At 60.5% G+C, this 57,671-nt stretch carries 48 protein-coding genes and 1 pseudogene (2 of these 49 running past the window's edge); 23 read left to right on the top strand and 26 right to left on the bottom strand.

What is annotated here, in order from left to right; all coding sequences use genetic code 11:
- From P0D68_RS12660 to P0D68_RS12645, 4 genes are all read right to left on the bottom strand, one after another.
- A protein-coding gene (locus P0D68_RS12660) for a patatin-like phospholipase family protein (protein ID WP_408294031.1) crosses the window boundary here: on the bottom strand, positions 1–208 show its start. It extends 956 nt beyond the left edge of the window; 208 of the gene's 1,164 nt are visible here — the first part of the coding sequence; the start codon lies at positions 206–208; its stop codon lies beyond the left edge, outside the window.
- Between the two features lie 229 nt (positions 209–437).
- Entirely contained in the window at positions 438–821 is a 384-nt protein-coding gene (locus P0D68_RS12655) for a hypothetical protein (RefSeq protein ID WP_408184398.1), read from the bottom strand.
- A gap of 73 nt (positions 822–894) precedes the next feature.
- The gene (locus P0D68_RS12650) at positions 895–1,338 is read right to left on the bottom strand and encodes a hypothetical protein (RefSeq protein ID WP_091806495.1); all 444 of its coding nucleotides are present in this window, start codon (positions 1,336–1,338) and stop codon (positions 895–897) included.
- Positions 1,339–1,515: 177 nt separating this feature from the next.
- Positions 1,516–2,340 carry an isocitrate lyase/PEP mutase family protein gene (locus P0D68_RS12645; RefSeq protein ID WP_408294027.1) on the bottom strand — a complete coding sequence of 275 codons (825 nt, stop codon included), beginning with the start codon at positions 2,338–2,340 and terminating at the stop codon, positions 1,516–1,518.
- 303 nt (positions 2,341–2,643) lie between these two features.
- Here P0D68_RS12645 and P0D68_RS12640 point away from each other — a divergent pair, with 303 nt between their 5' ends.
- On the top strand, positions 2,644–3,498 hold the full coding sequence (locus tag P0D68_RS12640; protein WP_408294024.1) for a phytanoyl-CoA dioxygenase family protein: 855 nt from the start codon (positions 2,644–2,646) through the stop codon (positions 3,496–3,498).
- Between the two features lie 38 nt (positions 3,499–3,536).
- Here P0D68_RS12640 and P0D68_RS12635 read toward each other — a convergent pair whose 3' ends face one another.
- Complete coding sequence (locus P0D68_RS12635; RefSeq protein WP_408294021.1) at positions 3,537–4,409, bottom strand: LysR family transcriptional regulator; 873 nt, start codon at positions 4,407–4,409, stop codon at positions 3,537–3,539.
- 194 nt (positions 4,410–4,603) lie between these two features.
- Between P0D68_RS12635 and P0D68_RS12630 the strand changes: the two genes are divergently transcribed.
- From P0D68_RS12630 to P0D68_RS12605, 6 genes are all read left to right on the top strand, one after another.
- The gene (locus P0D68_RS12630; RefSeq protein WP_408184404.1) at positions 4,604–5,569 is read left to right on the top strand and encodes a sugar ABC transporter substrate-binding protein; all 966 of its coding nucleotides are present in this window, start codon (positions 4,604–4,606) and stop codon (positions 5,567–5,569) included.
- A gap of 72 nt (positions 5,570–5,641) precedes the next feature.
- Entirely contained in the window at positions 5,642–7,255 is a 1,614-nt protein-coding gene (locus tag P0D68_RS12625; RefSeq protein WP_408294018.1) for a sugar ABC transporter ATP-binding protein, read from the top strand.
- A gap of 2 nt (positions 7,256–7,257) precedes the next feature.
- Positions 7,258–8,259 (top strand): ABC transporter permease, encoded by a 1,002-nt coding sequence (locus P0D68_RS12620; RefSeq protein WP_408294015.1) that lies wholly within the window; start codon positions 7,258–7,260, stop codon positions 8,257–8,259.
- A gap of 60 nt (positions 8,260–8,319) precedes the next feature.
- Positions 8,320–9,252 carry a ribokinase gene (gene rbsK / locus P0D68_RS12615; RefSeq protein ID WP_091806517.1) on the top strand — a complete coding sequence of 311 codons (933 nt, stop codon included), beginning with the start codon at positions 8,320–8,322 and terminating at the stop codon, positions 9,250–9,252.
- Positions 9,253–9,374: 122 nt separating this feature from the next.
- Positions 9,375–10,478: a nucleoside hydrolase gene (locus P0D68_RS12610; RefSeq protein ID WP_408184408.1), complete on the top strand. Its 1,104-nt coding sequence runs from the start codon at positions 9,375–9,377 to the stop codon at positions 10,476–10,478.
- Between the two features lie 96 nt (positions 10,479–10,574).
- Positions 10,575–10,835 (top strand): hypothetical protein, encoded by a 261-nt coding sequence (locus P0D68_RS12605; protein WP_408184409.1) that lies wholly within the window; start codon positions 10,575–10,577, stop codon positions 10,833–10,835.
- A 402-nt stretch (positions 10,836–11,237) separates the two neighbouring features.
- On the opposite strand, the gene P0D68_RS12600 is transcribed toward P0D68_RS12605, so the two are convergent.
- A complete protein-coding gene (locus P0D68_RS12600) occupies positions 11,238–11,804 on the bottom strand; it encodes an isochorismatase family protein (RefSeq protein WP_408294010.1) in 567 nt (188 codons plus the stop codon).
- Positions 11,805–11,920: 116 nt separating this feature from the next.
- Entirely contained in the window at positions 11,921–13,276 is a 1,356-nt protein-coding gene (locus P0D68_RS12595) for an epoxide hydrolase family protein (RefSeq protein WP_408294421.1), read from the bottom strand.
- A 669-nt stretch (positions 13,277–13,945) separates the two neighbouring features.
- Between P0D68_RS12595 and acnB the strand changes: the two genes are divergently transcribed.
- Positions 13,946–16,531 carry a bifunctional aconitate hydratase 2/2-methylisocitrate dehydratase gene (acnB, locus tag P0D68_RS12590; protein ID WP_091806536.1) on the top strand — a complete coding sequence of 862 codons (2,586 nt, stop codon included), beginning with the start codon at positions 13,946–13,948 and terminating at the stop codon, positions 16,529–16,531.
- Between the two features lie 122 nt (positions 16,532–16,653).
- Here the strand turns inward: acnB and P0D68_RS12585 are convergent, their stop codons facing one another.
- From P0D68_RS12585 to P0D68_RS12575, 3 genes are all read right to left on the bottom strand, one after another.
- A complete protein-coding gene (locus tag P0D68_RS12585; protein WP_408294007.1) occupies positions 16,654–18,048 on the bottom strand; it encodes an MFS transporter in 1,395 nt (464 codons plus the stop codon).
- A 68-nt stretch (positions 18,049–18,116) separates the two neighbouring features.
- Entirely contained in the window at positions 18,117–19,109 is a 993-nt protein-coding gene (locus P0D68_RS12580) for a PDR/VanB family oxidoreductase (protein WP_408184412.1), read from the bottom strand.
- Between the two features lie 36 nt (positions 19,110–19,145).
- Positions 19,146–20,468, bottom strand: a complete 1,323-nt coding sequence (locus tag P0D68_RS12575) for an aromatic ring-hydroxylating oxygenase subunit alpha (protein WP_091806544.1) — start codon at positions 20,466–20,468, stop codon at positions 19,146–19,148.
- 283 nt (positions 20,469–20,751) lie between these two features.
- Between P0D68_RS12575 and P0D68_RS12570 the strand changes: the two genes are divergently transcribed.
- From P0D68_RS12570 to P0D68_RS12550, 5 genes are all read left to right on the top strand, one after another.
- Entirely contained in the window at positions 20,752–21,894 is a 1,143-nt protein-coding gene (locus P0D68_RS12570; protein WP_408184413.1) for an FAD-dependent monooxygenase, read from the top strand.
- Positions 21,895–21,918: 24 nt separating this feature from the next.
- Positions 21,919–22,695 (top strand): IclR family transcriptional regulator, encoded by a 777-nt coding sequence (locus tag P0D68_RS12565; RefSeq protein WP_408294002.1) that lies wholly within the window; start codon positions 21,919–21,921, stop codon positions 22,693–22,695.
- A gap of 289 nt (positions 22,696–22,984) precedes the next feature.
- Entirely contained in the window at positions 22,985–24,082 is a 1,098-nt protein-coding gene (locus P0D68_RS12560; RefSeq protein WP_408294000.1) for a porin, read from the top strand.
- A gap of 79 nt (positions 24,083–24,161) precedes the next feature.
- Complete coding sequence (locus P0D68_RS12555; protein ID WP_408293997.1) at positions 24,162–25,124, top strand: AraC family transcriptional regulator; 963 nt, start codon at positions 24,162–24,164, stop codon at positions 25,122–25,124.
- Between the two features lie 196 nt (positions 25,125–25,320).
- Entirely contained in the window at positions 25,321–25,797 is a 477-nt protein-coding gene (locus P0D68_RS12550) for an Lrp/AsnC family transcriptional regulator (RefSeq protein WP_408184417.1), read from the top strand.
- A gap of 98 nt (positions 25,798–25,895) precedes the next feature.
- On the opposite strand, the gene P0D68_RS12545 is transcribed toward P0D68_RS12550, so the two are convergent.
- Positions 25,896–27,122 (bottom strand): diaminopropionate ammonia-lyase, encoded by a 1,227-nt coding sequence (locus P0D68_RS12545; RefSeq protein WP_408293994.1) that lies wholly within the window; start codon positions 27,120–27,122, stop codon positions 25,896–25,898.
- A gap of 715 nt (positions 27,123–27,837) precedes the next feature.
- On the opposite strand from P0D68_RS12545, the gene P0D68_RS12540 reads away from it, so the two are divergent.
- Positions 27,838–28,983: a branched-chain amino acid ABC transporter substrate-binding protein gene (locus tag P0D68_RS12540; protein ID WP_408293991.1), complete on the top strand. Its 1,146-nt coding sequence runs from the start codon at positions 27,838–27,840 to the stop codon at positions 28,981–28,983.
- Between the two features lie 260 nt (positions 28,984–29,243).
- Here P0D68_RS12540 and P0D68_RS12535 read toward each other — a convergent pair whose 3' ends face one another.
- Positions 29,244–29,672, bottom strand: coding sequence for a (R)-mandelonitrile lyase (locus tag P0D68_RS12535; protein ID WP_091806555.1), 429 nt, complete (start codon positions 29,670–29,672; stop codon positions 29,244–29,246).
- 138 nt (positions 29,673–29,810) lie between these two features.
- Here P0D68_RS12535 and P0D68_RS12530 point away from each other — a divergent pair, with 138 nt between their 5' ends.
- Positions 29,811–30,701, top strand: coding sequence for a LysR family transcriptional regulator (locus P0D68_RS12530; protein ID WP_408293988.1), 891 nt, complete (start codon positions 29,811–29,813; stop codon positions 30,699–30,701).
- A 164-nt stretch (positions 30,702–30,865) separates the two neighbouring features.
- Here the strand turns inward: P0D68_RS12530 and moaD are convergent, their stop codons facing one another.
- From moaD to P0D68_RS12495, 7 genes are all read right to left on the bottom strand, one after another.
- On the bottom strand, positions 30,866–31,123 hold the full coding sequence (moaD, locus tag P0D68_RS12525) for a molybdopterin converting factor subunit 1 (protein WP_408184421.1): 258 nt from the start codon (positions 31,121–31,123) through the stop codon (positions 30,866–30,868).
- 19 nt (positions 31,124–31,142) lie between these two features.
- The gene (locus tag P0D68_RS12520; RefSeq protein ID WP_408293984.1) at positions 31,143–31,700 is read right to left on the bottom strand and encodes a molybdenum cofactor biosynthesis protein MoaE; all 558 of its coding nucleotides are present in this window, start codon (positions 31,698–31,700) and stop codon (positions 31,143–31,145) included.
- A gap of 40 nt (positions 31,701–31,740) precedes the next feature.
- Positions 31,741–32,844 (bottom strand): GTP 3',8-cyclase MoaA, encoded by a 1,104-nt coding sequence (gene moaA, locus P0D68_RS12515; RefSeq protein WP_408293981.1) that lies wholly within the window; start codon positions 32,842–32,844, stop codon positions 31,741–31,743.
- A gap of 189 nt (positions 32,845–33,033) precedes the next feature.
- A complete protein-coding gene (locus tag P0D68_RS12510; protein ID WP_408293978.1) occupies positions 33,034–34,248 on the bottom strand; it encodes a molybdopterin molybdotransferase MoeA in 1,215 nt (404 codons plus the stop codon).
- 241 nt (positions 34,249–34,489) lie between these two features.
- Entirely contained in the window at positions 34,490–35,476 is a 987-nt protein-coding gene (locus tag P0D68_RS12505) for a cytochrome d ubiquinol oxidase subunit II (RefSeq protein WP_408293975.1), read from the bottom strand.
- Positions 35,477–35,518: 42 nt separating this feature from the next.
- Entirely contained in the window at positions 35,519–36,913 is a 1,395-nt protein-coding gene (locus P0D68_RS12500) for a cytochrome ubiquinol oxidase subunit I (RefSeq protein WP_408293972.1), read from the bottom strand.
- A 72-nt stretch (positions 36,914–36,985) separates the two neighbouring features.
- Complete coding sequence (locus P0D68_RS12495) at positions 36,986–39,313, bottom strand: FdhF/YdeP family oxidoreductase (protein WP_408184427.1); 2,328 nt, start codon at positions 39,311–39,313, stop codon at positions 36,986–36,988.
- 201 nt (positions 39,314–39,514) lie between these two features.
- On the opposite strand from P0D68_RS12495, the gene P0D68_RS12490 reads away from it, so the two are divergent.
- On the top strand, positions 39,515–40,942 hold the full coding sequence (locus P0D68_RS12490; protein ID WP_408184428.1) for an aminotransferase-like domain-containing protein: 1,428 nt from the start codon (positions 39,515–39,517) through the stop codon (positions 40,940–40,942).
- Between the two features lie 94 nt (positions 40,943–41,036).
- Here P0D68_RS12490 and fdhD read toward each other — a convergent pair whose 3' ends face one another.
- The 7 genes and pseudogenes from fdhD to P0D68_RS12455 all read right to left on the bottom strand — a co-directional run.
- On the bottom strand, positions 41,037–41,882 hold the full coding sequence (gene fdhD, locus P0D68_RS12485) for a formate dehydrogenase accessory sulfurtransferase FdhD (RefSeq protein WP_408293967.1): 846 nt from the start codon (positions 41,880–41,882) through the stop codon (positions 41,037–41,039).
- A gap of 18 nt (positions 41,883–41,900) precedes the next feature.
- Positions 41,901–42,824: a bestrophin family protein gene (locus tag P0D68_RS12480; RefSeq protein ID WP_408293964.1), complete on the bottom strand. Its 924-nt coding sequence runs from the start codon at positions 42,822–42,824 to the stop codon at positions 41,901–41,903.
- Between the two features lie 306 nt (positions 42,825–43,130).
- Positions 43,131–44,042: a bestrophin family protein gene (locus P0D68_RS12475; protein ID WP_408293961.1), complete on the bottom strand. Its 912-nt coding sequence runs from the start codon at positions 44,040–44,042 to the stop codon at positions 43,131–43,133.
- Positions 44,043–44,166: 124 nt separating this feature from the next.
- Positions 44,167–45,174 (bottom strand): cytochrome d ubiquinol oxidase subunit II, encoded by a 1,008-nt coding sequence (cydB, locus tag P0D68_RS12470; protein WP_408293958.1) that lies wholly within the window; start codon positions 45,172–45,174, stop codon positions 44,167–44,169.
- 4 nt (positions 45,175–45,178) lie between these two features.
- Entirely contained in the window at positions 45,179–46,567 is a 1,389-nt protein-coding gene (locus tag P0D68_RS12465; RefSeq protein ID WP_408293955.1) for a cytochrome ubiquinol oxidase subunit I, read from the bottom strand.
- 259 nt (positions 46,568–46,826) lie between these two features.
- Positions 46,827–49,103, bottom strand: a complete 2,277-nt coding sequence (locus tag P0D68_RS12460; protein WP_408293952.1) for an FdhF/YdeP family oxidoreductase — start codon at positions 49,101–49,103, stop codon at positions 46,827–46,829.
- Between the two features lie 867 nt (positions 49,104–49,970).
- A pseudogene (locus P0D68_RS12455) lies at positions 49,971–50,078 on the bottom strand (TOBE domain-containing protein); the annotation flags it as partial.
- Positions 50,079–50,487: 409 nt separating this feature from the next.
- On the opposite strand from P0D68_RS12455, the gene P0D68_RS12450 reads away from it, so the two are divergent.
- From P0D68_RS12450 to P0D68_RS12420, 7 genes are all read left to right on the top strand, one after another.
- On the top strand, positions 50,488–50,757 hold the full coding sequence (locus P0D68_RS12450) for a DUF1488 family protein (RefSeq protein WP_408293949.1): 270 nt from the start codon (positions 50,488–50,490) through the stop codon (positions 50,755–50,757).
- Between the two features lie 118 nt (positions 50,758–50,875).
- Positions 50,876–51,340: an Hsp20/alpha crystallin family protein gene (locus P0D68_RS12445; RefSeq protein WP_408293946.1), complete on the top strand. Its 465-nt coding sequence runs from the start codon at positions 50,876–50,878 to the stop codon at positions 51,338–51,340.
- Positions 51,341–51,373: 33 nt separating this feature from the next.
- The gene (lon, locus tag P0D68_RS12440) at positions 51,374–53,773 is read left to right on the top strand and encodes an endopeptidase La (RefSeq protein WP_408293943.1); all 2,400 of its coding nucleotides are present in this window, start codon (positions 51,374–51,376) and stop codon (positions 53,771–53,773) included.
- A 108-nt stretch (positions 53,774–53,881) separates the two neighbouring features.
- Positions 53,882–54,853 (top strand): Dyp-type peroxidase, encoded by a 972-nt coding sequence (locus tag P0D68_RS12435; RefSeq protein ID WP_408293940.1) that lies wholly within the window; start codon positions 53,882–53,884, stop codon positions 54,851–54,853.
- Positions 54,854–55,071: 218 nt separating this feature from the next.
- On the top strand, positions 55,072–55,425 hold the full coding sequence (locus tag P0D68_RS12430) for a host attachment protein (RefSeq protein ID WP_408184438.1): 354 nt from the start codon (positions 55,072–55,074) through the stop codon (positions 55,423–55,425).
- A gap of 128 nt (positions 55,426–55,553) precedes the next feature.
- On the top strand, positions 55,554–55,751 hold the full coding sequence (locus P0D68_RS12425; protein ID WP_408293936.1) for a hypothetical protein: 198 nt from the start codon (positions 55,554–55,556) through the stop codon (positions 55,749–55,751).
- Between the two features lie 492 nt (positions 55,752–56,243).
- Positions 56,244–57,671: the 5' portion of an ATP-dependent Clp protease ATP-binding subunit gene (locus P0D68_RS12420; RefSeq protein ID WP_408293933.1), read on the top strand. 1,377 nt of this gene lie beyond the right edge of the window; 1,428 of the gene's 2,805 nt are visible here — the first part of the coding sequence; its start codon is at positions 56,244–56,246; its stop codon lies off the right edge, out of view.

The following is a 57,671-nucleotide window of genomic DNA, read 5'->3' as shown; positions in this document are numbered from 1 at the left end:
TCGCGCCATTGATCGCGCCGATCGACGTGCCGATTACCCAATGAGGTTCGACTTTGCCGTCATGAAGTGCCTGATATACCCCGGCCTGGTAAGCGCCAAGGGCACCGCCCCCCTGAAAGACCAGGACGATCTGGCCGGGAATGTCCGGTACGCCGTCCGGGCCGTTTTCTGCGTTGCTCTGGCGTTCGACGTGCGTCTTGTTACCCATGACAAGTCTCCGGGACACGTGCTGCGGTGCCGCTGATTTTGCCACGGTATGGCCGGCGTGACGGCGGAGATAATCCGTGTCCGACCAACGACGAACTGGGTCAACCTCTCCTTAATCCTGGAGAGCGCGCGCAGCGCCGATAGGCGCGCTTCTTTTTCGCAATGGTTCAGAACGTCGCGTCAGGTACGGACAACCTGGCGATTTGGACATCCACCGCTGGGGCGATGCCCTACGCCTTCGGCAGAGTCGATTTCCTTCCGCGATTGCGCGGTTTCGGCTCGACTCCCACGCGTGGATCGCGTGCGAGCACGAGCGCCGTCAGTTTTTCGGCGACGATCTCAAACGCCGGATCTTCCTGCGGAACATAGAGCCACTTGCCGAGCACCGGATGCGGCCGCAAAGCAGGCATTTCATTGATGAGCGCGGCGTGGCGCTCCTGCGATGTGCACACCAGCAGGCCATTCCAGGGCGCGTCGCGATCGGCGGCCACGAGGCACAAGAGGCCGTCGATATAGGCGGCGTCGCTGCCGAACATACGCTTGCTGAAGAAGGTCGAATCGCGCTCGAACGCGTCGAAGATCCAGACGAGCGAGTTGCGGACAGACGAAGGCATCGGCGTAAAGTCCTGGGCGGCATGAATGAAGCGGAGCGAAAAGCATAGCACCGCGATGTTCAGACGCGCTGCGTCAATGCGTGCAGATCACCGCCGTCAGCAGTAACGGAATGACCATGTGTACAACGGCGGTGCTTCCGGCCGCGCGCAAGCGCTTTTCGACCGACTCGCTCGGTGCGGATAACACGGCGCCGTACAGCGGGCCGGCGAGTGCCTGGCCGCGGCCTTTCTTGAACATCTCGTCGTCCGGTTCGTAGCCGAGCACGGCATAGACGCGAAACCCGAACGCGGTCATGTCGCTGCCATGCACCGGTCGAAACGCGTTGACCGAATTCGTGTCGATCCGCATTGGATTCGGCTCGATGTACTTGTCTTCGATGAGCTGCCCGATGAAATCGTGGGGACGCGCCTGGCAGTCGAATTGCGCGTCGAGCGCGTACGCGTGCGAGGCCGGCGTATAAAAGCCGACGCTCGAGGCGAGTAGTGCTGCAACTGCGGTGAGAGGACGAGGTGCCATGGCTAACATGCCTGAACTGCGAGCGTCGACAGGCCGGACGCTCGCTAGTCATCAGTCTCTCACGTCCTTGCCTTTAGCGTACGTGCGTCAGCGAACCATGGTGGCGTCGGGGGCCGGTTCGCACCGGCGCTCGGTCTGCGTACCGCTCGACGCGTCAGTCACCGCGTTGTCATGCTTCTATGTGCGGTCCTGGAACAGAGCATTGAGTTGCGAGCCGGGCGCCGCGCCGGCGAAGCCGTCGAAGCGTCCCTGAACCAGCGACTGCGCGGCCTGCATGAAACCGCCCCATGCCGCACGCGCCAGCGCCCCGCCGACACTGATGCGCCGCACGCCGAGCGCGGCCACGTCCTGCACCGTGAGCGCCGATGTCGAACCGATCAGCAGATTGACGGGCTTCGGCGCCACCGCCGCCACCACGGCTTCGATCTGTTCGCGCGTCTGGATGCCCGGCGCGTACAGGCAGTCCGCGCCGGCCGCGGCATACGCCTTGAGGCGCGCAATCGTATCGTCCAGATCGGGCGAGCCGGCGAGGAAGTTCTCGGCCCGGCCGACCAACAGTGTCTCGCCGCCGGTTTCGTCGATGGCGCGCCGTGCCGCGCTGATCCGTTCCACGGCGGCCTCGATCGAAAACAGCGGCGCGGCGGCATTGCCGGTGGAGTCTTCAATCGACAGTCCGGCAACGCCGGTCTCGACGGCAAGCCTGACGCTTTGTGCGACCTCCGCCGGATCGCGGCCGAAGCCGTTCTCGAAGTCGGCGTTGACCGGCAGATCCGTTGCTTCGACGATCTCGCGCAAGTGCGCGAGGATGGCATCGCGAGGCAGTGTGTTGTCGGCGTGTCCGGTCGACCATGCAAAGCCGGAACTGGTCGTGGCGAGCGCCTGGAAGCCGAGGGATTGCAGATAGCGCGCGCTGCCGGCATCCCACGGATTGGGCAGGACGAAACAGCCGGAGGTGTGCAATGCCTTGAAAGCGGCGCGCTTCTCGACGACGGTGCGGGACATGCGTATCTCCTGAAAACGGACGAGCGTGAGGCGCTCGTGTTGTGATGTGACAGGGCGGCGGTGGACCTCATCATCCGTGAAATTCGACCGGTTGTGTCGGTTATACGTATGTTCGGAAAGGCATGGCGGACAACGGTCGACAGCGTGCGCGACAGCATGGGAACCGAGCGCAATGCACCATCGAAATAGAAAATAAATTCTATTATTATTTATTTGGCAATTATTCTTGCAGATGCGCCGGATTGTCTTCTATGCTTGACCTCAAACGCCGCTGCAACGCGGTGAGGCTCACAGGAGACAGTCGTGGACAGGATCGAAACGAATGATGCGACACCGGGCGTGGTAGTCGAGGCTCTGACGCGTGGTCCCGGCGCGATATGCCTACGCGGACTGTTCAGCGAAAGCCAGGTGGCGGAGGCACGCCGCGTGGTGATGGCTCATTCGGAAGATCGCGCGCAAACCGTCACGCATTTTCAGGGGCAGGCCGCGGAAGAACAGCGGCTTCACTTGCAGCGGCGCGTGTGGAATCTGCTCGCCAAGGGCGACGTATTCTCCGAGATGTCGGAGCAGCCTGTGATCGTGGATGCGATGCGCCGCTTTCTCGGCGACGACTTCATCATGGGCTCGATCGCGGCCAACCGTATTCTGCCCGGCGGGCCCGGCCAGGAACCGCACATCGACTATCCATACTGGGACTACCACATGCCGGACACGTTTCCGCTCGGCATCAACACGTCGTTCCCGCTCAATGCACAGGTGACGATTCCGCTCGACCCCTTTACGGCCGAGACCGGCGCGACGGCGTTCGTGCCGCACACGCAGCACGAATTGCGCTATCCGGCGGAAGGCGACCGGTTCTTCGAGCGTTGCCAACGCATGACGGCCGAGCCGGGCGATGCCATCGTGTTCTTCGGCGCGACCTGGCATTGCGCGATGCCCAATCGCAGCACGCAGGATCGCAGCGCCGTGCTGATCCAGTACTTGCCCAAGTTCGTGAAGCCGATGGAAGACCTGCGCGCAATGGTCGGCGAAGAGTTCGTCAAACGGGCGAGTCCGACCATGCGTCAGTTGCTCGGCCTCAATTTCCCCTACCCGCAGAACCTCGACGAGATCGCCGTGGCGACCAACGCCGAGGGTCGCAAGAATGCGATGCGTTGAGGCAGGGGCGCGACCGCGCTTGCCGGAATAAAGTGACGCTAGCGGAAAATCTCCGCAATCAGGTTAGCCACGGTCCGGATCCGCTCGCTGTCGCGCAGCGCCGGATGCAGCACCATCCACACGTCCTGGTCGAGCGACTTGATATGCTTCTCCACGCAGACGAGGTCGCTCGTCGTGTCACCGGCCAGTTGGGCAAGGACGCCGAGTCCTGAGCCGCCCAGAACGCCGTCGAATACGCCCATGCCGTAGCTGCTGCGCAGCGACGGCGCCGGGGCGCCCGGCAGCGTTTTCAGCCATTGCGTGGCCGGGTGATCGGGCTGCCGGTCGTCGTAACCGACGAACGACAGCTTGTCCCACTCCTTCTTCACGATCGCCGCGCGGTGGCGAAGGTAGTAGTCGCGCGAGCCGTAGAGCCCGAAGCGGATCCGCCCGATCCGCCGAACATACAGGTCACCTTCTTCCGGGCACTCGGACCACAGGGCGATGTCCGCTTCACGCCGTGCAAGGCTATAAGGGCGGCGCGAAGTGAGCACTTCGATCGCGAGCCCGGGCAGCCTGTCCTGAAACGAGCCGAGCAGCTTCAGCAGAATGTACGACGGCCACTCGACGGCGTTGATCCGCACCGTGCCGTGCGCGGCCGCGCCGCCGTTCACGTCCGCGGCGCGTTCGATCTGGTGAGCCAGGTTCTCCATCTGCTCCGCCCAGGCCAGCACCCGGGCGCCGAACGCGGTCACGGTACAGCCGGACGGCACCCGGTCGATGAGCGGTTCGCCCAGCCGCCTTTCCAGCTCGGTAAGGCGGCGCGACAAGGTTGGCGCGCTCAGGTCGCACGCCGCCGCGGCGGATCGCATCGTTCCCTCGCGGGCGATTGCGACCAGAATGCGAAGGTCGTCCCAATCGATGTGTTCCATTTTTGAAACGATAGGTTTTGAAATTTGGCATAGCATAACGCAGTTCGCGAGGATAGGATTGGAGCTGGCCATACTTGCCCGGCATCACACGACGAGACCTGCAAGGTCCGGCACGGCGTGGCAAGTGAGGCGTTCCTGCCCATCACACGACTCATCGGCTCTCAGTAGACCGAACGAGCGATACGGAGACATCAATGATTCGCCATTTTCTACCGGCGCGGCGTCGCGCCATCGCAGCCGGCGCGGCCTTCCTCGCCGTGTCGATCTTGCCGATGCCGGCGGCATTCGCCCAGGCCGCGCATAAGCCGAAAGTCGCGCTTGTCATGAAGTCGCTGGCGAACGAATTTTTCCTGACCATGGAAACGGGCGCCAAGGATTATCAGAAGCAGAATCCGGCGAAATTCGACCTGGTCACCAACGGCATCAAGGACGAGACGGACACCGCGAACCAGATCCGCATCGTCGAGCAGATGATCGTCTCGAAGGTCGACGCGCTGGTGATTGCACCGGCCGACTCGAAGGCGCTCGTGCCGGTCCTGAAGAAAGCGGTCGACGCCGGCATCATCGTGGTCAATATCGACAACAAGCTGGACGGCGACGTCCTCAAATCGAAAGACCTGAATATCCCGTTCGTCGGGCCGGATAACGCGAAGGGCGCACAGAAGGTCGGCGACTACCTGGCCAAGCACCTGAAGTCGGGCGACAACGTCGGCATTATCGAAGGCGTCTCGACCACGACCAATGCGCAGCAACGCACTGCCGGCTTCAAGCAGGCCATGGCGTCGGGCGGCATGAAAGTCGTCTCGCTGCAATCGGGCGAGTGGGAAATCGACAAGGGCAACGCCGTGGCGAGCCAGATCCTCAACGCGAATCCGGACGTCAAGGCCTTGCTGTGCGGCAACGACAACATGGCGATCGGCGCCGTATCGGCCGTGCGCGCGGCCGGCAAGGCCGGCAAGGTGCAGGTGGTCGGCTACGACGACATCAATGCGATCAAGCCCATGCTCGCCGACGGCCGCGTTCTCGCCACCGCCAATCAGTACGCCGCGAAGCAGGCTGTGTTCGGTATCGACACGGCTTTGAAAGCACTCTCCGCACACAAGAAACAGTCTGAATTGTCCGGCGTCGTCGAAACGCCCGTCGATCTGGTCACCAAGTAAGCGTGGTGCAACGCGTGGCCCGCTGCGTCAAGGGGCTACGCTGACTGATTTCTGTCCAGCTCGATCTATCCGATGTCCATTCCCATTCCCTCCCTTGCCGATGCCCCGCCCGTGCTGCGTGTTCAGGGCATCGGCAAGACCTATGCCGAACCCGTGCTCGCCGACGTATCACTGGAACTGCGCGCGGGCGAAGTGCTCGCGCTGACCGGCGAGAACGGCGCGGGCAAGAGCACCTTGTCCAAAATCATAGGCGGCCTCGTCACGCCGACTACCGGCTCGATGACTCTCGGCGGCGCGGCGTACGCGCCGGCCAGCCGCAAGGACGCCGAGGCGCTCGGCGTGCGCATGGTCATGCAGGAGTTGAACCTGTTGCCGACGCTCACGGTGGCGGAGAATCTGTTTCTGAACCGCTTGCCGCGGCGCGGCATGTTCGGCTGGATCGACCGCGCCAAACTGCGCGAGGACGCGCGGCACGCCATGGCGCAAGTCGGGCTCGATGCGATCGATCCCGACACGTTGGTTGGCACGCTCTGTATCGGGCATCAGCAGATGGTCGAGATCGCACGCAATCTGATCGGCGACTGTCGCGTGCTGATTCTCGACGAACCGACCGCGATGTTGACCGCGCGCGAAGTCGATCTGCTGTTCGAGCAGGTCGAGCGGCTCAAGGCGCGCGGCGTGGCACTGGTGTATATCTCGCACCGGCTCGAAGAATTGAAGCGAATCGCGCGGCACGCTGCCGTGTTGCGCGACGGCCGCCTCGTGCATGTCGACGAGATGGCCAACCTCACGACCGATCGTCTCGTGACGCTGATGGTGGGTCGCGATATCGGCGACAGGATCGATCTCGGCGAGCGGCGCATCGGCGAGGTGGCGTTCAAGGTCAACGGCATGACGCGCGAGCCGGCGGTGCGCGACGTGTCCTTCGAGGTCAAGGCCGGCGAGATTTTCGGCATCAGCGGCCTGATTGGCGCAGGCCGCACGGAGCTGATGCGGCTCATTTATGGCGCGGACCGCGCGGACGCCGGCAGCGTCTCGATCGGACGTGAAGGCGGGTCACCCGTACCCGTGGCGATCGCCTCGCCCGCGGACGCCGTGAAGCACGGTATCGCACTGATCACCGAAGATCGCAAAGGCGAGGGGCTTCTGCTGACCCAGCCGATTGCCGCCAACATCTCGCTGGGCCACCTGCGCGCCGTGTCGAGCAAGGGTGTGGTGGACGGCCGTCGCGAGGCGGCCTTGGCGCACCAGCAGATCGACGCCATGCGCATTCGCAGCGCCGGGCCGTCGCAGCCGGTGTCGGAGCTGTCCGGCGGCAACCAGCAGAAGGTGGTGATCGGCCGGTGGCTTGCGCGCGATTGCACGGCGCTGCTATTTGACGAACCCACGCGCGGCATCGACGTCGGCGCGAAGTTCGATATTTATGCATTGATGGGCGCGCTGGCCCGCGAAGGCCGTGCTCTCGTGGTCGTATCGAGCGATCTGCGCGAATTGATGGCGATTTGCGACCGGATCGGCGTGATGTCGGCGGGACGGATGACGGGCCTGTTCGAACGCGGCAACTGGACCCAGGACGCGCTGCTGGCCGCGGCATTCGCAGGCTACGCGAAGCGCGAGGACCTGCTGCACGAGCCGATCGAACCCGACGCCAAAGCGCCCGACGAAAGCAAATTTGTGGAGTATTGAGTATGACCGTAGAAACCAGCCTGCCTACGTTGCAGAACGAACCACCCAAGCATGCAAAGCCGCTCGGCGCACGCCTCGGCTTTTCGAACTACATTGGACTGCTCGGCGCGCTCCTCGGGATGATCGTACTGTTCTCGCTGCTGAGTTCGCACTTCCTGACCTACGACACATTCAGCACGATCGCGAACCAGATTCCCGATCTCGTTGTGATGTCGATCGGCATGACCTTCGTGCTGATCATTGCCGGCATCGATCTGTCGGTCGGCTCGGTGCTGGCGCTCGGCGCGGCGCTCACGAGCGTCGCGGCCTTGCAGTGGCATTGGGCGGCGTTGCCCGCGGCCTTGCTCGGCATGGCTGGCGCGACCCTGACGGGCTGCGTGACTGGCGCGATCACGGTGGCCTGGCGGATTCCGTCGTTCATCGTGTCGCTCGGCGTGCTGGAAGCGGCGCGGGGTCTCGCGTATCAGTTGACCAACTCGCGTACGGCCTATATCGGCGACGCGTTCGATTTTCTCTCCAACCCCATCGCGTTCGGCATTTCGCCGGCGTTCATCATTGCCATTGTGGTGATGGTCGCCGCGCAGTTCGTGCTCACGCGCACGGTGTTCGGCCGCTATCTGGTCGGCATCGGCACGAATGAGGAGGCGGTGCGTCTTGCGGGCGTCAATCCGAGGCCCTACAAGATCGCGGTATTCGCGATGATGGGTCTGTTGGCAGGTCTAGCTTCGCTGTTCCAGATTTCGCGGCTCGAGGCCGCCGACCCGAATGCCGGGCAGGGTATCGAATTGCAGGTGATCGCGGCGGTGGTTATCGGCGGAACGAGTTTGATGGGCGGGCGCGGTTCGGTGACGAGCACCTTCTTTGGCGTGTTGATCATCTCGGTGCTTGCCGCGGGGCTCGCGCAGATCGGCGCGACTGAGCCGACCAAGCGCATTATTACGGGAGCCGTCATTGTCGTCGCCGTCGTGCTGGATACTTATCGGAGCCGGCGTCGCGCCGCATAATCGGATCATTCGGTGAATGGTGGGCCGCAATCGTCTTGCGTGGGATGGGAGTAATTAAAAGTGTCAAAAGAAACTAAGCAGGGTCGCGTTCTGGTGGTAGGCAGCATCAATACGGATCTGGTCGCCCGTGCGCCGCATTTGCCGCGCCCAGGCGAGACGATCGGCGGGCACGAGTTCTCGCAGGTTGCCGGCGGCAAGGGCGGGAACCAGGCTGTCGCGGCCGCGCGCATCGGCGCGCAGGTGGCCATGGTCGGATGTGTGGGGAAAGACGCGAACGGCGCGCAGCGGGTCAAGGATCTGGAAGCGGAAGGTATCGACTGCAGCGGCGTCGAGGTTCATCCGACCCAGCCCACCGGCGTTGCCATGGTAACGGTGTCGGACGACGGGCAGAATACGATCGTCGTGGTCGCGGGTAGCAACGGCGAACTCACGCCACAGAGCGTGGCTCGCCATGAGGCGGCCATCAAGGCGTGCGATGTCGTGGTCTGCCAGCTCGAAACGCCGTGGGATTCCGTTCACGCGACGCTCGCACTGGCTCGGCGGCTCGGCAAGATCACCGTGTTGAACCCGGCGCCGGCAACGGGGCCGTTGCCAGCGGAATGGCTGCCGCTCGTCGACTACCTCGTGCCGAACGAGGTCGAGGCCGCGATCCTGGCCGGCCTGCCGGTCGAATCGCAAAGCGGCGCCCGCCGCGCGGCGACGGAGCTGCAAAGAGGCGGCGCGCGCAATGTGATCGTCACGCTCGGCGCGCAGGGGGCTTATCTCCTCGTGGAAGGCGGCGAGGGCATGCATTTTCCCGCGCCGCAAGTGCAAGCAGTCGACACCACGGCGGCCGGCGACACGTTTATCGGCGTCTTTGCCGCGCAACTCGCCTCACGGCAGCCGCTGGAAGGCGCGATCAACCTCGCGCAACGCGCGGCGGCGATTTCCGTGACGCGTGCCGGCGCGCAGCCTTCAATACCCACTCGCGCGGAAGTGGATAGCGCCGCCTGACACGGATGCCGGTTGTGACATGAGGCGGTCCGTACTGCCACTTTCGGTGGCTCGACGTTGATTTATCGGCACCATCTCGCGATGGTGTTCCCTTATCAATCACGCTCTCGAATGGACGAAACATGAGATCACAATGTATAGGCATACTGATGATGTCGCTGGGTCTCGCTGCGTGCGGAGGAAGTATATCGACCACGGATCCTCTCGCTAACGCGCCGAAGATCATCATCGATTCAGACTTCAATACGATGGGGGACGACGGCCAGTTGTTCGCCATGACCACGCAGTTGATGGGACAGGGCAAGGTCAATCTGCTCGGACTCACTGTCGTTACCGGCAACGACTGGCTGCTTCAGGAAGAATCGGATGCGCTCAAGGCAGTGGAGCGCATGGGCGTGCAGAACGTGGTGGGTGTCTACGGCGGCGCGGATTATCCGTTGCACTACGATGTGGCCAGTATTCGCGCCCAGCAGGCGGCTAACCCGCAAGGCTATTTTGGGGCATGGAGCCGCCCCGAGCCTACCCAGCAGTCGCAGCTAGTGGCTCCGCCGGATGGCTTCGCGGTGTCGACGAAACTGCAGACGCAGAGCGCTGCGGATTTCATGATTCAGACCATCAAGCGTTATCCGAACCAGGTCACCATTCTCGAAGTGGGACCCCCTACCAACCTCGCCACAGCGATCATGAAAGCGCCGGAGATCGTGCCGCTGATCAAGCGGATCGTCTATATGGGCGGCGCGATGGCTGTGCCGGGCAATGCTAACGCCGTCGGGGAGTTGAACTGGTGGTTCGATCCGCTCGCGGTACGCACGGTGTTGCAAACGCCGATTCCCCAAGCCGTGATTCCCCTCGACGTGACGAATACGGTGCCGCTGACGCAAAGCGTGTATGACCAGATCGTCAATGACCCGAACAGGCAGACCGCGGTGACGAAGGCGTATGGGATTGCCAATGCGGGTGCATTCGCGAGTCATACCGATCTGTTCGATACGCTGACTATTGCCTACTTTCTCGATCCTGGTTACGCCACGCAAACCAAAAGCGCCTACCTCGATATCGACACGGCGAGCGGCGAAGATCAGGGGCATGTGATGGTGTATCCCGATCAGCCGGCAGCGGGAGCTTCTCCGCAGAAAATCACCTACGTGACGCAGTTCGATAACAACCGGTTTTTCAGCCTTTATGTTGATCTGCTGACGCGACCCGTGCCGATTACGTTGCCGTGATGTCGTGCCGGTTGCCGGCAGCCGTGGCGGCAGTTCTCGTCGTATGCCTGGACTCATGGCCGTTGACCTGGCAAAATAGGGTGCCCGGATGCCGTCATGTGTCGCGAGTCTGCAAGCGGTTTGGATATCTCTACGAATAGTAATGGTGGTATGGAAACAAAACGATCGCGGGTTCGCCGTCAAATATTGTGTCCGCCGATCGGTGCGCTGCTGCGCTACCAGACACGCATCGTCCGCGTCGTTGCAGAAGCGCGCGGGCAGCGGGCAATGATCGAATCGCTCGACACCACGGGCAGGGCATTCGTCAGTACCGTGAAGTGGGCTAGCCTGTGTGAACTCGGCGCGCAGTTGTTCTGATCCGGACGCCGGAGCGGGTGTCAGCAGAATCAGGGAGCGGTCTTATGCGGAAACGGAAGGTCGCAGCAAAGATGGGCGGAGGATCGAGTCTGCCGGAACTGCTGAGCCGGCTTGAACTGGCATTGGTGGGAATGCCCGATCGCAAATCGGTTTGCAAAGCACTGCTGGATCTGAACCGGGCGCTCGGCTCGGTCGGCGAGACAGCGCCGAGACGATGCAGTCGGACTACGCATCCGAGGCGTCAGCGCCAGACGGCGGTCGAATCTTTGTCGCTGTTTTCTTGAGTCTGTTTGTCGGGAGCTGTGATCCGCTAGCTTTTATCGCTTGCATTCAAATAGCGGCGTGAAATGCGGGTTGGCATTTCCGTCTCGTGTTTGGGCTCAGGCCACACACTATGTGGATTCAGGAGCCTGCCAGGAGCGCGAAATCCACGTCTTTGCTCTCGACCACGCCGCCCGTACGCCCCGGCGCGCGTTGATTGCTCCAATAGAGATTCGTGTGTGCGATCACTCCGTCCGGTGGAGGCGCGCCCCATGGCGTCATGTCGACCGTCGTATGAGCGTCGCTGACCAGAATCGCGTCATAGCCACGCACGAGCGCGCCGTGCAGCGTCGAACGAATACACATGTCGGTTTGCGCGCCGGTCACGATAAGCTTACCGACAGCAAGCGTCGATAGCACATGCTCGAGGTTAGTGCCTTCGAACGCGTCGCGGTAGCTCTTTTCAATAATCGCCTCCGAGTGTCGTGGCGACAGCTCGTCGACGATCTGCCACGGGCCGCTGCCAGGTTCCAGCTCTTCGTCACCGTGGCGGACCCAAACGAGCGGTACGTTCGCGCTGCGCGCTTTCTCGACGAGCATGTTGACTGCGCGCAGCACTTCCTGGCGGCGATAGGCTTGAGCGACGACGCCGTTCTGAAGATCGATGACAATGAGGGCGGTATTCGGGCGATTGACGAGCGTAGTCATGGAGTCTCGAGTCGGTTCGGTTGAATCGCAAACACAGCGAGCGAAATTCTGCGGTTCAGGTCTCATGGAGAATAACTCAAGCGCGCGGCTACGGTCGCCCTTTGCTGACATCTCCGCTATTGCCGCAGCGGCCTCAACCCTGCACGAACCTCCTCTGCGAACAACTGCGGCTGTTCCCAGGCCGCAAAGTGTCCGCCCTTGTCGAGCCGGTTGTAATAGACAAGGTTGTGATACGCACGCTCGGTCCAACTCCGCGGGGCCTGATAGTTCTCGCGAGGAAAAACGCTCACGGCAGTGGGAACCGATACATCGGCGCTGGCCAGAAAGTTGAAATGAGACTCCCAATAAAAGCGCGCGGCGGAAATGCCCGTGTTCGTCAACCAATAGAGCGTGATGTCGTCGAGGACATCGTTGCGGGTCAATTCGCCCGCGGACTCACCATTGACGGGATGCCCAAACACGGCCGAGGTCAACGCCGCCGCTGGCTGAACATAGCCGTCGCCGTGATCGAGAAGCCAGCTCGCCAGCGCCACGGGCGAGTCGGACAATCCGTATAGCGTTTGTGGACGCGTCCCCATCTCCAGCGCGTAGGCGCGTCTCTTCCTGGCCGCACTGGCCAGCTGCTCATAAGCGTGCCTTTCGTCATCCGGGAGGCCGGAGGGCGTCGGATCGCCGGCCTGAAGCGCCTTTGCTATTTCAGCGGGAACGGTGGCGGGAAAGTTGACATGAATGCCCAACAATTCCGGTGGCGCCTGCTTACCCATTACGTTGCAGACAACGCCGCCCAGGTCGCCGCCTTGTGCGGCGAATTTCTCGTAACCAAGGCGTTTCATCAGCACGACCCAGGCGCGCGCTGTCTTCTCCGGCCCCCAACCGGTCGTGGCCGGTTTGCCTGAAAAACCGTAGCCGGGCAGCGACGGAATGACCAGATGGAACGCATCCGACGCACTCGCGCCATAGGCCGTTGGGTTGGTCAACGGATCGATGATCTTGAACTGCTCGACGACCGACCCGGGCCACCCGTGCGTGACGATGAGCGGCATCGCATTCTCGTGCTTCGACCGAACGTGGATGAAATGAATGTCCAGCCCATCGATCTCGGTTACGAACTGCGGCAGGGAATTCAGCTTCGCTTCACATTTGCGCCAGTCGTAGTCCGTTGCCCAATGGCGCGCGAGTTCCTGCACCATTGCGAGCGGCACGCCTTGGGAGTCGTCGGTAACCGTCTCCCGTTCAGGCCACCGTGTTGCCTTGATGCGCCTTCGCAAATCGACAAGCTGCGATTCAGGTACGTGTACACGAAGTCGACGAATAGCTGTTTTGTCGCCGTCGGCCGCTTGAGCGACCTGAGCGATAGCCGGGTTCGTTTCTGCAACCGCGAACTGGCTCAATGAGCCGGCCGCAACGGTAGCCGCCACGACGCCGACGAAATGACGGCGAGACGGCGATTGGGGAGAGGTGTTGTCTGACATAGGGCCTCTAAATCGTGACGAAGACAAGTTCCTGATCAATGGCGACGTGGTCCTGCGAGCCACTGCTGGCATCACTCGACGCACAGAGCGCTCGACACGGACGCGTTGGGGTGCGCGGAGGTACTTCTCCGGCTTCCTGGAAGTCGGTCCAAAAGCATGCGTAGAGTCACGCTCAACCTGATGTGGCACGCGCAGATGCATTGCCGCACGAGCCCAACGCCCGATGTCCGTATTCGAGCGCACGGATATATCCCGCATGTGTCGGGAACGGTGCTTTTTGTGTACGGCTGTATCAACCTGTTCTGAAGATACATTGCAATACAAACGGTCATTGTGCTCGCGCGATTCCCGCCTGATGCGGAGCGGATTGAGGCGGTGCCGCAATTGGCGGAGCATCTTGAGCGCATTCATGATGCTGATTGTGTCTGTGTCCATGGATGGGCCGGAGTGGTTGCATGCTGCCGTCGCGCAACCGGCGTTTTGACAGTCCATTCGGCGACTCCGCCAACATCATCTTCCCGCTGCCCGCATTTTCAACTCTTATATAAGACATAAGACATTTGACCTTGCCGCCGGATCCTATTAAAATCGTGCCGAAAACAGTGCCCGGCACAGTCTCGGCGTGCCTTGCAAGCTATCCCCTGAAACGCAAATACCAGCAGGTTCCCCATGCTTGAAAACTATCGTGTTCACGCGGCCGCACGCGCCGCGCTCGGCATTCCTCCCCTGCCGCTGACGGCTCAGCAGACCGCCGAGTTGGTCGAGCTTCTGGCGAATCCGCCGGCCGGTGAAGAGCAGACCCTGCTCGACCTGCTCACCCACCGCGTGCCCGCCGGCGTGGACGAAGCGGCCCGCGTGAAGGCAGGTTTCCTTGCCGCCGTGGCCAAAGGCCAGACCGCCTGCGCACTGATTTCGCGCGCCCGCGCCACCGAACTGCTGGGCACGATGCTGGGCGGCTACAACATCCAGCCGCTGATCGAGCTGCTGTCCGACGCCGAAGTGGCAGCCGTAGCCGCCGACGCGTTGAAGAAAACCCTCCTGATGTTCGACCAGTTCCACGACGTCAAGGAACTGGCCGACAAGGGCAACGCGCACGCCCAGGCCGTGATGCAAAGCTGGGCCGAGGCCGAATGGTTCACCAGCCGTCCGGAAGTGCCGCAAAGCCTGACTATCACCGTCTTCAAGGTCACGGGCGAAACCAATACCGACGACCTGTCGCCGGCCCCGGATGCCACCACCCGCCCGGACATCCCGCTGCACGCGCTGGCCATGCTGAAGAACGCGCGTCCCGGTATCACGCCGGAAGAAGACGGCAAGCGTGGCCCGATCAAGTTCATCGAGTCGCTGAAGGAAAAGGGCCACCTGGTCGCGTACGTGGGCGACGTGGTCGGCACCGGCTCCTCGCGCAAGTCGGCCACCAACTCGGTGCTGTGGTTCACGGGTGAAGACATTCCCTTCATCCCGAACAAGCGTTTCGGCGGCGTGTGCCTGGGCGGTAAGATCGCCCCGATCTTCTACAACACCATGGAAGACGCCGGCGCCCTGCCGATCGAACTCGATGTGTCGAAGATGGAAATGGGCGACGTGGTCGAACTGCGCCCGTACGAAGGCAAAGCGCTGAAGAACGGCGAAGTGATCGCCGAGTTTCAGGTCAAGTCCGACGTGCTGTTCGATGAAGTGCGCGCCGGCGGCCGCATTCCGCTGATCATCGGCCGTGGATTGACCAGCAAGGCGCGTGAAGCGCTGGGCTTGCCCCCGTCGACCCTGTTCCGCCTGCCGCAGCAGCCGGTCAACAGCGGCAAGGGCTTCTCGCTGGCCCAGAAAATGGTCGGCCGCGCCTGCGGCCTGCCGGAAGGCCAGGGCGTCCGTCCGGGCGCGTACTGCGAACCGAAAATGACCTCGGTCGGCTCGCAGGACACCACGGGCCCCATGACCCGCGACGAACTCAAGGACCTGGCGTGCCTGGGCTTTTCGGCCGACCTCGTCATGCAGTCGTTCTGCCACACCGCGGCCTATCCGAAGCCGGTGGACGTGAAGACCCACCATACCCTGCCGAACTTCATCAGCACCCGTGGCGGCATCGCGCTGCGCCCGGGTGACGGCGTGATCCACTCGTGGCTGAACCGCATGCTGTTGCCCGACACCGTGGGCACCGGCGGCGACTCGCACACGCGCTTCCCGATCGGTATCAGCTTCCCGGCCGGTTCGGGTCTGGTCGCGTTTGCCGCCGCCACCGGCACGATGCCGCTGGACATGCCGGAATCGGTGCTGGTCCGCTTCAAGGGCAAAATGCAGCCGGGTGTGACCCTGCGCGATCTGGTCAACGCGATTCCGCTCTACGCCATCAAGCAAGGCATGCTGACGGTGGCCAAGCAAGGCAAGAAGAACATCTTTTCGGGCCGGATTCTCGAAATCGAAGGCCTGCCCGAACTGAAGGTCGAGCAAGCGTTCGAATTGTCGGATGCTTCCGCCGAGCGCTCGGCCGCCGGTTGCACAGTCCACCTGAACAAGGAACCGATCATCGAATACCTCAACAGCAACGTCACGCTGCTGAAGTGGATGATCGCCGAGGGCTACCAGGACCCGCGCAGCCTGCAGCGCCGTATCAAAGCAATGGAACAGTGGCTGGCTGACCCGCAACTGCTGTCGCCGGATGCCGACGCCGAGTACGCAGCCGTGATCGAGATCGATCTCGCCGACATTCACGAGCCGATCGTGGCCTGCCCGAATGATCCGGACGACGTGAAGACGCTCTCGGACGTGGCCGGTGCGAAAATCGACGAAGTGTTCATCGGGTCGTGCATGACCAACATCGGTCACTTCCGTGCCGCATCGAAGCTGCTTGAAGGTAAGCGCGACATCCCCGTCAAGCTGTGGGTGGCCCCGCCGACCAAGATGGACCAGAAGCAGTTGACCGAGGAAGGCCACTACGGCGTCTTCGGTACAGCCGGCGCCCGTACCGAAATGCCGGGCTGCTCGCTGTGCATGGGCAACCAGGCTCAGGTGCGCGAAGGCGCGACGGTCATGTCGACCTCGACCCGTAACTTCCCGAACCGTCTGGGCAAGAACACGAACGTGTATCTCGGCTCGGCGGAACTGGCGGCGATTTGCTCGCGTCTGGGCAAGATCCCGAGCAAGGAAGAGTACATGGCAGACATGGGCGTGCTCACCGCCAACGGCGACAAGATCTACCAATACATGAACTTCGACCAGATCGAGGACTTCAAGGAAGTGGCCGACACCGTGCAGATGTAAGCGTGCTGTCGGGCTACGACGTGTTGTTCTGGGTCGTAGCGCTGCAGAGTGGCGCCGCAGGCTGAAAGGCCTGCGGCGCCATTTTTTTTTCGACGTCGGAGAGCGACCGAAACGGCCGACGCCTACTTTGAAATCTCGTCGAGCATGCGGCCGCCCGTTTCCATCGCGAAGGCGCCGACCACAATCGACCCGAGCACCGAGACGATGGCGAAATAGCCAAATACCGCTTCAATGCTCAGATACGTCAGCAGTCCGCCGATAATGACCGGTCCGACCACCGACGAAAGCCTTGTGATGGCGGACGCAGCGCCGGCACCGCTGGCGCGGATTCGGGTCGGATACACTTCGGGCGCATAGACATAGACTCCGCACTGGACGATCGCAATCATGGCAACGCTGATCGACGCCAGGACCAATACCTGTTCGGCGGGTACGCGCGCACCGCTGAAGGCGAGATAGAGCATCGGGACCGCCGCGCCGAGAAAGGCGATGGCGAAAGTCTTTCTGCGGCCGAGATAGTCGATCACGAATACGCCGATCACCGTGCCGATGAACGTCGCGATCATGCTCACCATTCCATAGCGCAATGCGACATTGAGCGGCAAGTGATAAACCGTCCGGTACAGCGACGGCAGCCAGACCAGAATGCCGTACGTCGTCAGACTCGCGCAGCAGGCCATCACCCACACCACCAACGTGCGCGCCGCAAAACCAGCCTTGAATAGCGCGCGAAACGACTCCTTCTTTCCGTCGGGTTGGGTTTCGACAATTTGCAAAGCGGGCAGGCGCGCATAGTCGGAAGCGGGCATGGATTGTTCGATGCGTTCGAGGATCTGATTTGCTTCGGCAGCGCGTCCGTTGATCGCAAGCCAGCGCGGCGATTCAGGCGCGGTGCGCGGCAGGATCGCCGCAAGCACGATAGGCAGCGCGCCGACCACGAACATCGCCTGCCATCCATAGGTGGGAATCAGCCACATCGCGGCAATCGCGGCAATCAGATTGCCGACCGCAAACGTCGATTGAAGAATGAAAATCAACCGGCCGCGTGTTTTCGCGGGGCACAGTTCGTTCATGTAAGTGGCCGAGACGGGCGACTCGCCACCGAGCCCAATGCCCTGGAAGAACCGCAACGCGATAAATACCGCATAGCTGGGCGCATACGCCGATGCGAGACTGCCCAGCGCCAGAATCACGAGAATCCAGCGCAGCACGCGCAAGCGCCCAAAGCGTTCGGCGGCGGCGCTGAAAAACAGTGCGCCGATGGTCTGCCCGACATAGCCGCCCGAGACCAGCCAACCCGCGTCCGCGGGCGTCAAATGCCACAGGCCGATCAGCACCGGCATGACGAAAGCGATCGTCAACGCGTCGAACGCATCGGTCATGTGGACGAAGCCGATGACTCCCAGCACCCGTGTATGCCAGCGTGTGAGCGGCAAACGTTCGATTCTCGCCGAGATGGTCGCCGCGTCATGCAGACCGCTTGCGCGCGTGACGACGTCAGCGTCGTTCTGTTTCATTGTGCTTGAGATTTCCATCATGTCCTCGAAAGGGATACTGCGGGGAAGAACGCGGCTTTAGATGAAATTCAGGCCAGGTCGAGAGTCAGCGATTCGCTCTTCGCGCGGGAGACGCAGATCATCATTACCTTGCCGGCGGCTCGCTCGGATTGCGTCAGTACGGAATCGTGGTGGTCCGGGCAACCACTCAGCACGCGGGTTTCGCATGCGCCGCACAGTCCTTCGCGGCAGCTGTATTCGACATCGACGCCGGCTTCTAGCAACACGTCCAGCAGCGCTTTGCCCGCCGGTACGACGAGCTCTCTGCCGCTGCGCGCGAGCGTCACCGAGTAGCCCGGCTGCTGCGTATCGGCGACAGGAAGGCTCGCGGCAAAGCGCTCGATATGCACGTTGCGAATGCCGGCAACGGCGCAGCCAGCTTCGAACGCGCTCAGCATCGCGCCCGGTCCGCAACAGTAGGCGTGAACGCCAGCCGGTTGTTGCGCGAGGAATGCGGCGAGATCGAATGGGCGTCCGTCGTGTTCGTCGTCGAAATGCAGAAGCACGTCGCCGCGCAGCGCCGCCAGTTCGTCGAGAAACGCCGCTTGCGCACGAGTGCGCGCGCAATACACGAGACACGCGTTCTTGCGCGTCTGACGCAAACGGCGGTACATGCACAGCATCGGCGTGATGCCGATGCCGCCCGCAACCAGCACGGTCCCACTTGCCTGTTCATCGAGCGCGAAGTTGTTGCGCGGCTTGCCGATCTGGATCGTCGTGCCGCAACGCAATTGCTCATGCACGTAGCGCGAACCGCCGCGACTCTTTGCATCGTCCAGCACGCCGATTACATAGCGAGCGCTTTCGTCCGGCGAGTTGACGAGCGAATAGCTGCGCGTGATGCCGTTCGGCAAATGCAGATCGATATGCGCACCCGGTGTGAAAGGCGGAAACACGGTGCCTTCCACCGGCACGAGTTCGATACTCAGAACCCGCGCGGCTTCATGGCGGATCGTGCGAACCCGTGCACTGAGGCTCGCGCCAGGGCGCGCCGCGCCGCCGGCAACTGATTGTTCGTCCATGTGTTCATACTCTCGATAGATGACTGCGCCGCGCAATCAGGACGTCTCGGTTTCGCGCTCGTCTTTCTGACGCGCACCGTGCACCGAGAAAAAGCGCGCGCGATTGACCTTCTGTCCGATCGCCGCCTCATACGCTTCCCGAACTTCTTCGGGTTGTCCGTACTGTCCGATGAAATCGCGCAGATAGGCGCCGAGCAGCGGATGCGCGGCGAGCGCTTCGCGCGTCATGCCGTTCAGCATTTCGTCGCGGCACGCCGACGGCAAATAGACGTTGTGATTCGCGGCGCTGTCGGTAATCAAACCCTTCGGCGTCTTGCCCTCGGCCACCGCTTCGAGTTCCTCGAAGAAGCGCCGGCGCAACATCACAATGCCGCGATCGCTCGCGCCCAGCGTCTCTTTGGTGCGGTCGGTGATCGCGCCCTGGCCGACCCATGCGGCGAAGTCCTGGTTTGCCACGTGGCTCGTGATCCACTCGCCGTTTTCGTCGCGCACTGGCCCATACCACGAAGGAATGTGTTGCTGAACATAGGGCTCCTGTTCCTTCGGCACCTTGTTGAATACCCACAGCAGGCTCAACGTGTTTTCATCGTCGATAGGCACGCGCCATTCGAAATGGTGTCCAAGGTAAAAGCCGTTCGGCCACAGAGTCACGCGGCCCGTGGTCCACATCGGGTTCTCCTCGTTTTCGTGCGCGCGCAGACGTTTGTAGATGAAGCCGTAATCGAACTCTTCGTACAGCGTGCGCAAGTGCGTCGGCACGTGTTCGGACTGGCTGTCCTGTTGCCGCTCGGTCCAGTTGTTGTGCGTCCATTCGAAGTGGATCGGATCGATCGAATTCTCCTGGCACTGAAACCAGTTGCACGGAACCTCCGCCATCACGACCTGCGCGAAGCCATTCGTGTAGTTGAACGGCTCCCAGTCCGGCAATTCCGGCGCGGGCGCGGGGCCCATGTAGGCCCAGATCATGCCGGCCTTCGCGCGCACTTCGTACGCGGTGATCTTTGTCTTCTGACGCAGCCGCGCGTCGACGTCCACGATCTCTTCATACGGCTGGTGCGTGCATTGGCCGCTCGCATCGAATTCCCAGCCGTGATACGCGCAGCGCAAGCCGCATTGCTCGACGAAACCGAACGCGAGATCGGCGTTGCGATGCGGGCAACGGCGCTGCACGAGGCCGAACGTGCCGCTCAGGTCCTTGAAGAGCACGAGGTCCTCGCCGAACAACCGGATCGGTCGCACCGATTTCTGATCGAACTCGCTGACGCCCGCGACCGGGTGCCAGTAGCGGCGCAAGTAGTCACCCATCGGCGTGCCCGGACCCACCTGGGTGAGTAGATTGTTTTTTTCCTGACTCAACATGTCCTGTGTCCTCGAACGTTGGAAACGCGGCTTGGCGCATGAGCCATGCACTGCCGGCGATGTGTGAATTCTTCGCGACGGGCCCGGCGTTGCACAACCTCTCCAAAATCCAAAAAGGTTGCCGTTCGTCTCGCGTGCCTATCCGCTTGCCTGACGCCGAGGGGCGGGTTTTTCCTGGTCTTTCCCGCTTGCTGTCAAAAACAATCCGCCTCAGAATGACTGTTCATTTACGTTCTATATGTTCAATATTGAACATATAGAACGTCATAACGTGAGGATGGACATGCTGAAGATCGGGATCATCGGTGGCGGAATTGGCGGGCTGGCCGCGGCAATCGCATTGCGCAAGGCGGGGCATCAGGTCACCGTGTTTGAACAGGCGGAGCGCTTCGGGCGCGTCGGCGCGGACATCAACCTGACGCCCAACGCGGTGCGCGCGCTCGACGGACTCGGCGTCGGCGCGCAGTTGCGCGAGACGGCGGCGCGTCCGAGTGCGCGGATCAGCCGGATGTGGGACACCGGCGAGGAAACCTCGCGGCTGGCGATGTCGGACGAGGCAGAACGCAAATACGGCGCGCCGCAACTGACCATGCATCGCGCGGACGTGATGGCGGCGCTCGAGCAGGCGCTATTGCCCGGCGAACTTCACCTCGGCAAGCGCACGGAGACGTTCGGCGAAACCGGGAACAGTGCGACGGTCAGGCTCGCGGACGGCTCGACCCACGTATTCGACCTGCTGATCGGTGCGGACGGCATCCATTCGGGTGTGCGCAAGTTCCTGTTCGGCGACGAACGCCCGCAGTTCACCGGCATCGTGTCGTACCGCGCGGTCGTGCCGGCCGACCGGCTCTCGGGTGGCGATCTTGGCGCGTTCGTCAAATGGTGGGGGCCGACCGACGATCTGCAGATCGTCACATTCCCGCTGAACCGTGGCCGCGACGTGTTCATCTTCGCGACCACGTCGCAGGCCGACTGGACCCACGAATCGTGGACCACGCCCGGCGACCCGGACGCGTTGCGCGAGGCGTACGCGGCGTTTCATCCGGAAGCCCGCGCGTTGCTCGCCGCGTGTGACACCGTGCTCGCGTCGGCGTTGTATATTCGCGATCCGCTGCCGAAGTGGACCGGTCAACGTATGGCGCTGCTCGGCGACGCCTGCCATCCGATGATGCCGTTCATGGCGCAAGGCGCGGGCATGGCTATCGAAGATGCCGTAGTGCTCTCGCGCGCACTGAAGGACATCGGCCCGGACGGCCTCGGCGCGGCGCTGGCGCGCTATGCCGAGGCGCGTCAGTCGCGCACGGCGCAAATCCAGATCGGGTCGCGCGGCAATAATTGGCTCAAGGCCGGCGGCAACGCCGACTGGGTGTACGGCTACGATGCGTGGACCGTACCGCTGCCGGAACAGGCTCGCGAACTGGCGTAGCCGCTCACCACTGAACATGCCTCGATGACAGAGACACCCGACACCCCAAAGCCCGCCGACAATTCCGCTTCGCCGGTGGAACGCGCGTTCCGTTTGCTGCGGTTCATCGCCGAAGGTGGCTCGACCGCCAATCTGAGCGACGTGGCGCGACAGATCAACGTGAACCGCGTGACGGTGATGCGCCTGCTCGAGTCGCTCAAGGCCGCAGAGCTGATCGAGGCGAACCCGCAGGGTGGATCACATCGTCTCGGCATGCCGTTTCTGACGCTCGCGGCGAGCGCGCTCGGCGGCTCTGACCTGACGGCGCGAGCGCGCCAGATACTGCCCGGACTGGTGGAGAAAACCGGCCTGTCAGCGTATCTCGCGGTGCTCGAAGGACCTCGGATCGTCTATCTGCTCTGCGAGACGCCGGACATGCCACTCGTGAGCCGGATTCGCGTGGGTAGCCGGATTCCCGCACATCGCGCGACGCCTGGGCTCGCGATGCTCGCCGGCCTCGCGCCGGCGGCGCTCGACGCGCTCTACGCGAGCTATCCCGAAGACGAGGACCGGCCCGACTGGGACACACTGGCCGCAGCGCTCGACACCGTGCGCGCGAACGGCTGCGCCTGGAGTTTCTCCGGCCTCGAAGCGGGCATCGATTCGTGCGCGGCGGCGGTCAGGGACAGCCGGGGCATCGTGGTCGCGGCATTGAGCGTCGCGGGCCCGAACAGCGCTTTTTCCGCCGCTGAGACGCTGCGCGCCACCGCCGAAGCCAGCGTGAAAGCCGCCGCAGACGCGCTCTCCCGTTCGAGTCTGTAGCCCTTGTTCCGTATGCGGATCAGGCTCCGCCATGGAGCCGTTGCTTAATTTCAAAACGAGACGATCGGATACTTTTTCGGGAGCCACGGTCCTTGGCGTGCTTTTTTGCGTCGCCAAGAATCCCCCCATCTGCTTGCCGGTTCGTGTCGAACCGCCGGCGGCCGATGCGCGATGTGCGGCCATAAGAACACACAGCTGTTCGAGTCGCGCATTTTCGGGGAGGCCGGTTGACGTGACCGACTCCAAACCCACAATGATAAGCATTGCTGCATAAAAGGCTTGGTGAAAAATGAAGGTGACACGATCGGTTCTCTCCGCGACATGGCTCGCAGCAGTGACAGCATTCGCCAGCGGCGGCGCACAGGCGCAAAGCAGCGTGACGCTGTACGGCATTGTCGACACAGGCGTCCAGTACTACAACAAAGCAGCGAGCGGCGGTTCTGTCATCGGCATGCCTTCGCTAACGGGTGAAGTGCCGTCGCGCTTCGGACTGCGCGGCACCGAGGATCTCGGCGGCGGCTACAAGACGTTCTTCGTGCTCGAAAATGGCTTTGCGCTAAATAGCGGCGCGCTCAACTACGGCGGACGCCTGTTCGGGCGTCAGGCGAACGTCGGCGTCAGTTCTCCGTACGGCGCGTTGACGCTCGGCCGGCAGATGAACATGTCGATGTACGTGCTGTTGAACGCGGACGTGATCGGCCCGTCGATCCATTCCATGGCGAGCTTCGACAGCTATTTGCCGAACGCGCGCAGCGACAATGCAGCGGGTTACCTGGGCAAGTTCAACGGCTTTACCGTGGGTGGAACTTATAGCACCGGGCGTGACGCGGCGGGCCCCGCCGGTCCGTCCGCGACCAACTGCGCCGGCAATGTGGCGGGCGACCCGGTCGCATGCCGGCAATACACCATGATGCTCGCGTACGACGCGCCGCAATTCGGCGCTGCCGCATCATATGACGTGATGCGCGGCGGCACGGGCGCGTCCGCGCCACTGTCGAGCGCGGCGTACACCGATACGCGCACGATTGTGGATGCGTACGCGAAGTTCGGTTCCGCAAAAGTGGGCGGCGGCTGGATTCGCCGCAATACGTCGGCGGCTGCGCACAGCCAGTCCGATATTTATTTTCTCGGCGCTTCGTACTATGCGACACCGGCGTTATCATTTGATGCCCAGGCGCTGCGTTATTTGCTGCGCGAGACATCGGACTCCACGTTATTCGTTGGGCGCGTGAATTACCTGCTGTCGAAGCGCACCACGGTGTACACGTCGGTCGGCTACGTGACGAATAGCTCGCGCGGCGCGGCTGCCGTCGCCGCGGGCGGGTCGGTCGTCGGCGCGGGGCAAAACCAGCTCGGCGTGATGGCCGGCATCCAGCAGCGTTTCTGAGCGCGCGGCGCTTCGCGAGGACCTGACCGCTGGATCCGCCGCGCAGTCGGCATCACGGTGCGATCCACGGAGTATCACTATGGCAACAGATCTGCTGAGCGACATTCTTGCTGACCTGCGTGCGGACGCGGTCGTCACCGGGAGGTTCACGTTGAGTGCGCCGTGGGCGATCCGCAAACCCGCCGTGTCTGGCGCCGCATTTCGCATGTGCACCGGCAGTCCGTTTTATCTGATGGTCGAAGGCGAGCCACCGGTATACGTGAAACCGGGGGATTTCGTGTTGCTGCCGCATGGCAACGAACACATCATGGCATCGGCGCCCGACGAACCGCCGGTCCCGTTCGATTCGCTGATGGCCGACAAGGGCATTTATCCACGCTTCGATACGCCGCTCGAATTCACCGCGGGCGGCGGCGGCGCGACCAGCGAACTCTATACGGGCATCGTGGTCTATCGCGACATCATTCGCAGTCCGCTTTTCTCAGTGTTGCAGACGTTGATCCACGTGCGCGCGGACGATCCGGCCGTGGCGCCCTGGCTCGCCAGCACACTGCAAAGCTTCATTCAGGAATCGATGGCCTGCCAACCCGGCTGGGCGATCGCGGCCTCGAGGCTTTCGGACGTGCTGTTCGTTCAGTTGCTGCGCGCGCATCTGCAGTCGACCGCGAATCATTCCGGCTGGCTGCGCGGTCTAGCCGATCCTCAGATCGGACGCGCGGTGGCGCTGATTCATCGGGAGCCGTGTCGGGAATGGAGTGTCGCGGGGCTCGCGGCGGCGGCGGGCATGTCGCGCTCGCGCTTCAGCGCGCGTTTTATGGACGTGGTCGGCGACACGCCAATCGGCCATCTGACCGCCTATCGGATGTATCTCGCGAGCGGTGAATTGAAGCGAGGCAAACGCACGCTGATCGAGATCGCGGAAACGGTTGGCTATACCTCCGAGAAAGCGTTTGCGCGAGCATTTCATCGGTGGTCAGGGATGGCTCCGAGGCGTTACGCCCGCAGTGCGCACGCACTGAACGACACGGCCAGGCAAAGTTGAGTCTCTTGCGCGTGACATGCGCTGTGAAGCGACGAACTTGAAGCAGGCGAGTCATCCATCAAGAGCGTTTCATCCATTCAGTGTGGCAAATACCCAGATACAATATGTTTCGCGTCGAGTTTGTATTTTTTGATTCTTTTGCCCAAGGGCGCAAATTTATTGCAAGAAAGGGCCGCCACGATGGATATCTCCAACAATGACTGCACATCTCGACGACTACGATCGGAAGCTGCTCACTGAGGTACAGAAGGATGCGCGGATTCCGCAGAATGAATTAGGTGCGCGCGTCAACCTGTCGACTGCGGCCGTCAACCGGCGTCTGAAGCGCTTGTGCGATGACAGCGTGATAGAACGCTACACCGCAGTGGTTGAACCGGCGGCCGTGGGCTATCCGTTGACGATTGTTGTGACGGTGGAGATCGAACGCGAGCAGATCGACCTGCTTGATTCAATGAAGCGAACGTTCGAGGCTTGTCCGCAAATCCAGCAGTGCTATTACATTGCCGGCGAATGGGATTTTGTGTTGGTACTTGTCGTGCGCAATATGGACCAGTACAACGATCTGACTCGACAACTGTTCTTCGGCAACAATAACGTAAAGCGCTTCAAGACGCTGGTGGTCATGGACCGCGTGAAGACCGGGCAGAATGTTCCGGTTCATGTCGAACCCTGAGATTCGCCTCCGGGCGAAGAGCAAAACTGTCTGCGGTTTTGCTGTCCACGTTGCCGGCACCGCCGCGCCCATAGATGGCGCGACGGCGCGAAAGTGAATCAGCCTCCACGTTTAAGCCAGGCGGCTTGCCTTGATAGAACCGACTCCGCCGTCTCGCCAACACACTCTTTGTAAACGGATGGCGCTGTGGCACCTTCGGTGCTGATGAGCAGCACGCGCGATTCGGCATTCAATCCGGCTTCGGCCTTCCAGGCGGGTTGTTGAAGCAGCGCAATAAGACCAGCGAGACCAGCGGCACCTGACTCGCCGACGAGAAGCGGTGCGTCGCAAGCGTTGCCGGTTGCGGCCACGCGCATCGCCTCTGTAGCGGCGGTGTCGCTCACAGTCATAAAATAATCCGCGCCTGCTTGCAGGATCTTCCATGCGATTGGCGATGCTTCTCCACAGGCGAGGCCCGCCATTAAGGAGTCGACCGATCCTGCGGCCTTTGTCACTCGACCGGCCGCCGCGCTTTGATACAAACAGTCCGCCTGGTTCGGTTCGACCACAATAAAACGCGGGCGGTTGAGTTGGTGGAACTCCCAAAGATAACCGACGATGCCTGCCGCGAGACCGCCCACTCCCCCTTGCACGAACACATGGGTAAATGCGCATTCGTCGACGGTGGAGTCTGACTGCTCGATCACTTCTGCTGCGATGGCACTGTAGCCTTGCATCACGTCGCGCGGAATGTCCTCATATCCCTCATAAGACGTATCCGACACCACGTTCCACCCGTTCTTCGTTGCCAGCCGGGCGGCCTCCTCGACCGACTCGTCGTAATTGCCGGAGGTACGAATGATCCGCGCGCCGAAACGGGCGATAGCCCGTTCGCGCTCCTCGTTCACGTTCGCGTGGATCACGATCACGCATTCACACCCAACGGCTTGTGCTGCTGCGGCCAGCGCCTTGCCGTGGTTGCCGTCAGTGGCGCTGATCACGGTGAAGTGTCCAAGCAGATCGCGGTGACGCCCTTCGAACAGATCTTTTGCGGTCAACCGGTGTTCGGGCCAACGACGCATGATCAACCGCACCAGCGCAATGGGAGCGCCAAGCGCCTTGAAGCTACCGAGAGGCGAGCGGGTGGATTCATCCTTGAGGCTGATCTGTGCGACGCCAAGCTGTTGGGCGAGCCCTGGCAGATTCCATAATCGCGTCCCGGCCATGTTGATGCTCTGCCAGTGCGAAAGCCACTCACGGCTTTGCGCCGCCGACGCTATGTTCAATATGGCCTTCAGACCATCGGGATATGGCAAGTGCAGAACATTCTCGTTTGATGTGAACATTTAATGGCGATCCAGACAATAGTTGAGGCGGAGCAACTGATAAACCATTTATTTGCATTCAGGCGATAGGCGTCTGAACGTGGTGCGTAAATGGTAGTACGGGCAACCTTATCTTTTCGCGCAAAATGCCTGAACCTTTTGCAACGCCGTTGCAGATCATGAGCAGAATACGAGAATTCTTGCCGTTGACGCGAAGAGCCTCTTATGGCGCCAGGGGCGAATCCGATCCGGATGCACGGTGAGCCAACTGAGCATCTGACGCTGCGCAGTCGTGCTCGCGGTGGGTGCTCGAGGTCGAGGTCGTCAGCGTGACCTTGATTGCGGAATTGGCGAGGCTGCGCGCCCAATGAAAATTGTTGCGGAACGAGGCGTTATTTCGATAAAAATGCGCGAAACAAAGGCCGTTGCGCGTTTTGGATATCAATGCGCGTCGATATACTTTTTCTACGCCTTGCAACTCGACGAAGCCTTGGGGCGAATCAGTTCGATGCCGCGAGTGAGCAATGAATCAGACACGCGATCTTCTACCCATTTCAGGGTGATTCGTCTGCTCATAATGCTAATTGAAACATAAGGAATGCAAATAGAGAGAGTGGATTGCGGCGATATAAACACGAACATGTCGCTGGTCTTCTGGCGCGAAGGTATAAGCAGGCGCGCTGCCCGGTGACGTTACTAAATGAAGAAGTTCGATGAACCAGTACGGGAGATTGATATGGACGCAGTGCTTCGCAAGTTGAGCCCCATGAGTGCCGCAACCCTTCTGTTTGCCACGATGGCGTCGACGGCGTCGGCCGATCAGGTTGTCAAGATAGGTCACTTCGCGCCGTTGACCGGCATGAGCGCTCACGTGGGAAAGGACGACGAGAACGGCGCTCGCCTTGCGATCGAAGAGATCAACGCAAAACATCTGGTCATTGACGGTCAGAAAGTCACGTTGGAGTTGGATGGGCAGGACGACGCGGCCGATCCAAAGACGGGGACAGTGGTTGCGCAGAAAATGGTTGATGACGGCGTGGTCGCTGTGGTCGGCAGCGATATGTCGAGTACGTCCATTCCCGCCGCCAAGATCTTCAGCGACGCAGGCATCGTGCAGATTTCGCCGGGCGCGACCAATCCGGACTACACGCTGCTCGGCTACAAGACCGCATTCCGTGTGGTCGGAACCGATGCACAGCAAGGACCGGCGCTAGCGAACTATGCCGTCAAGGTGCTGAAAGCGCGGACCGTAGCAATCGTGGATGATTCGACTTCCTATGGTCAGGGTCTCGCCAGTCAGTTCGAGAAGGGTGCGAAAGCACAAGGCGCGACGGTGCTTTCGCACGAGGCAACGAGTGACAAAGCAGTCGATTTTCGTTCCATCCTTACCCGAATCAAAGGCGAGCATCCTGATGTGATCATGTACGGTGGCGAGGATGCAACCGGTGGCCCGTTTGCGAAACAAGCCGCGCAACTCGGCATTCGCGCGCGGATTCTAGCCGGGGATGGCGTCTGCACGGAGTCGCTGGCGCAATTGGCGGGCACGGCAACCGATAACGTTGTCTGCTGCGAAGCAGGAATGGCACTCTCGAAGATGCCGGGTGGCGCAGCGTTTGTCGAAAAGTATAAGACGCGTTTCGCGCAACCCATTCAGATCTACGCGCCGTACGCTTACGACTCCGTGTACATCATCGTGGACGCAATGAAGCGGGCAAACTCGACCAACCCCGCGAAGATTTTGGCGGCAATGCCGTCGACCCACTACAAGGGCGTCATTGGCGAAACGGCTTTCGATTCAAAGGGTGACTTGCAACATGGCGTGATCTCGTTGTTCTACTACAAGAAGGGCGAGAAGACACTGATCGACGTTATGCAAATGTAGATCCAGAAGCGTTGGCAGGAGACCACGAAGGTTTCATTTTTCACTCATGCGAGAGCGGGCACCCGGGTATCTCCGAGAATTGCCCGCACTTGCTTTGTGTGAGGTCGGGTTCACACCCAGAGGCGGCAGTTCTCGAAATGTCGAGTTTGGTATAGCGTCTGTCGACCGTTCAACCGGGAAGGGGACTTGCAGCTGCGTGCAGCGCGTCCCATGAAGCTCATTCCGCTTTCCCCAGAACGATAAAAACGAAAAACGCCGAGTTACTCGGTGACGAGCGGGCCCGCGTGATACTGCTCATCAGTCACCGGCTCCATCCACTCGACGTTTTTGCCATCGAGCATTTCGGTGACCGCAAGATGCGACATTGCCGTTGTCGCAGCAGCGCCATGCCAGTGCCGCTTGCCGCACGAACACGAGACGACGTCTCCAGCGCGAATTTCAGTTCGCGAGCCGCCTTCGCACTGCGTCCAACCTACACCTGAAAGCACGACCAGCGTCTGCCCGAGCGGGTGCGTATGCCAGAAGGTGCGTGCGCCCGGCTCGAATGTGACGATGGCGCCGCCAAGGCGCGCCGGGGCCTCGGCCTGGAAGAGGCTGTCGATACGAACGGCGCCGGTGAACCAGCTTTCAGGGCCTTTGATGGACGGCTTGGTGCCGTTACGGACGATGGTCTGAGCTTCCTGGGTCATGGTTCTGATCCTTTGACGTATTGGGGGCGTGACCGCGATGCACGTGCGGCCATGGAGCGCGATGACAGATAATTTAGTTCTTCAGCCGGCTCCCGACTAGGTGGCAAAATGGGCATACACTCATGCACAGGTGCATAAATGCCTACTCCGGACCTGAATGATCTGGTCGCGCTTCTAACCGTGGCACGCGAGCGGAGTTTTACGCACGCTGCCGCGCAACTAGGTGTATCGCAGTCATCTCTGAGCAGAACGGTGACTTCGCTTGAAACGAAGCTTGGAATGCTCCTGCTCAATCGCACGACTCGCAGTGTTTCCACGACAGAAGCCGGTCAACGCCTTCTCGACTCCGTTGCTCCGAAACTTGAAGAGATCGAGGCGGAGTTGCAGGCGGTCGCTGAACTTCGAGAACGACCGGTAGGGACGGTGCGGATCTCCGCGACAGACTACGCCGCGAACCAGTACATCTGGCCCAAGCTGCAAGGGTTGTTGCGCGAACATCGAGAGCTGCACATTGAGCTGATCAACGACTACGGCCTGTCGGACATTGTCGCGGAGCGTTTTGACATAGGGGTGCGTTTGGGGGATCAGGTGGAGAAGGACATGATCGCTGTACGGATTGCGCCGGATGAAACGCTGGCGATCGTCGCGGCACCGGAATACCTTCGCGAAACGCCACCGCCGAGCGCACCGCTCGAACTCACCACCCATAACTGCATCAATTTGAGGTTGCCCACGAGGGGCACGCTCATGCCGTGGGAGCTCAGAAAAGGCAGACGCCGGCTGGAGGTGAAAGTGAGCGGCCAGCTCGTTTTCAATAACTCGTACCAGATGCTGGACGCGGCTTTGAAAGGATTCGGAGTCGCTTACCTTCCAAAGGCGCTCGCGGAACCGAGTGTCCAGGCGGGACGACTTTGCTGGATTCTTGAAGACTGGTTTCCTACGTTGACTGGGCATCACGCGTACTATGCGACGCGGCGCCAGTCATCGCTTGCGGTTCGCCTGGTTATCGCGGCTTTGCGCGGCGGTTAGTGGATCGTAGCGCAACTGCACAACCACACCCGCGATAGCCTTCCTGCCTTCTGGCGCGAGCTATGCGGGAACAGGACGCTACCGTTGCCGTCTCAAGTCACTGTATTCGACGCGCGCCGACCGGCGCTGTATAGCCTCGATTCGAGAGAGGGTGTCAGAAAGCGCTAGCCGCCAGTCACAGGCGGGAAGAATGCAATTTCGCTGTCCTGGCGAATGACGAAGCTACCTGTAACCATTTCCTGATTGACGGCCACTCGTACTGGCTTTTCTTCATGAAGTGCCTCGGCGAACCGTGGACTACTTGCAATGAGCCGTTTGCGCAAGCTTTCAACGTTGATGTGCTGCGCGTCTATGTCGACAATTTCCTGCGCAACACCGAGTTGCTCGCGAATGCTCGCAAAATATTTGATGGTGAGTTTCATGTGTCTGTTCCGTTTTGCTTTAGCCCCAACGGAGCATGGCTTGCTCGTCGCGTGATTTCGCTTCGACCCACCGCGCCGTGCCGTCGCGCCGGACTTCCTTTTTCCAGAACGGCGCGTGCGTCTTCAGGAAATCCATGATGAATTCGCACGCCTCGAAAGCAGCCGCGCGATGCGGCGCGGCCACGGCAACCAGGACGACTGGATGACCGAGTGCCACGCGTCCGACCCGATGCACGATCTTGACCGCGTCGAGCACCCAGCGCGCGGAAGCCTCTTCCACGATGCTCCAGAGCGAATGCTCGGTCATGCCGGGATAATGTTCGAGTTCCAGCGCGACGATATCGTCACCGTCGCCGCTATTGCGCACAATGCCGACGAAATCCACGATCGCTCCGACTCTCGGATTACGCATGATCGGCGTGACTTCGGCGAAAGCATCGATAGGCGACTGCTGGACCCGAACTTCGAAACCCGCGGCTATGGAGCCGTCGGGCAACGGGCCTGATGCGCCGCCTTCGGCGCCAGCAGGTAATTCAATGTCGAGCTTTGCGTTCTGGACTGAATGGGGTGTCGTCATGTCCTGTCCTTGATGGTTTCCTCGTGAGACCGGAAACAGCTCAGCCGCCGACCAGCGACATGCGCACTGTCGGATAGCTTTTTCCCGTTCCTGTTCGACGTCGGTCGGCGTGCAATTCCGAGTAACGGTCGTCGCGTGCCTGCCAGTGTGAATGGAGCTCGTCAATCAGGCGTGCTGTCGGCACCGCATCGCCTAGCCAAGGTTTTAGATCGGCGCCCTGCGTGGCAAAGAGGCAGGTGTAGAGATGTCCGTCCGCAGAGACGCGCGCGCGAGAGCATTCCCCACAAAACGGTTCTGACATGCTGGCGATAAAGCCGACCTCGCCCGTGCCGTCCGCATGGCGATAGCTTACCGACGTGGCCGCGTTGTTTGCCCTATCGTTCGCGACGAGGGGATATTCGCTTTCGACGATCGCGCGGATCTCTCGCGCGGTGAGCACGGTCGACTTCGACCAGCCGGTTGCGCCGCCAACGTCCATGTACTCAATGAAACGCACGGCGGTATCGGTCCCTCTGAAGTGGCGGACAAGCGGGAGAATCTGACAGTCATTTACGCCGCGCTCAATAACGGCATTCACCTTGACAGGCGCGAGGCCCACCGCATGCGCTTGCTCGATACCGTCGAGAATGCGTGCCACAGGAATGTCGACATCGCTCATACGGCGGAAGACCGGATCGTCCAGCGCATCGAGGCTGACCGTGACGCGGCGCAGACCGGCGTCGCGCAATGCGCGCGCACGCGCGGCGAGCAGCGAACCGTTCGTCGTCAGCGCAATGTCGAGCGGTTGACCGCTCAGGCTCGTCAGCGAGGCAAGCCGTTCGATGAACGATTCGAGCCCGCGGCGCAGAAGAGGCTCTCCACCCGTGATACGGACCTTCTCGACGCCGAGCGCCACGAACGCCCGAACGATCTTCATCATCTGATCGAACGAAAGCCGCTCCGACGCGCGCAGGAAACGATAATCGGCGCCAAAGACTTCGCGCGGCATGCAATAGGCGCAGCGGAAGTTGCATTGGTCGATAACGGATAGACGGAGATCGCGCAGCGGCCGGCCGAGCCGATCCGTGACGGATGCAGCGGCGCCTGATAGGGTGTGCCCGGGCGATTCGAGGTGGGCGATGACGGCTTGAGCGGTAGCGTTCACGATCGTGGAATAAGCAGCAGCAAGCGGAAAAAGTAGGGGCCTTGGCCCTTTCCTGCTCGACGCCCAGCGGACTGGGCGATGTCGCAGGCACGTGCTTAGGATAGAGCGCTGCACGGACGCACCGGATGCACAGTCAGCGCCTGAAGGTTCCAGTACAGTTGCGCGAAATCGCTTTGCGGGGTGGCGCCTTCAGACTAGCCATTGGGCGAAGTCGTAGTACGGCACGGTTGCGTGCCGTGCGATGGACTGGCCGCGCGCCAGCTGACTCAACCCACTGGCGTCGGCCAGCGTAAGCAGATTGCCGGCGCCTTGTTCGGCGGCAACGCGGAGCACAGACCCCTGTCCTGACGATGTATCGAGGCGAACGCGCAGGAAGCGCTCACGCGCCTCGTCTGGCCTCGCGTCGAAATCGATCGGCAAACGCGTTACCGGCGGCAGACATTCGGCTCGCCCTTGCAGGCGTCGGATCAGCGGCGTCGCGAGGAGCGCAAACGTGGTGAACACTGCGCCCGGATTGCCCGGCAGAAGCACCACGGGCGTAGTGCCGTAACGCGCGAGCGAGATTGGCTTGCCGGGCTTCATGCTCACGCCGCTGACCACGAACGATACGCCGAGCGAAGTCAACGCAGGGCGCACCAGATCTCGCTCTCCGACTGAAGCGCCACCGGTCGTCAAAATCAGGTCGCATGCGTCGTGCAACTCGCTCAGAAGTTGCGTGAGTGCCCCTTCGTTGTCTTTTGCATGCACCACACGCGTGACGGACGCACCCAGGCCGGCTACGAGCGCCGCCAACATCGGCCCGTTGCTGTTATAGATTTGCGTTGCGCCACGACTTCCGCCAATCGGCGCCAGTTCATCGCCGGTTGTCAGAATACCGACCTTCAGCATGGGATGAACGTCGAGCGTGGCGATCCCTTGTGACGCAATCAGTCCGATATGGGCTGCCTGAAGACGCGTGCCGGCATTAACGAGCGTTTCGCCCATGCGCAATTCTTCGCCTCTACGACGGATATGCGTACCCGGCCGAACCGGCGTTTCGAACATCACGCATTCGCCGGTCTCGCGCGCGTCTTCCTGTATCACGACAGTATCCGCGCCGGATGGAATCATGCTGCCCGTAAAGATACGGGTCGCGCAGCCAGGTTCGAGCGGAAAGGGTTCATCCCCGGCATAGCAGCGCTGCTGGATAGGTAATGCCACGCCTGGAGCCGCGTCGGCGTAGCGGATCGCATAACCATCCATTGCGCTCTGATTGGCGGGCGGCTGATCGAACGTTGCATGAATGGGAGTGGCCAGCACGCGGCCCATTGCGTCACCTAGCGGAACGCGCACGGGCGAACCGGCAGATTCGAAGGTTTGAATGAAGCGCTGCTGGGCTTCATTGAAGCTGATCAATTCGGTCATGTCGTGGTGTGCCGACGTAGCGGCCCTGGAGGGCTTCGAGAACGCACTGCTCACTATCGGCGCTGAACATTCGCGTGCCGCAAGGCGATGCGTCTTTTGAAGCGTGCCATTTTCTATAAAGTTGCCGGAGAAACTGATTCGAATGCGCACATACTCTGGCGGCTTCCACACTGCAAAGAAGCATTCCGCGCCGTTGTAGACGCGGAATGCCATAATTGCCGCCGGAATGACAGCTAAGGTCTCAGTGCTTGACCGCCACTACTTTTCCGCGGAAGAGGTGATACTGGTAGAGGTTGTAGCCAATCATGATCGGAAACACGATGCCGATCCCGAACAGCATGAATGTGAGTGTCGCGCTGTCTGACGCTGCGGCTGCAACAGTCAGTTGACCAGGCACGATATACGGGAACATGCTGATCGCCAGCCCGGCAAACGAAAACACGAACAGCAGCGTTGCGCCGAAGAATGGGCCATGTTCGCCGCGCAGGTGAACGGAGTAGAGCACATAGATGAAGGCGAGTGCGGCGAGTACGGCGAGCGCGATCAGCAAATGAAACACGCCGTGTTCCTGCCAGCGGGTGATGCCGACCGGGCTCAGTTTCAGCGTGGCAAACGACACCGCGAGCGCCGCGACGGCTGTGGTGAAGACGGCGACAATCGCTTGACGGCGTGACGAGCTTTCTATCGCGCCGGTGGTTTTCTTCACAAGCCAGGTTGCGCCGAGCAGGCAGTAACCGGACACCACGCCCAATGCCGTGATGGCCACGAAGCCGGTATTTGCCAGACCCGGCACGAAACCCGTCAGAATCTTGCCGAGCACGATGCCCTGCGACACCGCGGCAAGCAGGCTACCAAGACCGAACACGCGGTCCCATGCGGTCTTGCTGGTGTGTGCCGCGTGGCGAAACTCAATGGCGGCGCCGCGCATGATGAAGCTTGCGATCAGAACCATGACGGGCACATAGAGATCCGACAGGATCATCGCGTAAGCCTGCGGAAACGCGCCGAACAGCGCACCGCCGAGCGCGACGAGCCAGGTTTCGTTGGCGTCCCACACGTGGCCGATGGACTGAATCATCAGATCACGGTCGGCTTCGCGAGGGCGCAGCAACGTGAGAATGCCGACGCCGAGATCGAAACCGTCGGTGACGACGTATAGCACGAGCATCAGGCCAATGAGCCCGAACCACGCGTGGTTCAACAGGTCCTGAGTTGATGCGGGGGTCATGTTGACTTCCTTGGAATGAGTACAAATCGGGGAGTGCGGCGCTTAGTAGTCGACCGCGTGCGAAGCCGTATGGCGAGCCGGCTCGACCGGCGGCATCAGCGAAAGATCGGGACCACGGCGCAGCCAGCGGCGCGCAAACACGAAGAACGATGTGATCAATACGACGAAGAACGTCAGGAACATGATCATGCTGCCCGTAATTGCGCCGGCCGGAATCGCCGATGCAGCGTGGTCGGTGCGCAGCAGGCCGTACACGACCCACGGCTGGCGTCCCACTTCACGCACGATCCAGCCGCATTCCACAGCGATATACGGCAGCGGGATTGCCAGCACCCAGGCGAGGAGCAACTTGCGTTGCGCGAGCAATGCGTCGAGCCGGCCGCGCGCTTTGCGCAGCGCGTAGAGGGTCCAGAAGGCGAGCAGCATGAACAGGAAACCGACGCCGGCCATCACGCGGAACGCGTAATAAAGCAGCGGCAGCATAGGCGGTTGATCCGCGCGGGGGATGTCGCGCATGCCCGTCACCTTGCCGTGCAGGCTATGGGTGCCCAGAATGCTCAGCATGCCCGGCACTTCCAGCGACCAGTCGTTATCCTGCTTCGCGGCATTGGGCCAGGCGAGGAGCGACCAGCTTGCGCCAGTACCCGGAGCGTTGGTTTCCCAATGACCTTCGATTGCCGCGCCTTTGGCCGGCTGGGTCTCGAACACATCCACACCGCTCGAGTCGCCGAGCCAGATCTGTACGGGGGCAACGAAGGCGAGGATCAGCAAGGCGAGCTTGAACGAGCGCACGAAAAATTCGGGGTTGCGGCGCTTGAGCAGGTAGTACGCCGAGATGCCCGCGATCACCACCAGACCCGTTTCCAGCGCGGCAAACCACATGTGCGAAACGCCCCAGGCCATGTCTGGATTGAAGATGGCCTTCACGTAGTCGGTGACCATGAGTTTGCCATCCACCAGCGCCACGCCGGTCGGCGTCTGCAGCCACGAGTTGGCGACCATGATCCAGAACGCCGAGATCGACGAACCGAGCGCGACCATCCCGGTGGCGAACAGGTGAACGCCCTTTGGCACGCGGTCCCAGCCGAGCATCATGATGCCCACGAAGCCGGCCTCCAGCATGAAGGCCATAGCGCCTTCAAAGCCGAGAATGTTGCCGAAGAACTGGCCGGTGTACTGCGAAAACGGCCCCCAGTTCGTGCCGAACTGGAACTCCATCGGAATGCCGCTCACCACGCCGACGGCGAAGTTGAGGATGAGCAGCTTGCTCCAGAACCGCGCGTGGCGGTACCAGACCACGTCGCTCGTCTTGACCCAAAGCGTTTCGACGACAAGCAGAAAAGCGGACAGGCTGATCGTGAGGATCGGCCAGAGTATGTGGAAAATCGCGGTCATGGCAAATTGACCGCGCGCCAGATTCAAGGCTTCGACAGACATGGTGATCACCAGGCAGGGTTTGAAAACGGTCGGGCGCCCGCTAGGGGCGCGTTCCGGCTGGTTGGGAAATAATCAGAATGCGGGCAGCGCCAGTGGCTCGGAGGAGCGGTGCAGCAACACCGGAATCGACTTCGAGGTCGGCGTATTGCAGACGTCGCCCACGCTCGCGAGCGGCACGAGCGGGTTCGTTTCGGGGTAATAGGCGCCAATGCAGCCACGGGGAATGTCGTACTCGACAAGGCGGAAGTGATCCGCGCGACGCTCGATCCCATCGTCCCACACGGTGGTCATGTCGACCCAGTCGCCGTCCTTGAAGCCGAGCATGGCGATGTCGGCGGGGTTGATGAACACGACGCGGCGTTGACCGAACACGCCGCGATAGCGGTCGTCGAGCGCATAGATGGTGGTGTTGTACTGGTCGTGGGACCGTGTGGTCATCAGCGTCATCAGGCGTTCGCCATGCTGCGCCTTGGCGCGCACGATCGGCGTGTCCTGTTGCACCGCGTGCACCATGAAGTTAGCCTTGCCGGTCTCGGTCTTCCAGTCGCGTTCGCGCGAGGCGACACGCAAATGAAAGCCGCCAGGGCGCTTGATGCGTTCGTTGTAGTCGTCGAAACCTTCGATCGTCTGTTCGATGGCGTCGCGGATCTTCGCGTAGTCGCGTGCGTAGGCGAGCCAGTCCACCTTGCCGTCGCCGAGCGTGGCGTGCGCAATGTTCGCCACGATGGCTGTTTCCGACATCAGGTTCGGCGAGGCCGGCTTGCTCATGCCGTACGAGATATGCACCATGCTCATCGAGTCCTCGACCGTGATGCCTTGCGCGATACCGTTCTGCGCGTCGATCTCGGTGCGGCCGAGCGTCGGCAGGATCAGCGCCTCCTGGCCGTGCACCAGGTGGCTGCGGTTAAGCTTGGTGGTGATGTGAAGGGTCAGCTTGCACGAGCGGAGTGCATCGAAAGTGCGCAACGTATCGGGAGTCGCCATGGCGAAGTTGCCGCCGAGGCCCATGAACACCTTCACTTTCCCCTCGATCATGTGGTGCACCGTTTCGACGACATCGAGGCCGTGTTCGCGCGGCGGCTCGAAGTCGAACACCTTGCCGAGCTGATCGAGAAACGCCTGCGAGGGCTGCTCCTCGATTCCCACGGTGCGGTTTCCCTGCACATTCGAGTGGCCGCGCACGGGGCACAGACCGGCGCCTTCGCGCCCAATATTGCCGCGCATCAACAGCAGGTTGGAAAGCATGTGCACGGTTTGAACCGAGTGCTTGTGCTGGGTGATGCCCATGCCCCAGGTGGCGATCACGCGCTTGCCGTTCGCATAGATGCGCGTGAGTCCTTCTATGTCCTCGCGCGCCACGCCGGACTCCGCCTCCAGAAGACTCCAGCTTTCGTTGCGCAAATCATCGGCGAAGGCGCTGAAGCCGAGCGTGTGCTGGTTGATGAAGTCGAGATCGAGCAGCCGCTCCGTGCCGTTCTCGAGCGCCTCGTCGTCGAGTTCGATGAGATGCTTGGCGACACCCTTGATGAGCGCGAAGTCGCCGCCCAGTTTTGGCTGAATGAACGTCGAAGCGATTTTTGTGCTGCCGAACGTGATCATTTCGACCGGATGCTGCGGACTGGTGAAACGTTCGAGACCGCGTTCGCGCAGCGGATTCACCGAGACGATCGTCGCGCCGCGGCGGGCCGCCTCGCGCAGTTCGCCCAGCATGCGCGGATGGTTGGTCGCCGGGTTCTGCCCGAAGATGATGATGGTGTCCGCGAGTTCGAAATCCTCCAGCGTCACCGTGCCCTTGCCGACACCCACGGTGGCCGGCAGGCCGCGGCTGGTCGCTTCGTGGCACATGTTCGAGCAGTCGGGGAAATTGTTCGTGCCGTACATGCGTACGAACAGCTGGTAGAGGAACGCCGCTTCGTTGCTGGCGCGACCCGAGGTGTAGAACGCGGCTTCGTCGGGCGAATCGAGCTGGTTGAGGTGCTTCGCGACTAGCGCGAAGGCATCGTCCCAGGCAATGGGCTTGTAGCGGTCGGTCACGGCGTCGTAGACCATCGGGTCGGTCAGGCGGCCGTGCTGTTCAAGTTCGTAGTCTGTCTGCTTCATCAGCGACTCGACGGTATTCGCCTCGAAGAAGGCCGGCGTCACGCGCTTGGTGGTGGCTTCGGCGGCGACGGCCTTCACGCCGTTTTCACAAAATTCGAATGTCGACGCGTGCTCGCGATCCGGCCATGCGCAACCCGGACAGTCGAAGCCGTCCGGTTGATTCTGCTTGAACAGCGCCCGATAGTTGCCGCCCGAGACGCGCTCCTTGATGAGATTGATGGCGACGTATTTCAAGGCGCCCCAGCCCGCGGCGGGGTGGTGATATGCCTCGATTTTGCCCTTCGGCTTCGCTTTGTCCATGACCCTTGGCTCCGTTGACGTTGCGCGGCCGCCCGGTCTGTTCCGGACGGTGTGACGCTGTGCTTGGTTATGCGCAAGAGTAAAAGCTATGGGGTGTCGCCATGACACACAGAATTCGCGTGCTGCTTAGAGTACAGTTTCGCTACGCGCAGTACAGTTGGCCGGCATCGGTGTGCTGCGCGGACATTTGGGGAGAAAAAATTGACACTCTACGAAAAACTTGCGGACGACATCGAAACAGTGATCCGCAACGGTGTCTATCGGCCAGGTGACCGTGTTCCGTCGGTTCGGCAGGCAAGTCAGCAACACCGCATCAGTATCACAACGGTCATTCGCGCCTATCTGCTACTGGAAAGCCGGGGTGTGTTGGAGAGCCGTCCACAGTCCGGCTATTTCGTGAGCCTGCGCATGGCCGAAGGTAATCGTCACGCGGGCGAACTGCGGCCGAGCCGGCCAATCGCAGTCTCGGCCACCGTCGATATAAGCCGGCTCGTGCTCTCCACTTTGCGGTCGATCAGCGCCGACGACGCTGTGCCGCTCGGCTCGCCGTATCCCGATCCACAGCTTTTCCCGTATGAAAAGCTCAACCGCTATGCGTCAGCCGTGGGTCGCAACAAGGCGCTCTGGGGCGTGACGAATGCGTTGCCGCCGGGCCGGCCTGAACTCGTGCGACAGATCGCGCGGCGTCACCTGGAAAACGGAATGTCGGTGGATCCTAATGAGATCATCGTCACCGTGGGCGCCACGGAGGCGATCAACCTGTGCCTGCAGGCGGTTGCGAAACCGGGTGATGTGATCGCCGTCGAATCACCGACGTTCTACGCCATGCTGCACGCAATTGAGCGTTCGGGTATGCGAGCCATCGAGGTGGCGACGCATCCGGAATACGGCATGGACATCGACGCGCTCGCAAAGATCATTCAATCCGAGTCTATCGCCGCGTGCATGGTGATGCCGAACTTCCAGAATCCGCTGGGTTTCCAGATGCCCGATGAGCGTAAGCGCGAACTCGTCGAACTGCTCGCCAAGGCGCAGATTCCGGTGATTGAAAACGGCGTTTATAACGAACTGTATTTTGGGGACTCGCATCCCACCACGCTGAAATCGTATGATAAGAATGGCATGGTGCTGCACTGCGGTTCTTTTTCCAAGAGCCTTACGGCCGCCTACCGGATCGGCTGGGCGCTGCCCGGACGCTATCGCGATCAAGTTGAGAAGTTGAAGTTTCTCAACACGCTGACAACATCCCTCATTCCCCAACTGGCCATTGCGGAGTTTCTCGAACGCGACGGTTACGAGCACCATTTAAGGCGTCTTCGCAAGAGCTACGCGCAGCAGGCCAATCTGATGAAGGCGATGGTCACGCGGTTCTTCCCGGCTGGCACACGTATGTCGAGTCCGGCGGGTGGCTATGTGCTATGGATTGAACTGCCGGCCAAGGTCGATTCGATGAAGCTCTATCAGATGGCGCTGGATCGAGGCATTACGATCGGCCCCGGATGCATGTTCTCAATCTCACCAGACAACTACCAGAACTATATCCGGCTCAACTACAGCAGCCCGTGGTCGAGCGAACTCGAGCAGGCGATCATCACTGTCGGCAAGCTGGCGGCAACGTGTGCCCGCTGATCCTGACGCGGACCATGGCAGTTTGCATCTCTGCGCGGATTTGTCCGTAATGCCGGATCATAGGGACTGAAAAATCAGATGGTTCGCGCGCAGTTCATGCTGCGTGTTCGTTTTTGGCCACGCTATCGTCAGCAAGGTACTCGACGAAGCCGTCGCCTCGGCAAAAGCACAGTAGGCGGATTCCCGCCTGCTGTGCGATCGAAATTGCAAGCGATGTTGGTGCGGAGATCGTCGCAAGCGTATGAATCTGCATGCGGGCGGCCTTGCGCACCAGTTCGTAGCTCGCGCGGCTCGAAAGAAACACGAATCCCGACCACGAGTCGATGTGTTCACGCGCGAGCAGGCCGATGAGTTTGTCTAGCGCATTGTGACGACCGACGTCCTCGAAAACATGGAGCACCTCGCCGCTCGTGCCGCACCACGCCGCCGCGTGGATGCCGCCGGTCTCACGCATGAGCCGCTGATGCACGGGCAACTCGCGGGCCGCGCGTTCGATAGCGTCGTTGCTTATGCGCACGGCTGTTTCGGGCACGCTAATGCGGTCAGGTCGCAGATCGAGCAGTTCGATGCTCTCTAGTCCGCACACGCCGCAGCCGGAGCGTCCCGCAAGCGCACGACGCTTGCCTTTGAGCATCATAAAAGCCTGCTGCGACACAGTCATATGGACCTCGGCGTCATCCGCGCGAATGAAGGTTTCGACGTCGAAAACGTCGCCAGACCGTTCAACGATTCCCTCGCTCAGTGCAAATCCCAATGCAAAACACTCCAGATCGATAGGCGTAACCATCATCACCGCATGGGAAATGCCGTTGAAGACAAGCGCGACAGGCAGCTCTTCCACCACTTGATCGACTGTCGTGCCCGATTCGCCGCGCTTGTGACGCACAATGTTGCGAACCACGCTGCCGTTGCTCTCCTTGGCGTCTGAACAAGACATCATAAGATCCTCAACCTGTGGTCAGGTAAGTTGAAAGAACTGGCCAGGCTGCGTCGCGGGCGGCAACTCTTCGTTGCACAACTCGAGTACGGATCGCTCGATATTGCGGGTCATCGCGTCGAGCGCGAGATTGTTCGGCGCGAGCCCGAACGGGTCAGAAATCTCGCTGGCAATCGCCTCCAGTGCCAGTAACGTATAGGAGACGAACACACAAACAAGCGGGGTGGCAAATCCGATCGAGTCGATCAGACCGAATGGGAGAAGCGCACAATATGCGTATACGGTCCGATGCAGAAGCACACCATAAGCGAAAGGAATCGGCGTCGCGAGGATGCGCTCGCAACCGCCGACAGCTGCGCCGAGTTCGTTCAGTTGATGATCCATCATCCAGAGCTGGGTGTCGGATAGCACGCGGTTGCGATTCAGTGCGGCCAGATGATGGCGCAATTCGTCGAGCAGCGCGATCGGCTTGAAGACGCGTGGGGCTAACGCGGCCGCACGGCCGGGGCCGAGCAGCCGGACGAGATCGGCAGAGCCGTCCGAGCGGCGTAGCTGGTGTTTCACGGCGTACGCATACGCGATGAGCAAACGCGGCAGATGGCTGCTCTCGAACGGCGCAGCGGTAGGAGAGGGCATGTAACTGCGGAACTGCGAAATGATTGCGCGCGCTCCAATCAACATATTGCCCCAGAGTCGGCGCGCCTCCCAATAGCGCTCATAGCTTGCGTTGTTCCGAAACGCGAGAAAGATCGTCAAGGCAACACCGCACAGTGTGAACGGCGTGGTATTTAAGGGGATTTTTTCGCCGAGAATGCGGCCGTGCGTGAACATGGCGAGCAGGCTTATCAGCGTCATGAAGGCTAGTTGGGGAATGATTGCCTTCAGTACGGACCCATGCCAGACGAAGAGCATGCGGAACCAGTTGGGCGCGGGGCGAATGATCATGGAGAGTCGCTGTCAAATGGCTATAGGAAAGCGCATTTGAGTTTTCAAGGGTAAATTTGCGGAGACGCGATATGCGTTGTATCTCACATCGGCTTCCACTCAAGGCGCGACCAAAGGTTACGCGTACTTGCGGCCCTGACATACACACACTTCGTCGTCGCGACTCAGAGTACAGTTTGAGCGGATTGAGTAACTGCACACGCTGTCGATTGGGGGCGATTTTTACGCCACACGGTGCGAGGTTGATGGTCGCGTATTGCGGGCCTTATCGCACGAACCGGCGCATAAGGCTCGCATTTGCCACGCTCAGGTCAGGTGGTAAAGGCGAATCGGAGTGACTGCTTCCGGTAATGGTCGTCCACACAACTCGAGAATAGAGCGTTCGATATTGCGGGACATCGCATCGAGGGCGAGCGCGTTGGGCGCGACGGTAAACGGCTCGGCCACTTCACTGGCGATCGCTTCGAGCGCGATCAGTGTGTAGGAGATGAAAACGCACAGCAGAGGCGTGAAAAATTCAGTCGAATCGACCAACCCAAACGGCAACATGATGCAGTAAGCGTAGACCGTTCGGTGTAGCAGAACACTATATGAAAACGGGATTGGCGTGGAGGCGATGCGCTCGCAGCCTCCGACGGCTGCGCCTAATTCGTTGATCTGTGCATCCAGCATCCAGAGCGTTGTCTCACCTATTCGTGCGTGCTGTTTTGCTTGCGCGAGTTCGCGGCGAATTTCATTTAGAAGCGCCGTGGGTTTGTACTGCTTCACGCGTAACAGCTCGGCCTGGTCTCGACCGAGCAAGCGCACGAGATCCGGCATCGGATCGGTGTTCCGTAACTCATGCTTGAGCGCGTAGATGAAGGCGATCATCGTCTGGGCGATCTGAAACTTGTTCGCTTGCTCCGGAACGTAGCAGAGTATTTGTGAGGTCAGCGCTCGCGTGGAGATGAGCAAACTACCCCATAAATGACGTGCTTCATTGAACCGCCCGTAGCTCGCGTTGTTGCGGAACGCGAGGAAGATAGCGAGGGCGAGGCCGAACAACGTGAAAGGGGCGGTGTTGAGCGGAATCTTTTCCCCAAAGATCCGCCCCTGTGTAAAGACCGCCAGCGTGCTGACGGCCGCCATGAAGACCAGCTGAGGGATAATCGATTGAAGAACAGAACCGTTCCACACAAACAGCAGGCGGAGCCAGTTTTCACTTGGCCTTACGATCATGATGTGCTCTTGTTATGTGCCGAATGGCGCATCCAGATATCAGGCGACCGCGCGAGGCGCCATCCCAATGGTATGAATACCGCTCAGCCCCGCGGAAGGCGACCGCCTGCTTGCGTGCTGCGAATCAGTGGTAGCCCGGGTCTCCTTCACGTACCTTCCCACGGAACACGCGATATTGCATGGCGTTATAGACGAGGATGATCGGCAGCACGATGACGGTGCCGACGAGCGCAAAGAGCTGGCTGGAGTGACTCGACGAAGCTTCCCAGATCGTCAGCGATGGCGGAATGATGTACGGCCAGATACTGATCACGAGGCCGGTGTAGCCGAGAAAACAGATGGCTAGCGTGAGAAGGAATGGCATTGCCTCGTGTTGTAGCCGCACCGAGCGGAGGATGCCCCAGACGCAGAGAACGACCAGTATCGGCACGGGCAGAAACCATCCAAGCTGGCCGCTTCCAAACCAGCGTTTTTCTACCGCGGGCAATCCGATCACGGTCCACAGGCTAACGATTCCAATGGTTGCCAGCAGCACGAGGACGAGAGGCCGCATCAATTCCCGCATCTTGCGCTGCAATTCGCCGTCCGTCTTGAGGATGAGCCAGCCACACCCTAGCGTCGCGTAGGTCATCAATACGCCTATGCCACAGAACAGGCTGAAAGGTGAGAGCCAGTCGAACGGATCGCCGACGAAGCGGGAGTCGACAATCTTGATGCCCTGTAGCAGCGAGCCTAGCGTGATGCCCTGGCAGAGCGCCGCGAGCGCCGAGCCACCGATAAATGCGAGATCCCATGCGTGCTGCGTGCGCTTGGCCTTCGAGCGAAGTTCGAACGCCGCGCCACGAAAAATCAGACCCACCACCATCAGGATCAGCGGCATATAGTTGGCAGGTAGGAGCGTGGAGTAGACAACGGGAAAAGCACCGTAGAGCCCGGCTCCGCCCAACACCAGAAACGTTTCATTGCCGTCCCAAACCGGGGCGACCGTATTGAGCATGACGTGACGCTCGCCTTTGTCTTCAAAGAATGGAAACAGCAAGCCGATGCCCAGATCGAAGCCGTCGAGCATCACATAGATAAAAACGCCGAGTCCAATAATGAACGCCCAGACAACAGGAAGATCGATTTGCATGACGTTATTCTCCTTCCAGCGCGTCCATGGCACGATTGTGCAGTTCGGGATACTTCAACGACTCGCGTGTTTCGAGGCCTGCAGAAGGACCTGCCTTCATCATCTTCAGCATGTAGTAGACGCCGGTGCCGAACACAAGGAAATAGACGATGACCAATATCAACAAGGTGACGCCTGCTTGCTGGCTGCCGATTGGCGACACGGAGTCCACGGTGCGCACAACGCCATAAACTGTCCAAGGCTGTCGGCCAACTTCCGTCGTAATCCACCCGGCCAGCAGAGCCACGATGCCGGATGGCCCCATGCACAACACAAACCATTGATACCAGCGGGTTTCATAGAGCCGGCCATTGCGCCTTAGCAGCAGGCCGACCACGGCGGTCAATAGCATCAACATGCCTAGACCGGCCATGATGCGGAACGTCCAGAACAGGATTGGAGAATATGGGCGGTCCTCTGGCGGAAACTCTTTCATTCCGCGAATCTCTCCATCCCAACTATGCGTCAGGATCAGGCTGCCGAGATGCGGTACCTGGATCGCGTATCGTGTGACCTCCGCATTCATATCGGGCAGGCCGACCAAGTTCAGGGCGGTGCCACCATGCTCGGTTTCCCACAGGCCTTCGATAGCCGCGATCTTCACCGGCTGATACTCGCGTGTATTCAGGCCATGTGCGTCGCCGACAAGAATCTGTATCGGTGTGAGCACTAGCAGCATCCACAGCGCCATTGAAAAGCTGCGCTTGACCGGCACGTCACGCCGCCAATGAAGCAGGTGCCAGGCGCCGCAGGCGGCCACGATGAAGGCTGCGACGATGAACGCAGCAACGGTCATGTGGGCGAGCCTGAAGGGAAATGACGGATTGAAAATGACTTTGAACCAGTCGACAGGGACAATACGGCCATTTTCCATGGCGAATCCCTGCGGCGTTTGCATGAAGCTGTTCGAAGCCAGAATCCAGAAGGTCGAAATCAGCGTCCCCACGGCAACCATGAAGGTGGCGAAGAAGTGAGCGCGAGGACTCACGCGATGCCAGCCGAACAACATGATCCCGAGAAAGCCGGCCTCAAGGAAGAAAGCGGTGAGAACTTCATAGGTCAATAGCGGGCCCGTGATATTGCCGGCAATCAACGAAAACCCGCTCCAGTTGGTGCCGAACTCATAGGCCATGACGACCCCGGAGACGACACCCATGCCGAAGCCGACCGCAAAGATCCGCGACCAGAACAGGTACATGTCCTTGTAGGCTTTGTCGCCCGTCAGCAAAAAACGCCATTCCAGAACGGCGAGGAAGCTGGCCATGCCTATGCTGATCGCCGGGAAGACGATATGAAATGACACCGTGAACGCGAACTGCAACCTGGCGAGATGAAAGGCGTCGAAGATTTCCATGATCGGTCAATAGCTCCAGGTGATAACAGCAAGCGTATGCAGACGAACGGAATGGGCGGTGCTACGACAATGTGGCTGATTTTAATCTCTGCTAGAAGGTATTTCCTTGTGACGGTAAAACCAGCAAGGCGGCCCGCCGGGGCAACGCTCTATCGCGCGGTTCTTGTCTATCGCTGCACGAAGTCGCGATCGGGCCGCCTGATTGCCGATAAGCCGGCGACAACGCACCGGCATACCGGATCTGCAGGCCCGCACAAAGTCAGCTCGTCGCTACGCGTTCTACCCGAACCGGCACCGATTTGTATGAGGGCGTGCCGCTTTCCTTGTCGATATAGTCGAGTGGAACCAGAACATTGGCTTCCGGGTAATAAGCCGCGACCGAACCTTTCGCGATGTTGTAGATGATCGCGGTAATGTTCTTCAGTTTGAGCGGCCTGCCAGAAGTGAGCGTTTCGATGTCCACCAGGTCCCCATGTTCGATGCCGTGTGCGGCCATGTCCTCCTGGTTCATAAAGAGGACGTCTCGTCTGCCGAATACGCCCCGATAGCGGTCGTCCATCGCGTAGATGGTGGTGTTGTACTGATCGTGGCTACGGATCGTGATGAGGCGAAGCACGTTTTCAGCACCGAGCACGTCGGCATCTTCCTTCACACCGCTGTACACGGAGAACATCGCCTTTCCGGTTGGGGTATGCCACTGCCGCTCGGTTGGCGGAAGCGGCAGCCGGAAACCGCCGGGAACTCTGATGCGGGCGTTGAAATCCTCGAAGCCGGCAACGGTCTGTTCAATCAGGTCCCGGATATTGTCGTAGTCGGCGATAAGTTCCATCCACGGCAATTTCGTATTGGGTAGCGTGGCACGCGCGATACCCGCGACGATTGCGGGCTCCGAGCGCAAGTGTTCCGACGCGGGCGTGAGCTTGCCCGACGACGCGTGGACCATCGACATCGAGTCCTCGACGGTGATCGATTGTCGTCCGCCAGTCTGCATGTCGAGCTCGGTTCGCCCGAGACAGGGGAATAGATACGTTTCCTTCGAGACCAGCAGATGCGTACGGTTGAGCTTGGTGCCGATATGCACGGCCAGATCGAGTTTGGCCATGGCGGGAAAGGACTGTTCGGGGTCCGGCAACGCAACGGCAAAATTTCCGCCGAGGCAAAGGAGCGCCTTCGCCTTGCCATCGATCATGGCCTGCATGGCCTGAACCGCGTCGTGTCCATGCTCGGAGGGCGGTGTAAAGCCACACGCTGTTTCGATCAATTTGAGGAACTCCGGAGAAGGCTTCTCAGTAATGCCGACGGTACGGTTCCCCTGGACATTGGAGTGTCCGCGCAGCGGGCAGATGCCCGCGCCGGGCTTTCCGAAGTTACCGCGTAGAAGCAACAGGTCGGCAATCAGCCGGACCGTGGCGGTTCCCTTGTTATGCTGCGTGACGCCCATGCCATAGGTCACGATCGTCGCATTGGATTTGGCATAAGCGATGGCCACGTGCTCAAGATCGGCGCGAGTGAGGCCGCTTGCCTTTTCGATGTCGTCCCACGACGTTGCCTCGAGATCCGCGGCGAAGGCATCGTACCCTTCGGTATGTGTTGCAATGAATTCCCGGTCAAGGATGTTTCCCTGCTCGGCTTCCATCTGGAGCAACGCTTTCATGACACCTTTTAGCGCCGCCGCGTCGCCGCCTGCGTCGACCTGGAAATAGGTCGACGCAATCCGCGTCGATCCAAAGGTTGCCATTTCCAGCATGCTCTGCGGGTCGGCAAAACGCTCCAGCGCGCGCTCCCGCAACGGATTGAACACGATGATCGGCACGTTTCGCCGGGCGGCTTCGTGGAGCGTGCCCATCATGCGTGGGTGATTGGTGCCGGGATTGTGGCCGATCGCAATGATGAGCTCCGCCGAATCGAAATCATCGAGCGATACCGTACCCTTGCCAACTCCAATCGACTGCGGTAATCCCACGCTGGTTGGCTCGTGGCACATGTTCGAGCAATCAGGGAAATTGTTCGTGCCGTATTCGCGCGCGAACAACTGGTAAAGGTATGCAGCTTCGTTCGAAGCGCGGCCCGACGTATAAAACTCGACCTGATCCGGTGTCAGCGAGCGCAGGATCTCGCCGATGCGCGCGAACGCATCTTCCCATTCGACAGCGCGATACGTATCAGTCGCGCGGTCGTATGCGAGTGGATGCGTGAGCCGTCCCTTGTCCTCGAGTTCATAGTCGGACATCTTGAGAAGCGAGCTGACGGTATTGCTTGCGAAAAATTCCGGTGGCACGCGTTTAGTAGTCGCTTCCCACGTGACAGCTTTCGCCCCGTTCTCGCAGAACTGAAATGTGGAGCGGTGCTCCTTGTCGGGCCAGGCGCAGCCCGGGCAATCGAAACCGGTAGGCTGATTCGTTCGCAGCAGCGTGATCGGAGCCTCTATGCTCTCCATCTGATCATGAATTGCCTGAGCAGTTGCCCTAAGTGCGCCCCAACCGCCGGCGGGACCTTCGTACGGCCTGATGCCTGGCACGTCGCGTAGCTTGGCCACATGAACCTCCAATGAACGAGCGTAGTCCTGCTAGGGACGGGATAGCCTGTATGGCTCTGGGATTGCGCCGCCTGGCGGCTTGCGATATGGCTACTTCTGCGAATCAGTCTAGTTAATCAAATCGGGTGCGCAAGGCAAAAATAATCGTGCATGTGGGCTAACTAAAATTGCGATAGGTTTGGCCGTATATAGCGGAGGTTGGATAAAGCTTCTGTATTCAGTGTGACAAGAATAATGTATTTATGCGGATGGAAGTGGATATGATTCTCTCGCAAATATCCGGCGCTTAATGGGCGGTCTCGTGCGGATCAGCTCTTGGGCTAATTCGTCCTACAAAAACATACTCCGTGACCTGGTACGGTAGCGGATCGAGATAAGCCGAAGTCTCTCCTCGCTTATCCATCCCAGATACGAGTCCCGGGCCTTGTCGACCGCGACATCCCTATCAAAGTAGTCCACGCGCGCTGAAAATGACAGGTCTGAGTCGTCATTGCGGATGGATGAGGGCATCTGCTACGAGGCCGATCTTTTCCAGCGCCGTTCGGAGCCATGTCATCAAGAGCACAGAGGTGTAAGGTTGATTTGATTCTATGGATAAGTCGAACCACTGTTAACGTCTGTCTGCCCGATAGCATCTATTGGAGTCAGCGAGCGCGGGAGCCGGCGTCTGCTATTTCCGCATCATCGCTGCTATTAGCAGGCGAATTGGTAATACGAGCAGTGCGGTGGCTCCGACTCCTACGCACCAGAGGATCAACATCCACTTCAGGTCGCTTAGGAAACCCATACGTCGACTGGATGATTCTCGCTTCATGGCTGCTCTTCGCTTGTTTACTCTCGTTCACGCTGGACCGCGAACGTCCAACCTCATTCGACCCCGACAATGACGCCCGAGGCTTTGAAGATGGCAGTCGCGGGCTTGCCGACGGCGAGACCAAGGCGATCCACGCTTTCGTTGGTGATGATTGAAACGATTTTTTCGCCGTCTGCGATATGACCTGCGAAATGATTACGCGCGCTGGTTCGCATACGTTTCTCCGGCTCGGGTTTGAAGGTCCCTCGCAAGTTGGGTTGCTGTTCGCATGTCTTACCTTGCAGCTTCATCCGCTGTAACGCGAATTCCGGTGAGCGATGAAATCGCGGATGCCACTCATGCGGATTTCATTGCGTATAGCATAGGCGGAAATAGTAAGCCTCAGACTATCGCGAATCACAAAATTTATCCCTGATCCGACCAATGGATGAGCGGGTTGGATCGTCTGCCCCGTAGGGTTGGCGATTCGCCTGGCGGCTGCGCAAAGGCGCCGTGCGACTGCCCGCAAATTCAACATCGGAGCGGTTTTTTCGTGCTAGTCTTTTTGAACGGCTAGCAACGGAGGCGACGATGGCCGACACCATAGAAGGCATTCGGGTCGTACATGTGGACGGACACGAAGTGGTTAAATTCGGCATCAAAGTTGACAGCGTTCACCACTTTTGCGTCGTGAGCAAGAAAGTGCTGCACGAGCTGTCTCTGCCGGGTGGTCATAAATCCGATCTGGTGCAGGAGTTCGAGCAGCACCGCGAGTTGATATACGAGAAGGCCGCAGCCGCGATTCGCGGCGGCTTGACGGGCGAGCCACTGCAGTTGAACGCCGAGGTTTTCGCGTCCTGACGCAACCTGGGCCGGGCGCGACACACGTTCGCGCCGATGTTATGAATCGGCATGTGAGCCGTATCGTATTTGCCCTAAACCAGGGTCAACTACACACGAGCTTGACAGGCGTGCAGCGATGGCCTTTGATGAATGGACAGCCAATGTCGCACCGATCGAACAGGCATGGAGTCGGCCCGTGACTTTCACCCGCCATAACATCATGTGGGAAGCAGCCGTCGACGCGATTGAACGTGCAGAGCGGTTGCACCGGCAATTCTTCCGGCTGGCGGGTCAGCATGCCCGGGTACCCATTTGGGAGCCACCGATCGAGGTGTACGAGCAGGATGGGCAACTCGTGATCGTGGTTGCGTTGCCGGGCGTTTCTCCCGATCTGGTCGATCTGAACCTCGAAGGTCCGACGCTGATCGTCGCGGCCGAAAGAAAATTGCCTCAAGCCTTCGCCGCTGGCACGGTCCATTGCATGGAAATTCCCTATGGGCGTTTTGAGCGGCACATCCAGCTTCCCGCCGGTCACTATCGACTGGCGCGGCGCGACGCGGAACACGGATGTCTGGTGCTCGGCTTCGAAAGGCTGGATTGAGTCTGGCAAGCGCCGGCGAATCGAGGAACGAGGATGAATACGGACAGCGAAAACGAGACCTCCGAGTCCAGCCCGGTGAGCGAGGCAACGGCTTCGACGTCCGCATTGTCCAATGAACCGCTGATCCTGCTTCCGGTGCGTAATGCCGTGCTGTTTCCAGGCATGGTGTTGCCGTTTACCGCCGGGCGTGGGCAGGCCAAGGAGGATGTGCAGGCCGCCGTCAAACGGCAGCAACCGTTGGGCATCGTGTTGCAACGCGATCCGCAGGCACAGGATCCGCCGTTCGATGGCCTCCACACGATCGGCACCCTCGCGAACGTGGTGCGCTACGTCACGAGTCCGGAAGATGGCGCGCATCATCTCATCTGTCAGGGCGTGGAGCGCTTTCGCCTGATTGCGCCGGTGGAAGGCCTCGGGTTCCGGGCCGCGCGAGTTGAACTGCTGCCCGAAAGCGCGGCCAGGAACTCCGCCATCGACGCACGGGCACTCGTTCTGAGGCAGCGCGCAGGGGAAATGATCGGACTGCTGCCCAATGCAGGCGGTGAACTCGTGAGGGCGCTCGATGCCATCGAGTTGCCCGGCCAACTCGCCGACACGATTGCCGGTTTGCTCGACATTCCTCCGGTACGCAAGCAGGAGATTCTGGAAACGCTCGACCTCTGCAAGCGGCTCGACAAAGTGTTGGACGCCGTTGCAGGGCGCATCGAAGTGCTTCGCCTGTCGCAGGAAATCGGCGAGCAGACGCGCGGCCGGCTCGACCAGCGTCAGCGCGAAATGATGCTGCGCGAGCAACTCAGGACTATCCAGAACGAACTCGGCGAGAATGCCGAAAACCACGAAGACGCGCGCAAGCTGACTGAGGCAATTGACGCGGCTCACATGCCGGTGGATGTCGAGTCTCATGCGCGCAAAGAGCTGGGCCGACTGGAGCGGACGCCGGAGGCTTCGTCGGAGTATTCCATCAGCGTGAGCTACCTTGAGTGGCTGACCGAACTCCCTTGGCAGCTTCCGGAAGAAGCGCCTATCGACATCGCTCGCGCCCGCCGGATACTCGACGAAGCGCACTTCGGCCTGGATAAGGTGAAGCGCCGCATCCTCGAATATCTCGGTGTCAGAAAGCTCAATCCACGCGGCAAAGCACCCATTCTCTGTTTTCTCGGGCCGCCCGGTGTTGGCAAGACATCGCTTGGACAGAGCATCGCTCGTGCGCTGGATCGGCCGTTTGTGCGCGTCAGCCTGGGCGGCGTGCATGACGAAGCCGAAATACGCGGCCATCGGCGTACTTATATCGGCGCGATGCCGGGCAATATCATCCAGGCCATCCGCAAAGCGGGGGCGCGCAACTGCGTCATGCTGCTCGACGAACTCGACAAGCTCGGGCAAGGCATACACGGTGACCCGGCCGCGGCGATGCTCGAGGTTCTGGACCCGGAGCAGAACGCGGCTTTCCGCGACAATTATCTGGGCGTGCCGTTCGATCTGTCTGCAGTGGTGTTCGTGGCCACTGCCAACCAGGCGGAAGGCATTTCTGGTCCCTTGCGGGATCGTATGGAAATACTGGATCTACCCGGTTACACCGAGGCCGAGAAATTCCAGATCGCCCAGCGGTTTCTGGTCCCGCGTCAATTGGAGGCGTGCGGCTTGACGGCGGCGCAATGCGAACTGCCCGATGAGGCGCTGAGGTCCATCATCCGTGACTATACGCGCGAAGCCGGCGTGCGAAGCCTGGAGCGGCAGATCGGCGCCGTCTTCCGCTATGTCGCGTTGCGTGTGGCCGAAGACCCCTCCACACTTGAGCGCATCGAGCCCGATCGTCTGCCGTCGATACTGGGGCACCGCCGTTTCGAAAGTGAAGTGGCGATGCGTACGAGCTTGCCGGGCGTGGTGACCGGACTCGCGTGGACGCCGGTTGGCGGCGATCTGCTTTTCATCGAGGCGAGCAGCACGCCGGGTGGCGGCAGGCTCGTGCTGACGGGCCAGTTGGGCGACGTGATGAAGGAAAGTGTCCAGGCTGCGTTGACGCTGGTGAAGTCGCGCTGCGAGTCCCTGCATATCGACTGTTCGAACTTCGACAAGCGCGACATTCACGTACATGTGCCTGCCGGCGCAGTCCCTAAGGACGGCCCGAGCGCCGGCGTCGCCATGTTCATTGCGATTGCTTCGCTACTGATGCGGAGAGCGGTGCGCAGCGACTGTGCCGTGACTGGCGAAATCAGCCTGCGAGGCATTGTTTTGCCGGTGGGCGGCATCAAGGAAAAAGTGCTTGCGGCATTGCGTGGCGGTATCCGGACAGTCTTGCTGCCCGCGCGCAATGCACCCGACCTCGAGGACATTCCTGTCGACGCACGCGAGCAGATGCGATTCGTCTTGTTGGAGACTGTGGACGACGCGGTACGGGAAATTATCGAGCACGAATCGGTGAAGCCCGATTGAAACGTGGACACATGTGTCGACAGGGATGGGTGGCGAGTTGCGGCCTGCAAAAGACTTGGGACGCACATTTGGCGCCGGCTCATCCTCACGTCCGCAACAGGAGGGAACTTGAGTCCGATATCTTCGCCGATCTCCGCTGCGCAGCATGCACTCGGCACCGAGCCGCAATCCATCGATGCGCCGTTGTCCGCTGCGGCCGCGTTCCTGGTTCTCGTCGTGAACGACGATGACGCTTCGATCGCAACCGCCCGCTCCGTGGTGGGAAGCACCGATGACCTCGTCAAGGACGTCAGGACCCGTGCTGACGGCGGTGTATTCACCTGCAACGTGGGGATTTCGCACCGTGCGTGGGGGCCGCTTACCGGGAACCCGGCACCCAGTGAACTTGCGCCGTTCAAGGAGGTGCGAGGTGCCACTCATACCGCGGTGTCCACCGAAGGCGATTTGCTGTTTCACATCCGCGCAGCTTCGATGGGCGTGATTATCGAGTTCGAGCGGATTCTGCTTGAGGCCTTTGGGAGTGCCGTCACCGCAGTCGATGACGTTGCCGGGTTCCGTTACTTCGATGGACGCGACCTGCTCGAGTTCGTCGACGGCACCGCGAATCCCGATGGCCTGGACCTGCCTGCCGCCACCATTGTCGGAGACGAGGATCCGGAGTATGCGGGCGGCAGCTATGTCGTGATTCAGAAGTATCTGCACGACATGTCGGCCTGGCGCGCGCAGAGTGTGGAGACCCAGGAGGCGATCATTGGCCGTACCAAGTTCAGCAACAGCGAGTTGCCGGACGCGACGCAGGGCCAGAAATCGCACAAGACGCTCTGCACAATCGAGGACGCCGAGGGCGAGCACGACATCCTGCGGGACAATATGCCTTTCGCCGTCCCGGGTCGAGGCGAGTACGGGACCTACTTCATTGGCTATTCCCGCCACTTGTGGGTGATCGGCAAGATGCTGGAACGCATGTTCATGGGCGATCCGCCCCCGCTTCATGACCGAATTCTGGACTTTTCCAAGGCTGTCACGGGCGTCACGTTCTTCGCACCGTCCCGCAAGTTTCTGAGCAACCTGGCTGATTGATGCATTGTGTTTGTATTGGCATCGAGTGATGCCGGGTTATCTGCGGTGGCCGCTGCGTCGCGGGTCAAGGGTCTGCTCATACTTGAATCGGATATTGGCCCTCGGTGTCGTGCGCTCGAACTGCTATTTTGAGCGCTGTCTCTTTTTAGCAGGTTCGGCATCACACCGCATCGTGGCACCACGAAGTGCCGCTAAAAATCGCTGGCAGGAGGTGAACGATGGTCGAAGTTACGTGGCTTGTTGTGGCCGACGGCGGCCGCGCGCGTGTTTTTCAGATGCCTGGACTCACACTCGACCTGCAGGAGGTCGAAGTACTCGTCAACGACGAATACACCGGCACGATGCTCACGGAGAAAGATCGCGAAAAGTTTGCCAAGCGCGTCGGCGAATACATCGAGAAGGGGCGCCTTCACCAACTCTACAAACGACTGAGGCTCGCTATCGAACCGAAATTCCTCGGGATGGTGCGAGCGAATCTGAGCGAGGACACTCGTCGATTGATATTCGAGCAAATTAGCGGGGATCTGTTGCCGCTCAGCACCAGTGAGATCGAGGCACGCCTGCGCCGATAGTGACCGGACAATGTGGACGATAGCTGAGTTTGCATGAGATTCCTTGCCCAGCATTCTCGCAGCGTTATCTACAGAGACGCCCTGTACCGCAAAGACATTGCAACCTTAACTCGCGTGAGGTGTTCGAAATGCAGGAATTCGACTTCTACATTAATCTGAAGAAGCCGCCGCTCGGGCTATACGTGCGAAAGGGCGCGGGCCTGCCGGATCTCGCTGATACGAGTGATTGGCAGTTCGAGGACCCGATACCCAAGGCCAGACTCGAGGTCATCCCGGAGGCCATCTATACCGTCGAGGAGCAGGGCCGCCGCGAAGAGCGCAAGTAACGGCTTGCTCGATCGCGATTCATCCGGACGAATTCCCGCGCCGCGATAGCATTCGGCAAGCCTTCCAATGCGTACCATCGGAAAAACCAATGTTCCCTTGTTGACGATTCATTCATAGAATTCAAAGGGTATTTGGGTCCGCCACGCGAATCATATTGGCGCTTCGGCAAATCGGAAGAGTTCTCCGGGGGTTCGGCGCGCGGAGATGAACGTCGCGTTGATTCCCTCTGCCGGAACTTCGTTTGCACATAGAGCGGACGCAAGAAAATTCGAAACAACAACTTACCGTGTGGCTTTGCGAACCAGGCCGACGCGGTACACGTCTCTAGCGTTAGAGGCGCGAATTCCTTGTGTTGAGCCGCGAAGCATCCTTTCGCAGTCCACGGCGATTACCTGTGACGCGCGGCAGCTTCCTCCTTCGCAATTCGTGTGAACGCGTCCATCTCTTTTTGTGAAGTCGGATGCACTAACTGACCAGATAGGTGACTCCCGATGCCCGCCCTTTGTGAAATCTGTAACGCTCGTCCCGCTGTTGCCCGTGTGACCGTAGTTCAAAACGGCGAGCGGAAGACATTATCGATCTGTGACTACGACTACCGGCAATTAATGCGGCATCAGAGCATGGTCAACCCGTTCGACTCCTTGCTCGGAGGTGGTGGTCTGTCCCGCTTCTTCGGAGGCCTTGGCGGCGAAGGTTCGCAGCATGAAGACGACGATACGGGATATTCAGCGGAAGTGCCGCGGGAATCGGTCGATGCCACCGACGCGTTCAGCGAGCAGACGCTTGAACTGTTGCAGCGTGCCGCTGAGAAAGCGCATGAACTCCAGCGGACCGAACTCGACACAGAACATCTGCTGTATGTGCTGGCGGATACCGATGTCGGCACGGCATTGCTGAAGGAACTCAAACTCTCGCCGCAGGATATCAAAGGGTATATCGACCAGCACGCGCAAAAGGGAACCGCGAGCCCCGATGCGCCGGTGGACAAGATGACCATCTCGCCGCGCATGAAGAAAGTGATCCAGCACGCTTTTCAGGCATCGCGCGATCTGGGGCACTCCTACATCGGGCCGGAGCATCTGCTCATTGGACTCGCGTCGGTGCCAGACAGTATCGCGGGAACACTGCTGAAGAAGTACGGCGTGACGCCGGAATCCTTGCGGCAAAAAGTCGTGAAGGTCGTCGGTAAAGGGGCCGAGGACGGCCGCGTCGATACGCCGACCGGCACACCGACACTCGACAAGTTTGGGCGGGACCTCACCGCGCTGGCGCGTCAAGGTAAGCTCGATCCCGTGTTGGGCCGCGCGCAGGAAATCGAAAGCACGATCGAGGTGCTCGCGCGCCGCAAGAAGAACAATCCGGTCCTGATTGGTGAGCCGGGTGTGGGCAAGACAGCCATCGTCGAGGGCTTGGCCCAGCGCATCGTCAACGATGACGTTCCGGAAGATCTACGCAACAAACGGCTCGTCGAGGTCAACATCAATTCAATGGTGGCAGGTGCGAAATATCGCGGCGAGTTCGAAGAGCGCGCCAAGCAACTGATCGATGAGGTGAGCGCCAAACGTGACGAACTCGTACTGTTCATTGACGAATTGCATACGATCGTGGGCGCTGGCCAGGGCGGAGGAGAAGGCGGCCTCGACATTGCCAACGTGCTGAAGCCGGCGCTCGCGCGCGGCGAACTCAGTCTGATTGGTGCGACCACGCTCAACGAATATCAGAAGTACATTGAGAAAGACGCTGCGCTTGAAAGACGCTTCCAGCCCGTGCTGGTGCCCGAGCCGACGGTCGAGCAGACTATCGTGATCCTGCGCGGTCTTCGCGACAAGCTCGAGGCGCACCATCAGGTCACATTCGCCGACGATGCGTTCGTCGCCGCCGCGGAGATGTCCGACCGTTACATCACATCGCGCTTTCTG

This window comes from Paraburkholderia sp. RL17-380-BIE-A, assembly GCF_046028085.1.
Taxonomy (GTDB): Bacteria; Pseudomonadota; Gammaproteobacteria; order Burkholderiales; family Burkholderiaceae; genus Paraburkholderia.
Note: the sequence above shows the minus strand (reverse complement) of the source record. Positions and strands in the feature narration are given on the sequence as shown.

Coding starts and splice junctions, on each gene's coding strand:
- P0D68_RS12550 (WP_408184417.1), top strand. CDS start 25,321: ATGACTGCACATCTCGACGACTACGATCGGAAGCTGCTCACTGAGGTA.
- cydB (WP_408293958.1), bottom strand. CDS start 45,174: ATGCAAATCGATCTTCCTGTTGTCTGGGCGTTCATTATTGGACTCGGC.
- P0D68_RS12535 (WP_091806555.1), bottom strand. CDS start 29,672: ATGACCCAGGAAGCTCAGACCATCGTCCGTAACGGCACCAAGCCGTCC.
- P0D68_RS12565 (WP_408294002.1), top strand. CDS start 21,919: ATGACAGAGACACCCGACACCCCAAAGCCCGCCGACAATTCCGCTTCG.
- P0D68_RS12445 (WP_408293946.1), top strand. CDS start 50,876: ATGGCCTTTGATGAATGGACAGCCAATGTCGCACCGATCGAACAGGCA.
- P0D68_RS12545 (WP_408293994.1), bottom strand. CDS start 27,122: ATGTTCACATCAAACGAGAATGTTCTGCACTTGCCATATCCCGATGGT.
- P0D68_RS12505 (WP_408293975.1), bottom strand. CDS start 35,476: ATGACCCCCGCATCAACTCAGGACCTGTTGAACCACGCGTGGTTCGGG.
- P0D68_RS12645 (WP_408294027.1), bottom strand. CDS start 2,340: ATGTCCCGCACCGTCGTCGAGAAGCGCGCCGCTTTCAAGGCATTGCAC.
- P0D68_RS12480 (WP_408293964.1), bottom strand. CDS start 42,824: ATGATCATTCGCCCCGCGCCCAACTGGTTCCGCATGCTCTTCGTCTGG.
- P0D68_RS12500 (WP_408293972.1), bottom strand. CDS start 36,913: ATGTCTGTCGAAGCCTTGAATCTGGCGCGCGGTCAATTTGCCATGACC.
- P0D68_RS12600 (WP_408294010.1), bottom strand. CDS start 11,804: ATGACTACGCTCGTCAATCGCCCGAATACCGCCCTCATTGTCATCGAT.
- P0D68_RS12630 (WP_408184404.1), top strand. CDS start 4,604: ATGATTCGCCATTTTCTACCGGCGCGGCGTCGCGCCATCGCAGCCGGC.
- P0D68_RS12520 (WP_408293984.1), bottom strand. CDS start 31,700: ATGACGACACCCCATTCAGTCCAGAACGCAAAGCTCGACATTGAATTA.
- P0D68_RS12540 (WP_408293991.1), top strand. CDS start 27,838: ATGGACGCAGTGCTTCGCAAGTTGAGCCCCATGAGTGCCGCAACCCTT.
- P0D68_RS12625 (WP_408294018.1), top strand. CDS start 5,642: ATGTCCATTCCCATTCCCTCCCTTGCCGATGCCCCGCCCGTGCTGCGT.
- P0D68_RS12560 (WP_408294000.1), top strand. CDS start 22,985: ATGAAGGTGACACGATCGGTTCTCTCCGCGACATGGCTCGCAGCAGTG.
- P0D68_RS12575 (WP_091806544.1), bottom strand. CDS start 20,468: ATGTTGAGTCAGGAAAAAAACAATCTACTCACCCAGGTGGGTCCGGGC.
- P0D68_RS12585 (WP_408294007.1), bottom strand. CDS start 18,048: ATGAAACAGAACGACGCTGACGTCGTCACGCGCGCAAGCGGTCTGCAT.
- P0D68_RS12610 (WP_408184408.1), top strand. CDS start 9,375: ATGAGATCACAATGTATAGGCATACTGATGATGTCGCTGGGTCTCGCT.
- P0D68_RS12425 (WP_408293936.1), top strand. CDS start 55,554: ATGCAGGAATTCGACTTCTACATTAATCTGAAGAAGCCGCCGCTCGGG.
- P0D68_RS12650 (WP_091806495.1), bottom strand. CDS start 1,338: ATGGCACCTCGTCCTCTCACCGCAGTTGCAGCACTACTCGCCTCGAGC.
- P0D68_RS12530 (WP_408293988.1), top strand. CDS start 29,811: ATGCCTACTCCGGACCTGAATGATCTGGTCGCGCTTCTAACCGTGGCA.
- P0D68_RS12655 (WP_408184398.1), bottom strand. CDS start 821: ATGCCTTCGTCTGTCCGCAACTCGCTCGTCTGGATCTTCGACGCGTTC.
- P0D68_RS12475 (WP_408293961.1), bottom strand. CDS start 44,042: ATGATCGTAAGGCCAAGTGAAAACTGGCTCCGCCTGCTGTTTGTGTGG.
- P0D68_RS12450 (WP_408293949.1), top strand. CDS start 50,488: ATGGCCGACACCATAGAAGGCATTCGGGTCGTACATGTGGACGGACAC.
- P0D68_RS12495 (WP_408184427.1), bottom strand. CDS start 39,313: ATGGACAAAGCGAAGCCGAAGGGCAAAATCGAGGCATATCACCACCCC.
- P0D68_RS12555 (WP_408293997.1), top strand. CDS start 24,162: ATGGCAACAGATCTGCTGAGCGACATTCTTGCTGACCTGCGTGCGGAC.
- P0D68_RS12465 (WP_408293955.1), bottom strand. CDS start 46,567: ATGGAAATCTTCGACGCCTTTCATCTCGCCAGGTTGCAGTTCGCGTTC.
- P0D68_RS12510 (WP_408293978.1), bottom strand. CDS start 34,248: ATGACCGAATTGATCAGCTTCAATGAAGCCCAGCAGCGCTTCATTCAA.
- lon (WP_408293943.1), top strand. CDS start 51,374: ATGAATACGGACAGCGAAAACGAGACCTCCGAGTCCAGCCCGGTGAGC.
- P0D68_RS12605 (WP_408184409.1), top strand. CDS start 10,575: ATGTGTCGCGAGTCTGCAAGCGGTTTGGATATCTCTACGAATAGTAAT.
- acnB (WP_091806536.1), top strand. CDS start 13,946: ATGCTTGAAAACTATCGTGTTCACGCGGCCGCACGCGCCGCGCTCGGC.
- P0D68_RS12580 (WP_408184412.1), bottom strand. CDS start 19,109: ATGGACGAACAATCAGTTGCCGGCGGCGCGGCGCGCCCTGGCGCGAGC.
- P0D68_RS12635 (WP_408294021.1), bottom strand. CDS start 4,409: ATGGAACACATCGATTGGGACGACCTTCGCATTCTGGTCGCAATCGCC.
- P0D68_RS12430 (WP_408184438.1), top strand. CDS start 55,072: ATGGTCGAAGTTACGTGGCTTGTTGTGGCCGACGGCGGCCGCGCGCGT.
- moaD (WP_408184421.1), bottom strand. CDS start 31,123: ATGAAACTCACCATCAAATATTTTGCGAGCATTCGCGAGCAACTCGGT.
- P0D68_RS12595 (WP_408294421.1), bottom strand. CDS start 13,276: ATGTCAGACAACACCTCTCCCCAATCGCCGTCTCGCCGTCATTTCGTC.
- P0D68_RS12620 (WP_408294015.1), top strand. CDS start 7,258: ATGACCGTAGAAACCAGCCTGCCTACGTTGCAGAACGAACCACCCAAG.
- fdhD (WP_408293967.1), bottom strand. CDS start 41,882: ATGATGTCTTGTTCAGACGCCAAGGAGAGCAACGGCAGCGTGGTTCGC.
- P0D68_RS12570 (WP_408184413.1), top strand. CDS start 20,752: ATGCTGAAGATCGGGATCATCGGTGGCGGAATTGGCGGGCTGGCCGCG.